Annotated in this window: 48 protein-coding genes (1 of these 48 running past the window's edge); 24 read left to right on the top strand and 24 right to left on the bottom strand. The window is 46.1% G+C overall.

What is annotated here, in order from left to right:
* From QU605_RS14735 to QU605_RS14720, 4 genes are all read left to right on the top strand, one after another.
* Window positions 1-1,110 carry the 3' portion of a porin family protein gene (locus QU605_RS14735; protein WP_289726093.1) on the top strand. The gene continues 348 nt to the left of window position 1, outside the view, so only the last 1,110 of its 1,458 coding nucleotides appear in the window; its start codon lies off the left edge, out of view; it ends in the stop codon at window positions 1,108-1,110.
* A 118-nt stretch (window positions 1,111-1,228) separates the two neighbouring features.
* Window positions 1,229-1,876 carry a DUF4136 domain-containing protein gene (locus tag QU605_RS14730; protein ID WP_289726092.1) on the top strand — a complete coding sequence of 216 codons (648 nt, stop codon included), beginning with the start codon at window positions 1,229-1,231 and terminating at the stop codon, window positions 1,874-1,876.
* Between the two features lie 10 nt (window positions 1,877-1,886).
* On the top strand, window positions 1,887-2,477 hold the full coding sequence (locus tag QU605_RS14725; RefSeq protein ID WP_289726091.1) for an outer membrane beta-barrel protein: 591 nt from the start codon (window positions 1,887-1,889) through the stop codon (window positions 2,475-2,477).
* Between the two features lie 214 nt (window positions 2,478-2,691).
* Window positions 2,692-3,846: a lactonase family protein gene (locus tag QU605_RS14720; RefSeq protein WP_289726090.1), complete on the top strand. Its 1,155-nt coding sequence runs from the start codon at window positions 2,692-2,694 to the stop codon at window positions 3,844-3,846.
* Window positions 3,847-3,954: 108 nt separating this feature from the next.
* On the opposite strand, the gene QU605_RS14715 is transcribed toward QU605_RS14720, so the two are convergent.
* The 13 genes from QU605_RS14715 to QU605_RS14655 form a co-directional block, all read right to left on the bottom strand.
* The gene (locus QU605_RS14715; RefSeq protein WP_289726089.1) at window positions 3,955-5,442 is read right to left on the bottom strand and encodes a phosphatase PAP2 family protein; all 1,488 of its coding nucleotides are present in this window, start codon (window positions 5,440-5,442) and stop codon (window positions 3,955-3,957) included.
* A 251-nt stretch (window positions 5,443-5,693) separates the two neighbouring features.
* Window positions 5,694-6,689 carry a DUF4421 family protein gene (locus tag QU605_RS14710; protein ID WP_289726088.1) on the bottom strand — a complete coding sequence of 332 codons (996 nt, stop codon included), beginning with the start codon at window positions 6,687-6,689 and terminating at the stop codon, window positions 5,694-5,696.
* A 150-nt stretch (window positions 6,690-6,839) separates the two neighbouring features.
* A complete protein-coding gene (locus tag QU605_RS14705; RefSeq protein ID WP_289726087.1) occupies window positions 6,840-7,562 on the bottom strand; it encodes a DUF3575 domain-containing protein in 723 nt (240 codons plus the stop codon).
* 45 nt (window positions 7,563-7,607) lie between these two features.
* Window positions 7,608-8,246, bottom strand: a complete 639-nt coding sequence (locus QU605_RS14700) for a potassium channel family protein (protein ID WP_289726086.1) — start codon at window positions 8,244-8,246, stop codon at window positions 7,608-7,610.
* Window positions 8,246-8,866: a hypothetical protein gene (locus QU605_RS14695; protein ID WP_289726085.1), complete on the bottom strand. Its 621-nt coding sequence runs from the start codon at window positions 8,864-8,866 to the stop codon at window positions 8,246-8,248. The genes QU605_RS14700 and QU605_RS14695 overlap by 1 nt, the downstream gene beginning before the upstream one ends.
* Window positions 8,867-8,905: 39 nt before the next feature.
* Window positions 8,906-9,763: a hypothetical protein gene (locus QU605_RS14690; RefSeq protein ID WP_289726084.1), complete on the bottom strand. Its 858-nt coding sequence runs from the start codon at window positions 9,761-9,763 to the stop codon at window positions 8,906-8,908.
* Between the two features lie 55 nt (window positions 9,764-9,818).
* The gene (locus tag QU605_RS14685) at window positions 9,819-10,667 is read right to left on the bottom strand and encodes a hypothetical protein (RefSeq protein ID WP_289726083.1); all 849 of its coding nucleotides are present in this window, start codon (window positions 10,665-10,667) and stop codon (window positions 9,819-9,821) included.
* A gap of 21 nt (window positions 10,668-10,688) precedes the next feature.
* Window positions 10,689-11,195, bottom strand: a complete 507-nt coding sequence (locus QU605_RS14680; RefSeq protein WP_289726082.1) for a transporter suffix domain-containing protein — start codon at window positions 11,193-11,195, stop codon at window positions 10,689-10,691.
* 215 nt (window positions 11,196-11,410) lie between these two features.
* Window positions 11,411-12,922, bottom strand: coding sequence for an arylsulfatase (locus tag QU605_RS14675; protein WP_289726081.1), 1,512 nt, complete (start codon window positions 12,920-12,922; stop codon window positions 11,411-11,413).
* A 27-nt stretch (window positions 12,923-12,949) separates the two neighbouring features.
* Window positions 12,950-13,255, bottom strand: a complete 306-nt coding sequence (locus tag QU605_RS14670; protein ID WP_289726080.1) for a hypothetical protein — start codon at window positions 13,253-13,255, stop codon at window positions 12,950-12,952.
* Window positions 13,256-13,523: 268 nt separating this feature from the next.
* Window positions 13,524-13,901 carry a DUF4421 family protein gene (locus QU605_RS14665; protein WP_289726099.1) on the bottom strand — a complete coding sequence of 126 codons (378 nt, stop codon included), beginning with the start codon at window positions 13,899-13,901 and terminating at the stop codon, window positions 13,524-13,526.
* A gap of 577 nt (window positions 13,902-14,478) precedes the next feature.
* On the bottom strand, window positions 14,479-17,676 hold the full coding sequence (locus tag QU605_RS14660; protein ID WP_289726079.1) for an AsmA-like C-terminal region-containing protein: 3,198 nt from the start codon (window positions 17,674-17,676) through the stop codon (window positions 14,479-14,481).
* Window positions 17,677-17,843: 167 nt separating this feature from the next.
* Window positions 17,844-18,773 (bottom strand): transporter, encoded by a 930-nt coding sequence (locus QU605_RS14655; protein WP_289726078.1) that lies wholly within the window; start codon window positions 18,771-18,773, stop codon window positions 17,844-17,846.
* Between the two features lie 293 nt (window positions 18,774-19,066).
* On the opposite strand from QU605_RS14655, the gene QU605_RS14650 reads away from it, so the two are divergent.
* A complete protein-coding gene (locus QU605_RS14650; protein WP_289726077.1) occupies window positions 19,067-19,228 on the top strand; it encodes a hypothetical protein in 162 nt (53 codons plus the stop codon).
* Between the two features lie 92 nt (window positions 19,229-19,320).
* Here the strand turns inward: QU605_RS14650 and QU605_RS14645 are convergent, their stop codons facing one another.
* The 7 genes from QU605_RS14645 to QU605_RS14615 all read right to left on the bottom strand — a co-directional run bounded on the left by QU605_RS14645 (window position 19,321) and on the right by QU605_RS14615 (window position 29,170).
* Window positions 19,321-20,013, bottom strand: coding sequence for a hypothetical protein (locus QU605_RS14645; protein WP_289726076.1), 693 nt, complete (start codon window positions 20,011-20,013; stop codon window positions 19,321-19,323).
* 66 nt (window positions 20,014-20,079) lie between these two features.
* Window positions 20,080-22,506 (bottom strand): ABC transporter permease, encoded by a 2,427-nt coding sequence (locus QU605_RS14640; RefSeq protein ID WP_289726075.1) that lies wholly within the window; start codon window positions 22,504-22,506, stop codon window positions 20,080-20,082.
* Between the two features lie 16 nt (window positions 22,507-22,522).
* On the bottom strand, window positions 22,523-24,922 hold the full coding sequence (locus tag QU605_RS14635; protein ID WP_289726074.1) for an ABC transporter permease: 2,400 nt from the start codon (window positions 24,920-24,922) through the stop codon (window positions 22,523-22,525).
* A 2-nt stretch (window positions 24,923-24,924) separates the two neighbouring features.
* On the bottom strand, window positions 24,925-25,686 hold the full coding sequence (locus tag QU605_RS14630; RefSeq protein ID WP_289726073.1) for a head GIN domain-containing protein: 762 nt from the start codon (window positions 25,684-25,686) through the stop codon (window positions 24,925-24,927).
* 46 nt (window positions 25,687-25,732) lie between these two features.
* Window positions 25,733-26,428: an ABC transporter ATP-binding protein gene (locus QU605_RS14625; protein WP_289726072.1), complete on the bottom strand. Its 696-nt coding sequence runs from the start codon at window positions 26,426-26,428 to the stop codon at window positions 25,733-25,735.
* A 137-nt stretch (window positions 26,429-26,565) separates the two neighbouring features.
* Window positions 26,566-27,816 carry an efflux RND transporter periplasmic adaptor subunit gene (locus QU605_RS14620; RefSeq protein ID WP_289726071.1) on the bottom strand — a complete coding sequence of 417 codons (1,251 nt, stop codon included), beginning with the start codon at window positions 27,814-27,816 and terminating at the stop codon, window positions 26,566-26,568.
* 7 nt (window positions 27,817-27,823) lie between these two features.
* Window positions 27,824-29,170: a TolC family protein gene (locus QU605_RS14615; RefSeq protein WP_289726070.1), complete on the bottom strand. Its 1,347-nt coding sequence runs from the start codon at window positions 29,168-29,170 to the stop codon at window positions 27,824-27,826.
* A gap of 297 nt (window positions 29,171-29,467) precedes the next feature.
* On the opposite strand from QU605_RS14615, the gene QU605_RS14610 reads away from it, so the two are divergent.
* The 12 genes from QU605_RS14610 (at window position 29,468) to QU605_RS14555 (ending at window position 44,262) form a co-directional block, all read left to right on the top strand.
* The gene (locus QU605_RS14610; protein WP_289726069.1) at window positions 29,468-30,850 is read left to right on the top strand and encodes a sigma-54-dependent transcriptional regulator; all 1,383 of its coding nucleotides are present in this window, start codon (window positions 29,468-29,470) and stop codon (window positions 30,848-30,850) included.
* Complete coding sequence (locus QU605_RS14605; protein ID WP_289726068.1) at window positions 30,840-32,183, top strand: sensor histidine kinase; 1,344 nt, start codon at window positions 30,840-30,842, stop codon at window positions 32,181-32,183. The genes QU605_RS14610 and QU605_RS14605 overlap by 11 nt, the downstream gene beginning before the upstream one ends.
* A gap of 364 nt (window positions 32,184-32,547) precedes the next feature.
* Window positions 32,548-32,904, top strand: a complete 357-nt coding sequence (locus tag QU605_RS14600) for a hypothetical protein (RefSeq protein WP_289726067.1) — start codon at window positions 32,548-32,550, stop codon at window positions 32,902-32,904.
* A 44-nt stretch (window positions 32,905-32,948) separates the two neighbouring features.
* The gene (locus QU605_RS14595; protein ID WP_289726066.1) at window positions 32,949-37,907 is read left to right on the top strand and encodes a 2-oxoacid:acceptor oxidoreductase family protein; all 4,959 of its coding nucleotides are present in this window, start codon (window positions 32,949-32,951) and stop codon (window positions 37,905-37,907) included.
* The gene (gene rsxC, locus QU605_RS14590) at window positions 37,891-39,279 is read left to right on the top strand and encodes an electron transport complex subunit RsxC (RefSeq protein WP_289726065.1); all 1,389 of its coding nucleotides are present in this window, start codon (window positions 37,891-37,893) and stop codon (window positions 39,277-39,279) included. The genes QU605_RS14595 and rsxC overlap by 17 nt, the downstream gene beginning before the upstream one ends.
* Window positions 39,272-40,291, top strand: a complete 1,020-nt coding sequence (locus QU605_RS14585) for an RnfABCDGE type electron transport complex subunit D (protein WP_289726064.1) — start codon at window positions 39,272-39,274, stop codon at window positions 40,289-40,291. Before rsxC ends, QU605_RS14585 begins: the two co-directional genes overlap by 8 nt.
* On the top strand, window positions 40,288-41,001 hold the full coding sequence (locus QU605_RS14580; RefSeq protein WP_289726063.1) for an RnfABCDGE type electron transport complex subunit G: 714 nt from the start codon (window positions 40,288-40,290) through the stop codon (window positions 40,999-41,001). The genes QU605_RS14585 and QU605_RS14580 overlap by 4 nt, the downstream gene beginning before the upstream one ends.
* The gene (gene rsxE / locus QU605_RS14575) at window positions 40,994-41,626 is read left to right on the top strand and encodes an electron transport complex subunit RsxE (RefSeq protein WP_289726062.1); all 633 of its coding nucleotides are present in this window, start codon (window positions 40,994-40,996) and stop codon (window positions 41,624-41,626) included. The genes QU605_RS14580 and rsxE overlap by 8 nt, the downstream gene beginning before the upstream one ends.
* Window positions 41,623-42,207 (top strand): electron transport complex protein RnfA, encoded by a 585-nt coding sequence (locus QU605_RS14570; RefSeq protein ID WP_289726061.1) that lies wholly within the window; start codon window positions 41,623-41,625, stop codon window positions 42,205-42,207. The genes rsxE and QU605_RS14570 overlap by 4 nt, the downstream gene beginning before the upstream one ends.
* A 10-nt stretch (window positions 42,208-42,217) precedes the next feature.
* Window positions 42,218-42,481 carry a hypothetical protein gene (locus QU605_RS14565; RefSeq protein WP_289726060.1) on the top strand — a complete coding sequence of 88 codons (264 nt, stop codon included), beginning with the start codon at window positions 42,218-42,220 and terminating at the stop codon, window positions 42,479-42,481.
* A gap of 5 nt (window positions 42,482-42,486) precedes the next feature.
* Window positions 42,487-43,344 carry a ferredoxin reductase domain-containing protein gene (locus QU605_RS14560; protein WP_289726059.1) on the top strand — a complete coding sequence of 286 codons (858 nt, stop codon included), beginning with the start codon at window positions 42,487-42,489 and terminating at the stop codon, window positions 43,342-43,344.
* A gap of 51 nt (window positions 43,345-43,395) precedes the next feature.
* Window positions 43,396-44,262, top strand: a complete 867-nt coding sequence (locus tag QU605_RS14555) for an RnfABCDGE type electron transport complex subunit B (RefSeq protein WP_289726058.1) — start codon at window positions 43,396-43,398, stop codon at window positions 44,260-44,262.
* A 149-nt stretch (window positions 44,263-44,411) separates the two neighbouring features.
* On the opposite strand, the gene QU605_RS14550 is transcribed toward QU605_RS14555, so the two are convergent.
* Both QU605_RS14550 and QU605_RS14545 read right to left on the bottom strand, forming a co-directional pair.
* The gene (locus QU605_RS14550; RefSeq protein ID WP_289726057.1) at window positions 44,412-44,915 is read right to left on the bottom strand and encodes a hypothetical protein; all 504 of its coding nucleotides are present in this window, start codon (window positions 44,913-44,915) and stop codon (window positions 44,412-44,414) included.
* Between the two features lie 25 nt (window positions 44,916-44,940).
* Complete coding sequence (locus QU605_RS14545) at window positions 44,941-46,395, bottom strand: hypothetical protein (protein WP_289726056.1); 1,455 nt, start codon at window positions 46,393-46,395, stop codon at window positions 44,941-44,943.
* A gap of 115 nt (window positions 46,396-46,510) precedes the next feature.
* Here QU605_RS14545 and QU605_RS14540 point away from each other — a divergent pair, with 115 nt between their 5' ends.
* Genes QU605_RS14540 through QU605_RS14530 form a run of 3 tightly spaced genes read left to right on the top strand, consistent with a single transcriptional unit; the run spans window position 46,511 to window position 50,498 of the window.
* The gene (locus tag QU605_RS14540; protein WP_289726055.1) at window positions 46,511-47,035 is read left to right on the top strand and encodes an RNA polymerase sigma factor; all 525 of its coding nucleotides are present in this window, start codon (window positions 46,511-46,513) and stop codon (window positions 47,033-47,035) included.
* A 48-nt stretch (window positions 47,036-47,083) separates the two neighbouring features.
* Window positions 47,084-47,995, top strand: a complete 912-nt coding sequence (locus QU605_RS14535) for a FecR family protein (RefSeq protein WP_289726054.1) — start codon at window positions 47,084-47,086, stop codon at window positions 47,993-47,995.
* Window positions 47,985-50,498 (top strand): TonB-dependent receptor, encoded by a 2,514-nt coding sequence (locus QU605_RS14530; RefSeq protein ID WP_289726053.1) that lies wholly within the window; start codon window positions 47,985-47,987, stop codon window positions 50,496-50,498. Before QU605_RS14535 ends, QU605_RS14530 begins: the two co-directional genes overlap by 11 nt.
* 399 nt (window positions 50,499-50,897) lie before the next feature.
* Here QU605_RS14530 and QU605_RS14525 read toward each other — a convergent pair whose 3' ends face one another.
* A complete protein-coding gene (locus QU605_RS14525) occupies window positions 50,898-51,755 on the bottom strand; it encodes a C-GCAxxG-C-C family protein (RefSeq protein ID WP_289726052.1) in 858 nt (285 codons plus the stop codon).
* Window positions 51,756-52,098: 343 nt separating this feature from the next.
* On the opposite strand from QU605_RS14525, the gene QU605_RS14520 reads away from it, so the two are divergent.
* From QU605_RS14520 to QU605_RS14505, 4 genes are all read left to right on the top strand, one after another.
* Window positions 52,099-53,250 (top strand): helix-turn-helix domain-containing protein, encoded by a 1,152-nt coding sequence (locus QU605_RS14520; RefSeq protein ID WP_289726051.1) that lies wholly within the window; start codon window positions 52,099-52,101, stop codon window positions 53,248-53,250.
* 129 nt (window positions 53,251-53,379) lie between these two features.
* Window positions 53,380-54,129, top strand: coding sequence for a CPBP family intramembrane glutamic endopeptidase (locus QU605_RS14515; RefSeq protein ID WP_289726050.1), 750 nt, complete (start codon window positions 53,380-53,382; stop codon window positions 54,127-54,129).
* Window positions 54,130-54,259: 130 nt separating this feature from the next.
* Window positions 54,260-54,907 carry a head GIN domain-containing protein gene (locus QU605_RS14510; protein WP_289726049.1) on the top strand — a complete coding sequence of 216 codons (648 nt, stop codon included), beginning with the start codon at window positions 54,260-54,262 and terminating at the stop codon, window positions 54,905-54,907.
* A gap of 548 nt (window positions 54,908-55,455) precedes the next feature.
* A complete protein-coding gene (locus tag QU605_RS14505) occupies window positions 55,456-56,934 on the top strand; it encodes an RHS repeat domain-containing protein (RefSeq protein WP_289726048.1) in 1,479 nt (492 codons plus the stop codon).
* A gap of 270 nt (window positions 56,935-57,204) precedes the next feature.
* Here the strand turns inward: QU605_RS14505 and QU605_RS14500 are convergent, their stop codons facing one another.
* Entirely contained in the window at window positions 57,205-57,507 is a 303-nt protein-coding gene (locus tag QU605_RS14500) for a helix-turn-helix domain-containing protein (protein WP_289726098.1), read from the bottom strand.
* Window positions 57,508-57,671 lie beyond the last annotated feature (164 nt).

The following is a 57,671-nucleotide window of genomic DNA, read 5'->3' as shown; positions in this document are numbered from 1 at the left end:
TATGCAATCATCGCCCCGGTCGATTTTAATTTTAAAGCCATTGCAAGGGCAGATGGTAATTTTGATCTGGTCGATGATTCTGAGAGTATCGGCGATGAAGAAACGGTAGCTGAGGCCTCCATTACCAACAGAACTTCCGAATTGATCGTCGCCATTGGGCTGGGGCATAAACTGAATGAAAACTGGTCCGTGGGCCTTAGTAATCTTTTTACCAGTAGGTCTCTGGACTACCAGCGCTCCCTTTCCACCTATATTTTTTTAAATGACACTGAAAACAGCCTGATCGGGGGGAATATTCTTCAAAATGCGGACTACTTCAATATCCGTTATGTCGCCAAATTTGGCGTAGTCTACCAAAAGAACGACTGGGATTTGGGCCTGACCATTACCACTCCCTCATTGAACCTGTTCGGAAATGGAACTGTTGCCTCCAATATTGCGGTCCGAAATCTTAAACTAATAGATGATAACAGAATAAGCGGAGTGGCAACCGACAGACAATCTGAACTAAAAACAACCTATAAATCCCCTTTTTCAGTGGCTTTGGGTGCCAACCATACCTTTAATCGATCCCATGTGGGCGTCGCGTTACAGTACTTCGCAGGTATAGACCTTTACGATGTCATGAAACCTGCACCCGGATCCTTTGTCCGGCCCATTGACCTTGCACCGCAACTGCAGAGTGATGAGTTCCTGAGTTTGCGCTCCGGGGCCAAAGCGGTTTTTAATGCGGCGGTGGGCTACGAATATAAAGTGAGTGAATCCCTTTCCATACTGGGAGGCTTCCGCACCGACATGTCCTATTACGATCAGGACCTCAATGATGGGGCTGGCATTAAGCCGACCATCAGCAATTGGGACATTTATCACTTTTCAGGCGGCGTAACCCTCAACCGTAAGAACAGTAGCCTGAGCCTCGGCTTACTCCTGAGTAGCGGGAGCAATAATTCCTATGAACAAACCGGAGGCTTCAACCCTGAAAATCCGGATTTAGTTGCTGGCTCCACGACCATCTCAAAGGCAACCTACAGCAATTTCGGGCTCCTGCTCGGCTACACCTTTTACTTCCGTAAGTTTAGTTTAAGCGGTGATGCCCCCTCCTCAGACTAAATCCAGAGTTAGTTCTCCCAAGATTTTATGAAACTCGAATTGTCTTTTCGTTGAAATCCTCTACTAAAGAGAATGGGATTTGGTAATTTTGTAAGGATATTGAAAAACTATTAAAAAGATGAAATACACTTTGGTAAAACCCCTGAAAAATCTCGGGCTGTTGGCTAGTGTAGCCCTGGCATTTTTGATTGTAAGCTGCTACCCGGACAGGCCTGAATTCGTAGAGGAATACGATGTGGTCTATACTAACTATTCTCCGGACTACAGTTTTAATGCAGACTATACCTATTCCCTGCCGGAAGCCGTACTCCTGCTTGACGATAGCCGGGACCCGAATGATCCGCCTGAATTTATCGACCCCGAGTTCAGCAATGTCATCCTTGATAATCTCAGAAAAAATCTGAATGCCCAGGGATACACCGAAGTTGACGAAGAAGCAGGTCCCGACCTGATTATCCTGGCTTCTGCCTTTGACACCCAATTTCTATACGTATACAATCCGGGTTACTGGTGCTGGTATTACCCCTGGTATTGCGGACCAGGATGGGGGTACCCGGGATATGCTCCCGGCTACGTTTCCGGATACACTACGGGAACCCTATTGATTCAAATGACCGCTGCGGACGGGTTGACGGAGAATGAAGTTCCCGTCATCTGGACCGGAACCCTCAATGGATTGTTACAAGGGAGTGATGCAAACATCATTGGCCGAATCGACAGGAACCTTGACCAGGCATTTAAGCAACCCCCATTTGATAACAACTAAAAGAAGCATCATGAAAAGAAGATATCTAACGGCGTTACTTTTATTGGTTTTCACACTTACAGCCTATAGCCAGTCAAAATTTGCCATTACCTATAGCGTAGCTTTTCCCACGGGAGAAACCTCAGAATTATTTCCTTCCACAAGCTGGAGAGGCGTCGATGTTGATTATTCCAAATTGTTAAATGACAATTTTGGGGTGGGCTTCAGCACAGGATGGCGTGTATTCAGCGATAATCTGGGTTATCTGACCGAAACGGCAGGCACGGAATCCGTTTCCGGGTTCCGGTATAATTATCTGAATAGTTTTCCCGTCTTTGCAACGGGCACGTACTTTTTTGATACATCCGGGAATTTTGAACCGTATGCCTCTTTGGGCGTCGGACTCGTGTATAACCGCCTTGAACAAGACGTGGGACTGTTTACCAGCAAAAATACAGCCTGGCAATTCGGCCTCAGACCAGAATTGGGAATGGATTACCAAATCGGTTACCAGGGCGTGGGTATAAGGGCTGCACTCCGGTACCAGTATGTGGCATCGGGCGGCGATGTTCCCAGCCTTCCTTTCTTCTCCTTTAATGTGGGTGTAGTCTGGAAGAACTAAATTTCAAATTGCCTCCACTGTCCCCTGCACAGTAGCCCTTTCAGTGGCTGAAGGAATATGTGGCAGTGCTTTAAAACACAACGGGCCCGATTATTTTCAGGATTTGATTTCTGGATTTCGGGTCCGTTATCGTTTCCATAACTTGACTGCGATCGGGCAATACTTCATCGAATTCCCTTAATATTGCAGAGAGTGAACTCAAAATATCGCGCCAATGTCTGCTTTAAGGAATGTGCTTACCCTCCTACTCGTCTTATCCATGAGCTGCAAAGAATCTAAGAAGACCAAATCAGACGCTCCAGTCCAGGAAAACAGTGAACAAACCTCATCTGAAGTGCCTTTCTATGTTGGCACGTATACCGATGGAGACAGCGAAGGCATCTATAAATTCTTCCTTGCCGGGGATGGATCCCTGCGTGCGGCCGGACTTATGGCCGAAACTGAAAATCCGTCTTTCCTGGCCCTTTCACCAGATGGCCAATATCTCCTGGCTGTGAATGAGGTTAGTGATGATGCTCAAACCGGGTATTTGAGTTCCTTTAAAATAGGCGGCGACACCCTTTCGCTTATCGATCGTAAACCCACGGGCGGTGCCCACCCCTGCCATGTGGTTGCGGACCAGGCCGGATATGTGGTAGTAGCCAACTACAGCGGGGGCAATATGGGCCTGCTCAAAGTCTTTGAAGATGGTGGACTCTCCGACCTGCTGGATGTTCAGCAGCATACCGGCAGGGGTTCTCATCCCCGACAGGATGCACCTCACGCCCACTCGGGTTGGTTCACGCAAAAAGGGGAGATCATCTCTGTAGACCTGGGCACAAACCAATTGTGGTTCTCGGAAATTGAGCGGGCGGAAGATAAATTTGTTCCCGGAGAACCAAGTACCTTTTCTATGGAGGCCGGTGCCGGGCCCAGACATTTGGTAATCCATCCAAAAAGCCCCTGGATTTACGTCATCAATGAGCTCAGCTCTTCCGTTTCATTTATGATAACGGATGCCTCAGGGATACCTCAGGAAATTCGCCAAACTATTTCAACCCTGCCCGATGGGTTTACCGATGAAAATACCTGTGCAGACATCCGGATCTCTTCTGATGGAAAGTTTCTCTATGCCTCCAATCGCGGGCACAATAGTATCGCGATCTACGAAATTAATCCGGAATCAGGGATGCTGAAGTTCCTCGGCCATGAAGCTACCCTAGGCGAAACCCCCAGAAACTTTAATATCTCACCGGATGACAAGTTCCTATTGGTTGCCAATCAGACGACCAGCACCATTGTTGCCTTCCGTAGAGACACCGTTTCAGGGTTGCTCTTTTACACCGACCAGATCGACGCACCCTCTCCCGTATGTATCTTGTTTGACTAATCGCTGTTTAAAGCCTCAATTCCCAAAACACATTATCCTCCATGCTGAAGCATATGCTTGAGCAATTCCTGGGAGGGTTTCCCCGTCTCCAATAGACCGTATTCCTTTTTACCATAACATAACATTGAAGGAAGCACCGGCACTAATGGAATTGAAGGGGGATGAAATGCGCTCCTGGGCATAAACCGGGTTATCGTTCTGATCGAAGTCTGTGATATACACCAGGTCACTCTCGAGATCCGTAGCGTTGTAATCCACGTAGAGGCCCACAGCCAGTCTTTTGTTTATCAGCAAACGGTAATACGCTCCTACACTCCAGCCGAACTTCAGTACCGGATCAATTTCCGCATAGATTATATCATCCTCCGTAGTCGGATCATTTGACTCAAGATTCTTTAAATAGACCTTTGTATTTGCAATTTTAGCTACTCCAAATAATGCTTTGACGCCCAAAGCACTCTTCTCCTTAGTAATCTGGGCATGGGGGCCAATCAGGTTCTTGGTATTACCCATCGGCTGGAATATGAACTCATAGCCGTCAGGGCGAATCTCATCCTGAATAGACTGGGCGATCCGGATCGGGAAACTCTGGAAACCGACCTCGGCCCCTAATCCAAAATTTCTGGAGAAGAACCAGGCTCCGTCAACAGAAATACCAAAACCGTTTTGCGCGCTTAAGCCCGAATCGTCATTTACAAAGGATTCTGTAAGTCCGGCCCATCCCACTTTAACACCCAGATATGAAGGCCGCAAATAATTGGGTTCTTTTTCCGGTTGATATTCTATCTCGTTAATGCCTTTATCACCCCAGAACCACCTTTCGTTGGCAAAATAGGAGAATTCTGTAATCGCTATCCCCAGGCCTGCACCCACCAGTACATCTGAGATCCAGTGCTTGTCGTTGAGTTGGCGAAACACCCCAGTGACAGTAGCCAGGAGATAACCTCCTATACTGTAATAAATACTGCGTTCGCCGTATTCCTTATGCAGGATATGGGCGCCCATAAATGCCGTAGCCGTATGGCCGGAAGGAAAAGAATTGTCGGCAGAACCATCCGGACGGGTTTCCCCGATTCCGTACTTTAAACCCTGTATGACCAAAAGACTAGCCGCCGCCCCGGTGGCTATGGTGGTTGTCTTCCGCCAGTTACTGTGCTTACTCTTTACCCCAAAGGCATCCAGCGCATAAACCGAAGCATATGGAATGTATTGGGTGTAGTCATCGATGTCATCATTAAAATTCGGTAAATACCTGTTTATATTTTCCTTTACTGAAACCCGATTTAAAAAACCATTATCCTTATACGTGTATAAACCCAGACCAATTAAGGCCCCGGATGCAATAAGGGATTTCCCTGTATCTGTCTTAGACCACTTTAATTTTGTAGTATCCGCTTGATACGGCAATTCAAATTTAGGGCCCTCTTCAAGGGAGGGTGCGTTCCAATACGAAAGCACGGCCTCATCTGAAATCCGATAGGTGTAGGGATTCTTGTTCAGGACGTCATCCTGGGCCTCTTTGCTAAATGTATATTGGGCACTAACGTGACCTATTGATAAAAACAAAACAAGGAGAAAGAAAATTTTGATGTTCATGATTCAAGGTTTAGCTGGTGTTAAAATTCTGAAGCCAATTTCCATGCCATAGTACCAACAGGACTTTAAATTTTACATACAACTGATTTACAGGAATATATATCAATTCAGAAGCCGTCTCTGTCAGTGCATTTCATCGAGCTTGCGCGATATTTCGCAAAATGCGGTATTTCGCGACTTTATTCTGCCCTACTGAAACCATTTGATGTCCTAAAATCAAAAGATTTCAATAGCCAGATGTGCATTACATTTTACATATCAAACCTTTTACCCAGGACAAACCTGAACTGGGTGGTGGCCAGGTTAAAATCGTAGGGGGCCAGGTTAATACTCCTCAGGTTAACAGAACCTGTCAAACCCAGATAAAAACTGGGGTGCTCATAACCGAGTCCTATCCGGGTCAGGAGTTGACCTGCCGGCTGATCTTCTTTTTTGACATTGTCATTCAGTTCCTTAACCGTCACCCTTTGGTACCCGAATCCGGGCAGCAAGGCCATCCCGAAAATAAACCTTCTCTTTATGATAAGATTGTAGGCGTATCCTACGGAAATACCCATGGCGAGATTTTGGAATTCCTTTACGTCTATTTCCCTTCTGAGGTCCTCAGGAAACTCTTCCGGAACGAATCCGGAATCTGTTCTGGATTCGTCAAAATTCCCGAATATTCCCAGAAGAAAACTTCCCGCGCTTTCTTTCTGCATTTCATCCCTTACATAGGCAGCCCTGTAAGAATAGCGGTCCGAATTAAAAACGTAAAATGCCGCGAGGCCAACAGACAGGACCCTCATAGTATTGAGCTGTGGAAAGGCGTCATTGGTCCAATCCACAAAATCTTTTGGGTTCGAATTATAATACCCTTTATAGGCCTGGAAAAAACCGTCGGCACCAAATCTTTTGCCGTACATACTTCCCTGTAAATCAAATCGTTGTGTCTTTCCATATACACGGTCACGGTCTTCTGACCGCGGTAGCCCGAAAGCAATTCCCAGCCCGAATTTTTTATAATTAAACCCAAAACCCAGATTTGTGTTTCCATTGGGCTCCAGGATCAACAGCTTATCGGCCTCCCTGTTTTGAATGGAAAGCGTATTTAATTTGGTTACCGTATATACCCGAAGAAGCAACTTGTCTGAATAATCCAGGATGTTCAGGCTGTCCTGGGCCCTGAGGCCGCAAATAGTACTTAGAACCATCAGAAAGGCAGACAGCGCATGCTTCTGAAGCCCTATATTGAAGTTAGTCTGCATCTTAAATTTCAACATGATTCCTGAAACACTCCCCTTACGCTACCGGAGCTCCTACCCTGGCGAATTCCTGGAATCCCAAAGATTAACTATTCGCACGCCCTATCAGTAGATCGGACGGGTTGTCCCCTGCTTTTGTCCTAGCGATTTTGCTCAGAATGAATACCCCAGGGTTATGCCATACCTGAATGATGGAAGCAAGAGGCTGTCATTTCGCTTATTGGGTCCAAAATCAAAATCGGCATTGATTAAGTCTGCAAGCGAATACAATTCAAGGGCTTCGTTCAGGTCGAACCAGAACGCATCAGGTGCCGGAACGACTTCCCTGAATTTGGCCCGGTAACTCCCCGCACCCGGACCCGCAATCAGGAAATCCAAACTAAAACGCTTACCTATGGCCAATTTATATCCGATCATCAAACCAACTGAATTCGTATTGACTTTGAGGTCGTACAAAAAATCGAAACTACCGTCCTCATTGGTGTAGGTTCCTGCAAAATCGGATTGGTAGCCTATAAATGTGAGGTAGGCCCCAAAATAAAACCCATTGGCCATTCCACTGGTTCTTTCCTTTAGATAATACCTGAATTCAGGTATGATTCGTGTACCACTATAGGTCAGATCGCCTGTTTTAATTAAATCCGTGTCTAATCCGGATAATTTCAAAAGGCCGTTTTTTCCTTTGTAGCCAACCAAAAGATTGACGCCAATATGCTTCCCAAAAGCGCGTTCATACCCCAATAAAAGCGAACCGTTGATTAGATCCGTAAACATCAGCTTCACTTCGTTATCCCTCAATGGCAATGGGGTTTCCTCCTGAGCTGAGACAGGGACGAGTACGAAGAGTAAGAGGAGGGTGATCACAATTGATTTCATAATTTCTGGTTTTAGTGTGTTTGTACTCTTTTAGCTACTTTCTCTTTACTCCGAAGCACTTTGTACGCTAGCGTATTTGCCAACGAGGATGGCCACAATTACAGCCACATAAAACTGTCCGGTTACTGCAATAAACATTGCCAGGGACTGGGCCGCCGGTAGTTTAGGGGTAATATCGCCATATCCTGCAGTTGTTAGGGTAATCATTGTGTAATAGATGAATTCCATCTCTGAGTTTCCTGATGCATTATAGGAACCAGGAATATACACTTCGCAAAAGGCTACTAAGCTGATAAACATCATACCCAGCAATAAATAGCCGTTCACGGCATCGATTAAGCTATAAACCGTAACCTTTTTTTGCTTCATTAAATGACGAATCACCGAGGCTACTATAAAAATGATGAACAGGTTACTGGTAATCTCAGCAAGGTAATGCAAATAGATAAAATCGGTGGCACGTGTGGAAACTTCTATAAGGACAGCGCCCAGGCCAACCATGATGGCCCTTTTACTGATCACGGAAGCCGCCAGGAGCATAATCACCGCGAACAAGAAAATGGAGTAGACATCTGAGTGCATTTCAAGTGCAGGCAGGATGAAGATAAAAAGCAAGCAGCAAATCAGTAATAAAACTGAAGAGGAAACATCTTCTTTCAGGAATACACTTACTTTATGGATCATCACTTACGTTTTTTCAAAATCCAAACAAACAGAGGAGGCAGCGCAAACCACGCCAGGGTCCAAACCATGGGTCCCACAAAAGCGAGCCCTACATTAACCACAGCAGTTAAAGGCTCCATAAGGTTATCCTTGGCAATGTCGTTGACCTGTTTCTTGTCAATCCCTTCCCGTATTAGGTTGTGTTTCGCGGCATAGAGCCAGGTACCAATACTGGTAAAACCGGCCAGGGCCAGACATCCAGCCTGCAGGGCCGGAGAAGACTGGCTTTCCAGACCCGGATCTGCAATGGCAAAATATACGAAGAGGACCACTAAAAATAATTGAACCAGGGATAGGAGGGCATGCTTCCCGTCAGTTTTTACCAGGTTTTTAAACAAATTATTATTCTGATTCCAGTACAGCAGGGCCAGCCCACCGCCGATAAAGATCCTTAAGAGCTCCGACCTGTTGTCGATCAGATGGCTCAAAAGCCCTAGGGGTTTGTGCGTCCAATCCATACTCTCAAAAGCCGGGAGATAGTTGATGATCAAATGGAAAAACAAAAGGGCGTAAACCACGTCGATAAACCTGCTTAAACGCTGCAGGTAAATAGATTCCGGAGATGCCAATTCATGATTCATTGAAATTGGATTTAGAGTTATATTGATCTTTCTGAGGTTTTAAAAAACAAACTCAACAAGGAACCTCAGATCGTATACCGTCCCTTTTGTGGGGCGAATCACATTTTCAAAAAACTGCGCGCCCAGGTTGAGCGTCGTTTCAGAACCTAATGGGATCTGGTATTGCGCTCCCCCTCCCAGCGGCAGGTATACAGCCTCACTGGCAGGCTTATTCCAGTACACCGAGATACCGTATGGCATGTAAATAAGGTCAAAGCGTTTTGCCAAGTTATAGACTACAAAGGGTTTGATCATCAAAAGGCTGACATCCTTCCTGTCTGATTGGCCGCCAACCGACCAAAGTTGCAAAGCGATAGCACCGGCGAACCAGCGACCGCTTTCGAATTCGTAATCAAAACTGGGCCCTAAAGACCATTTGCCACTCCCCAATGTCTTGTCTGTGGCCGTGGGCAGCTGAGCGGCAAAACCCCCGGTTATATGGTGTTTGCCATGATGTTTACCCCGTTTGGAAAACCAAAAACCCATCAGCACATCATTTATACCATCCGCGCCTACAATCTGGTCTTCTGTCTCGGGATTACCAATAGGTTGTCCCGGGATGAGTCTGGGATACTGGTTGACTTCAAAATAGGTGATGTTCTTAACATTATAGGCCCCCACATTGATGTAATTCTCAATTTCAAGACCCAGGGTGCTCGCATCATCTCCCGGGTCATTAAGGAAACTCCGGAACAACCAGGATCTCTGAGACCCCACCCGGAAAATCGGCCTGTTGCTTTCCTCCTGATGCGCATTTTCTTCATCCATTTCTGAATGCGTCTCCTCCTGAGAAAGCGCTGTTGCGTGGAAGATCAATAACAGAAATAGCAGTATGACTGAAAAAACTCGCTTCATCATAACTTCAAAATTTTTATTGAGACCTAAGTCCGATGATCAGGTCTCACGCAATACTTTACTTCTTTCCCCCGCCCACAGGCATCGTATAGGTGAAATTCACGCGAAAGGAATTCTTAACCGCAGGTCCCTGCCAGTCTTTATAAATAGCACTGGTTCGGTACTCTACATATGCATTTATTGAGCCTTTCTCCATAACCCAAACCTTGCCAAATCGCGCACCCAGAGGCAGGTAGAATCCTTTCGTATTCCAATCGTAGAGGGCAACCATGTCCGGTGTACCCAGATAGTATCCGGAATTGCCAAAGCGGTAATTTAAAAACGGGGCTATACCCAGGGGGTTGGCCGTGGATGATACTTCGGGTTGAAGGGCATTGGGATCTACCGCTCTCCAGGATTGCGTAAAGAGCAACCCATAAAACCATTGTCCGGAATTATTGACGATGGCAGCCGAAAAACCATACCCCCATTCGTCTTTTGCCACATCCTTATTTCCTGGCGTTGTGACCATGGGTCCTATACCTGCCCTACCCGTTCCCCAATCCGTAACCTTTGGGATAATCAGGGCAAACAGTTCCGTATTCCCGAATCCGGATTTACCATTGCTTACATCCTCATAATGACGAACCGTAAGCCGGGGAAGGATTGTTAAGGATTTAAGGGGTACGGGAGCGACTATCCGCAATTGTACATAATTATCTAGACCCGGCCTTCTGGGGGTCCCATTTACAATGTCGCTGTAGTAATCCGGCATCATCTGGTAGGCGAGCTGGAAACTCCATTGGGTTGCGGTAGCGTCCAGGGCTTTGGAACCGGCATCCTGAGTGGGTTTTGAACTCTCCTGATCGTCCTGCGCAAAAAGGCCAACAGAAGTAAACAATAGAATGAATGCAAAAATAGTTCTCATCGGTATTATTTATCTGATTGACTAATGTTCATTTTCTTTAGATTCAACATTGACGCCGTATTTAAACAACCCACTGAACTTATCCCAAAAGTCGCCACCCAAAACGAAAATACCTATGATCAAAGTCATGTCCAGGATGATGTGCACCCAAAGGGGGAACTGGCCAAAGGACGGTATGAAATATTCTATATAGGGCTGCAACAGGCCAATCAGCAGCGGCATGCAAAACAAAAACAATCCGAAATGGTATCGCGTCCGGCTTACGGTATCAGGAGGGGCAATCCTCTTAAAGTACTGCCTCGCCTTTCGCTTAATGAGTTCATAGCCCTGCTTCCCCATGATTGCTACCGCCAACATCATCAGGACTTCGGGCACCCCAAAGGCCAATAATCCCGAGAGGGTGGTTTTCGTGGCCGCAGACCAGGAAGATCCCAGTACCAGAGGGATCAGTAACGGGCTCAAAAAACCAATGACCATGATAAAGATGCCAAAGGTGATTCTTGGGCTTCTAACTGTTTTTTCTGCCATGATCCTTTTCTTCTGGGATTTGTCATCGGGACTTGGATTTCACTCAGAAGCGATTAATCCTTCTATTGATTATTAATTGAATAATAAACTTGATTTTAATCCAACCCGTCGAAACCAAAATTTTCAACAGTTTGGATCTGAATAAAATCTCGAGTCAGGCCTCAGATTCCTTCATCGCATTTTCATTCAGGGCCTGCGTGAATTATCCCTCAAGCCTAATTCCGGTTTGGGGCGGTGAGTTGTTGCAACACCTTGTCCATGCTCAAAGAGGAACCTCCAACTGGGGGAAACTCCTTAAAGGTCGCCAGAAAGTCGCCGGTGTATGCCTGAGCAGGCACAAACAGCCACATATTATCCGCATACCATTTGAGATAGCTGGCGGCCTTCCAGGATACTTCGTAGGGATCGGCTCTCAGGTTAATCACAACAGGCCAGGAGGGGGATTTTCTATAGGCTTCATTGATGGATCCTTCCATAATCGTGAAGTGAAGTTTCCAGTTCCGATAGCGAATGGCGTTCAGATTTCCACCCGCGTCAAAATAAAAGATTTCATTCCTGGGATTTTCCTTTATATCGCCCTTCCAGAAAGGCATAAGGTTATATCCATCCAGGTGTACTTTAAAGTTCTTTCCGTTGGCCTGGTATCCGGTGAGAAGTCTTTTTTTCACATCCGGAACGCCGGCAGCTGCCAGAAGCGTAGGCATCATATCCTCGTGGGAATGAATGTCATTGGATACGGTACCTGGCTCAATCACGCCCGGCCAGCGAATGGCGCAGGGAACTCTGAAGCCCCCTTCCCATGTGGTCCCTTTTTCTCCTGCAAAAGGGGTGCTTCCTCCATCCGGCCAGGTAAATTTTTCCGCTCCGTTATCTGTCGAATACATGATAATGGTATTGTCAATAATGCCCAGGTCCTCCAACTTCCTGAGCACAACTCCAATGGCCTTATCGTGTTCTACCATTCCGTCAGGATACAGGCCTATTCCGGTGACACCCTCACTCTCCTCTTTTAAATGCGTCCATACGTGCATACGAGTGGCACTGAGCCAAACGAAGAAAGGTTTTCCCGCTTTGTGGGCACTTTCAATAAAGTCCAAGGCTGCGTTCGTGAATACATCATCGATGGTTTCCATCCGCTTCTTTGTCAAAGGCCCTGTATCTTCAATTCTTCCATCGGCATAGGAATGAATCACACCTCTGGGGCCAAATTTTTTACGAAACGCCTCATCCTTTGGATAATAATACGTTTCTGGTTCTTCTTCCGCATTCAGGTGATAGAGATTTCCGAAGAATTCATCGAAACCGTGATTGGTGGGCAAATGCATATCCTGATCCCCCAGGTGATTCTTTCCAAATTGCCCTGATACATAGCCCTGGTCCTTCAGTAATTCTGCTATGGTAGGTTGCGAATCCTGGATGCCCTGCTTCGAACCGGGCATTCCAATGGTCAGAAGACCCGTCCTAAAAGGGTGCTGGCCCAGAATAAACGCAGCCCTTCCTGCAGTACAGGACTGCTGGGCATACCAATCGGTGAACATGGCACCTTCTTTGGCTATGCGATCGATGTTCGGGGTTTTATACCCCATCATGCCATGGTTATAGGCACTAACATTGGCCCAGCCAATATCATCACCCCAGATGACCAAAATGTTTGGTTTCTTTTTTTGAGCGTATCCCCCAACTAGAAAAGTCAGAAAAATTCCCATTGCCAGAATTCGTGTTTTCATTTTCATGTTTTTCATAAAGTATTATAATTAAAAGGTGTATTCGTCCTCTTCCAGGAGGTTCGACTCATGGATTGTGCTATAGATATTCGATTCCGTTATTTCGCCCAGTACCCGGATTGCACCGATTAAATTTCCATATTCAGTACTCTTTAGATCATGGTTCATTTGCCCTTTATTCTGCCAGGTGCGCACCAATTCGAAAGTTCTGTATTCTGCCTGGTCATTGTTCTGACGCAAAACATAAACCGGCCATTTCACCAACCGGCCCAGCGCCAGGTTAAATTCGTACAGCTTTTTATTAAAGACATGAAATCTAAGGACATATAAATACATGAAATTGGTTCTGGCTGGGTTCTTGATTACTCCCTATCCAAGCATCATGCCACTTGTTAAGTAAAACTTAATTTAATAGTCTTAATACCTGATAATCAACATTATAAATATTCCTACTTCGGTCAATCGACATTGAGAATATGAATGCGAAGTAGCGATATTTCGCGTTAAACGAAATATCGTGACTCAATCTTGGGTAAAAGAATAATAGGGGTCATCCTCTATCATGGGGCTGCCATTACTATACAAACCGGACGAATCACAGTCGTCAGGAATTAATCAATACCCAGTTTTTGGCGTATTTGTTATAGGTTCGATCTATAAAACCCGTCGTGTTCAGGCGATATCCAAAATAAATATTTCCGTAGAATTTGTTATTCGCTACCGCATTGAATTTATCCTCGTTGTATCCATTGACGTCAAAAGCAAACCCAAGTCCGAATACAATTCTTCTGGAAGCATATCCCAACTGGGCACCTCCTTCCAGGGCTCGAGTGAATGAAGTATTCGATACCTCCTGTCTGACCGCTTCAACGGTTTCGCTCAGTTTGGAAAATCGCACCCCAACAGAAGGCGCGATATTGGCATTAAAAAACAAGTGCTCTTTTAACACAAATGTATAGCAGTACCCAATCGAGAGTCGGATGGGAAAAACTTTTTTTTACTCCTTAGCTCGTCCAGGGTATATGAAAACCAGTCGTAGCCAAAATAGAGGGTCGGAATGAGGCTTCCCGCACTTTTGCGATGCCATTCCGTATTGTAGAGAATATTCCTGAATGAGAAGTTCGGGATTGAAAACGTAAGAAGTAGACATCCCGACTATTTTATTTTTTAAATCCGATAATTGGATGTAGGCATCGCTGCCTTCCATCCAGTTCGGGACGAAATCTCAGTTGTTTTCAATGTAATAACCGCTAACGGAACTTACTTGAAAACGCTGAACCCATTCTGAAGCAAAAAGAAAAGCCGTAATTGTTATTGGCGGCAATTTGCAGGTTAGATCCTTCCGAAGATTACGCACTACGTAACCATCGGTCTGCGTATCGACATTAAGTTTCACCACAAATTTGTCCGAATACGACAGGTTGGCCGAAGTATCCCGCTTTGGAGGGAGCTATCCCAGTACGATGCACGCTGCTACCTGGCACATCAGGAATTTACAAAACTTCTACAAAAAGATACTTCCAAACACTAGGTCGCTCAATTTAGTTCGATTAATAGGTTCAGGACTTCGCATTCGGATGTGCCACTTGCCCCGAATAAACGACTTCACATTTTTTACCAACCAGGGATTCCACCAAATTGATAACGGAGCCGAGCAAGGTCTCTGCGATCTTGAGTTTTCCCATTTCTATGGCCCCGAATTTGCCATACAATCGTTGTTCCATCAGACTACACCCTTTTTTATCCAAAACGTAAACCGTAAACCCGGGTATGGTATCTCTTACAAAATCCAGGCTACCCAGAAATGATAACCGGTTTGCCCGTGTACTAAATGCCACGTCCTGGGTACTTACCATCCCCTGATCAATACTCCAGTCCACAACAGCCTGAGATACGAAGGTGTGCTGATCGGGTTTTAATTCAATATTTAGCAATCTGGTAAAATCCGCTCCTTTAGTAACGGCAGCCCCCATAGGGCCGGCCAATACGAAAGCACTGATATCTGCCAGGTTAAACGTCTGACTGCGCTTATATTTTCTCAAAAGGTCATCAAGGTCAATTCCGTAGAGGTTCAGGGAATCCCCTTGAATACTGATATTCCCTTTGAGACTGCTTGTGAGGTCTTCGAGGTTCGCCCCGGTTCCCTTTAATTCGATAAAGGCGTCTATACTGCCATCGATTAACTTTTGAGAAGAATAATCCCTGATTAAAGAAGCCAAATCGATAGACTCAAGCCTGTAGGATGCCTCCAAATCATAAGGTGAACCGTTGATACCCATCGAGAGGGAACCGACATCTAACATAACGCTATCCCGGAGTGTAGAAAACCCGACATTCAATTGATCGTTAATCGCACTGAAGGTAAAATCTAATGGGATATTTGAAAAAGCGGGGCCGTTAATCGCATCTAAATGGAGTTCGCCTTTGGACACTTCAATCCCCTCAACACCCCTGTTATTCTCATTATGCCTGAAATAAAGGCTGTCCATCCTCAGACTTAGGTTTTGAACACTGTACAATGAGGTGTCAGGCATTTTCACAGCGATTTCCAAGGCTGTGATATCCCCCCCGCTGACCGCGAAGGGAAGGAGTTCCATTACTCCGGAAACGTTTAGTTCTCCGTTGACAACCTTCATATCTGCTTCGCTCAAATTCTTTGATCCCACCAACGGGCTGCCTTTCAGGTCATTGACCAGATCTACTATATATTCTATGGGGACATCCGCTATGCCGAGCTGCGCATCTGTTTCCAGGCGGCGGAAATCCCTGGGAAGTAAAACATCGCCGGCAAAATCGATCTTCCCCAATGGCAATTGAACCTCAGCATCCGTTATGCGGAAATTATAGCCTGCTTCAGTTTCATTAAAACCGATGTTCGCCTTTAGATTCTCAATCCCGGGGAGGCTGTCCAGTTCGAATGAGAGTTGTTCCAATTCGGCCGTGAATGAAGGAAAATACGAGGCGTAATCTTCATTATCCATCCCGCTGAACTTCGCCTTAATTACAAGGTCTGTGATCCGGTCGTCTATGGTAGGTGAAGCATTCGGTTTGACAATTAAGTGTGAAGTGAAAAATTCAGATGAGGATATTTCAATGTCCGCCGCAATGCCCTGCTCTTTGTTAAAGATGAAATGGTAAAGGTTTTTGAGTTGACCCTGGAAAGCTATATCACTTCGGCCGTAAAACAGGCTCAGGCTATCTACAACCACCTCATTATTGGCTTCCCTGATTGTTCCCGAAAGCTGCCGGACCTTCCTTCCTGAAGGAATCAGGAAAAATGAAATATCCGTCATATCTAAAGACCAACTGCCAATGTCATCCATCTCATGCTGCTTTTCAAAATTCAGCACGCCGTCAAAATCCGTATGAAGGCTAACCTTTCCGGATAGCGAATCGATACCCGGTAAGTGAAAAATGGTCTCATAACCCTCTAAATTGAGCTTTGCAGCAAGTGTGCTTTTCAGCTGTGGACGTTGAAAATTGCGTACGCTAAAATCTCCTGAAACAGCACCTCCCGGAGTTTGCCCGTGGAGATTTTGTATCTCGAGTTCGGCCTGCGAAAAATCGTCTGCTTCTCCGGATTTAAAATTCCCTCTAAAACCGAAATTGCTGAATTTTAGTTTTCCGGAAACATCTGTGAAATTCAAATCATCAATTCCGAAAATGATGTTAATGTTCGGTACCTGGTCTTCCATCCGGCCTTTAATACTACCCTTTAATTCCACACCCGCCCGTTTAATAGAGGCGGTATTTTTCTCAAGCACCTCCTCCTGAATCAATTTCGAGAACAGGGCCACATTATTCGAAGAAGCGTCGAAATCCATATCGATATAATTCCCATTGAGATGATCATACCTACCCTCAAGGGCCACCCTTAAATCATCATAATTCAATGCTCCCTTTCGGATTGTGATACTTTTGGCGGCCGCATTGTACTCCAAATCCAGTAGCAAATCTGCAGGTCCCAAATCTGCTACCAGGGGATATTGATTGCTCCTGGTAATTTCAAAACCAATACTCATGTCAGCAGTAATACCCTCCTTAGTAAGCGCCAGAGCCCCGTCCAGGGAGTTCAGTGCAATCTCAGATGAATAGGCCTCATGTGGATTGTTGTATTTGAGGTGCACATTTTTCAGATGTATGTTCTGTAAGGCTATTTCCAGGTTTTGAGCCTCAGCCCCCTTACTATAATCGGTTTTCACCGGTTTCGATACCTTCTTCTCTGGTGGAGGGTTTGGTGCAGTATCGCCGGCAGGTTGTTTTTTACGTGGTCGCTCGGATGCTACAGTTCCTGAAATTTTATCTTTTCCAGTTTGGGTTGGTTTGGAGAGTGCCCTTTCAAGATTGGTTTTATTGTCCTCATAGGCGACTATATCCAGGGTAACTTCCTCCATACTCAGTGCGGTTACGACCAGCTTTTTATGGCTGATGAGCTCCCAGGGCTCTAATGCAAGATAGGCCCTCGAGGCTTCAATGATCGGCGGTTGATCTAAAGGACGGAGGGAGTCCTTTTGCTCATAGAATTTTACCTGACTTAGTTTTACAGAAATATCTGGAAGTTGATGAAAGATAGCCAGCTCCATTTCATCAATTTCAAGGTGGCCGTTTTGGGTTTCGTTGATGTAATCTACTATTTCAGCCATCAGGTAATCTTTGGCATCATCGTAGTAGATAAAACCGAGAATTGTTCCCAATAATGCAACCAGCAACAATCCGATGCCTATACGCTTTGCTATTTTCCTACCTCGTTTCTTCAAATTACACAGGTCGATATTACTGGGGATCCTACTCTCCCACCGCTTTTCAATAGTGACTTTCTGTTCGATTCCGGCTGGAATACCTTAAAAAACAATACCCATAAATCACATTTCAAAAACTCCCGGTTAAAGTAGGCGTTTGAATCTTATACCAAAAATGAAGTCCCCTATTTTGAGCGCACCTTGTCCGCCCAGCGAAAACGATAGGACATGCCAAACACATCGAAATCACTTCCCTGCTTGAACCGGATGCCCGAACCCACCGTAAAATTGAGGATATGGTTTGGATTCAGGGGCAGGGTAAAATTAAGTGCAAGTCTTAACTGGGATACAAGTGCATTTCGGCTGTTGCCATTTATGAACGATTGAGCCCCGTAGCCATATCCTACGGAAAACGCCATCCACATGCCTTCTTTCTTAAGTGAGCGAATCAGGCTCCCCTTCAGGACCCACAGGGGGTTCTGGCGCAGGGTGTTATCGCCCAAAAAAGCAGGGTTTTCATTAAAGAACCACACCCCCGCCCGGCCTTCCAGGACCCATCGATTAATTGTATATGAAACCCCGTAATTCAACCGGAGCACGAACCTGTTCGATCCGAGATTCGGCAATTGCTCCTTTTTATAATTACCGGTGGGAATGATGAGCTGGATGGCAAGTCCACTGACCAGGGTCTGAGTATATGCTTTGAATTCCTCCCGGTCCAGGGAAGGAGCTCCGGTAATGTTAATGGCTGCCCTGACCCGTAGATCTCCCAAACCCGTATAGGAATCTGTAAAATCCTCCCCCTCAAAAACTCCGGTATAGTCCCCTCCGGCAATGGGTAGGACAGCATCGATTTTTCCCGATTTCCCCATAAAATCGATACTCCTGGCGTACGCCAGTATAACGGTATTAATGTTTCCATTGAAATCATCAAGCGGCAGGGAAGGATCCAAAAGGGTATTTCCAGAGGCAAATGCGTAACCAGCAGCAATAAAATTCAATCCCCTTGGCAGATTTGTAAGGGTTCTCGGCTCCAGCTCCTGACCTTGAAGTGTGCACAGGTGTCCCGGAAGAATCAGGAAAAAGAGAAAAAGAATGAAAATTGGTTGCTTCATATTTCTTCCTGGATGCAGGTTTCGGGAACCCCTTTTAGACCCGCTTGAGCGTATTGCCTTTCGCAGTCCAAATGACATAGATTTTCCGTATCACTAATTCTAAAACACCACTACATACATCAACCAGCTCCCTGGAATCGCGTCATTCGCAATAAACCTAAAGTCAGGAAGTTTTCTCAATTGCCAATGACATTCTGATTTAATGTGCGTAAGCCTAATTCCATGCCAAAGGTTCTTCTGCCAAATGGAATATATTTAAGTTATTAAATTTCAAATACTCAAAAAAATATGTGATGGCTCGAGCACTGCGACCCTGCTCCACAAGTTATGAGAAATTTCGCTATTCGCGGTATGTCGCCACCCGATGGGACACGACTTATGCTCTGGTCGCATTGCTTTCTTGTGCTGAATTGCATCGGAAGGCAGTATCCAAAAAGACCTTGATTTTGTCCTAAAGAGAACTTCAGCTGCCGATGAATTCCAGAAAAAAAGAGCTGTGATTACACAGCTCTTTTCACATGAAAACTTATCGGTTTACGCGCTTGTACTATTCGGATTTATTCTTCTTCTCCCAGATAATTGCCCGTATTTCTGCTTTATCAATTTCTGCAGCGGTAATTTCATTTCCCATGTCGTCCTGAATATCGAGAAGGTACATGATGTTAGACTGATCATCGTAGAGGTAGTGATCCGTTTTACGCTTGACGTGCTTTAGCCTCCGTCTTAGTTGCTTCGCCTCCTTTGCCGTCATACCATTTTGGACGTCGTAAGTGTCTCTGTGGTTTTTATCTGCAAACGCAATTTTGCTGATTTCACCGTTGGCATCCGTAACTACCTGCAGCATTCCAATCTCTTCGTTCTTCTTGTTATAGGCTACAAATGTTTCCGTTTCATCGAGCGTAATGACAGCCTGAGTGACCTCCAATTCCTGGGGTTCATATTCATTTTCAATAAGTACGGTATGCATCTGCTCAGCCGTATGGACCTTGACATCCTTCGGTTCGTCGTCCAGGGAAACTTCACCCCCTTCAATAATTTTCCGCCCGTGTGAGGTGATTGGGACTTTGTCAAAATGATGTTCATTCACAAGGATGACATCGGCCTCGATACTCGTGACATCAGCCATGGGCTGTTCTTCGACCACAACTTTTTCCTCTGAGGGGGTCTCTTTTTTATCCTCTTTACAGGATGTGATTAGCGCCAGAGCGCCAAATACCATAACGAAATGCTTTTTAATCATCTATTAGTATTTTTAATTTTCTGTGCCTAAAAATACGCAATAAAGTTAATTTCCAAGTGCATTCACTTATTCATCACGGATCGATTCTACGGGGTTTGCGATCGCGGCTCTGAAACTCTGCCAGCTCACGGTAAGCAGGGCTATGAGTAAGGCTGTAATCCCGGCAAGGGCAAAAATCCACCAGCTAAGGGCTGTGCGGTAGGCAAAGCCTTCCAGCCATTGGTTCATCACATACCAGGAAACAGGTACGGCAATAATAAAAGCCAGGGCTATCCATTTCACAAAGTCCTTGTTCAAAAGGGTGAGTACCTGGGTAATGGTTGCCCCATTTACTTTCCGGATTCCAATTTCCTTTTTGCGCTGAACGACCGTGTATGATGTCAATCCAAAGAGCCCCATGGATGCAATAAAAATTGCGAGGAGTGTAAAGACTTGAAATACCTGCCCGAAAGCCTTGTCCCCTTTGTATTGGGCTTCGAATTTTTCATCCAAAAAAGTGTAGTTAAACGTACTCTGGGGGAACACCGCTTTCCACTTCGATTTTATCTGACCAATCGCCGCTTCAAATCCTGCGGTCGAAGTGGTTGAAGCATCTACCCGGATCAGGAGGTTATCCACCTGGTTATGGTAGCGGATGACCATGGGCAACAAGGGGCTTTTTAGTCCAAAATGGTAGTAATCTTTGATAACACCAGCCACGCGCCACTCGTTATTACCCCAGAATTTAAGGGTCTGATTCAGGATTTCAGAAGGGGAGGCAATCCCCATTTGCTTTAAGAAGGTTTCATTGACAACAACTTGATTTCCCGTCCAGTCCGAGGAGGGAAGGAAAGTGCCCCCTTCGGCAAATTCGATATCCATCAATTCAAAATAGCCGGGTTGTGCGTAGTAGGTATAGAACACTTTTTTGTCTATGCGCTCACCGTTGGGCAATTCAAACCCCATTGTGGACGAAAGGTTATCAAAACTGTCTCCCGGATAGGTTTGGGAAGCTGAAACCATTTGAATAAAAGACAGGTCCTGTAATTCATCCTGCAGAATCCGGAAATCATTTCGGATGAGCGAATCCGGTTTGGAGGTCACGACTGCTCCGCTGAGTGCAATCACCTGATCCACATTGGTGCCGATAGGCTGGCGCTCCATAAAATTGATCTGCTTGGTAACCACTATGGTTCCGGTAAGCAATACAATAGTCGCAAGGAATTGCGTGATGATCAGTGCCTTACGAATGTTCAGACCCTGGGCGGATGTACTTATTTTCCCTTTAAGCGCCTTTATAGGTGCGTACCGACTGATCAGCATTGCGGGATAAATACCCGCAATGACCATCCCGCCAAGGATAAAGCCAAAGTAGGGTAAAAATCCTTTGAAGTCTTCAGGACGAATGCTGAGCTCTTTGGAGGTGATATCTTCAAAAACAGGCAATAACAGAAAAACAAGTATTAAGGCCAGTCCTGTAGCGATGATATTGAGAAGAAAAGACTCCACCAAAGACTGTAGTATTAACTGGGATTTCTTTGCCCCGGCCACCTTCCTGATACCCGTTTCCTTAGCCCGCTCCAGGGACTTGGTAGCCGACAAATTGATGTAATTGAGCCAGGAAAGGATAAGAATAATAAAGGCAATCGCAGAAAGGAATTTTATTCGCGTGGCACTCCCGTTAACCGATACTTCATAGGGTTTGTTGGAATAGAGGTGTATGTCTTCAATCGCCTCAATATTGTGCCTTTCCTGCTCGTCTTCCTCTATATCACTGGCGATTATTTTTTCCCTTAATAGATCCGCGTCCGTACCTGGAGTGAGTCTGAGATAGGTATAGTAATTATTCATATTCCAGTTGAGCTCATGTGCCTGTGGCCCCCAATCTGTCCATGTCTTTTCCGTCTCATAGGAAATCAGGTAAGAATTCCTGTAATGGGCGGTCTCAGGGATGTCCTCCATAACCCCGGTGACGGTAAGCAGGGCTTCATGTCCGTCCCAATAGGCGGAGAGCGTGCGTTTCATTGGGTTCTCATCCCCAAAAAGTTTTCGGGCAAAAGAACGGGAAAGCACGATGGAATAAGGTTGCTCCAGGACCGTATTCTTATCGCCCTGGAGCAATGGATAATTAAAAATTGTGAAATAGGAAGGATCTGCGAGGGATCCCAGGGGTTGCTCTAAGATTCGGTCTCCAACCTTGAAGGTCAGTTTTTCAAAATAGTACAACCTTACATACTCTTCGACTTCCGGAAACACTTTCTTCAGGGTGGGTCCGGAAAGGTTGTAGGTCATGGCATCCCCGGGAACGAAGGTATTTCCTTCTTCATAGTCCATATAGGTTCGGTATACATTCTCCGAGCCCGGGAATTTATCGTAGCTCTTTTCCTTGTTTACATAGAGCAGGATCAGGATAAACGAAGCAATCCCAATGGCCAGGCCAAAGATGTTGATAAAAGAATAGAGCTTGTTTTTAAGCAGATACCGCGCAGCGATCTTAAGAAATAGTGTATACATAGGTTCTCCGCGTTATCTACTCTGTGCGTAAACTCTTGACCGGGTTCTGTCTCGCCGCTTTAATCGCCTGGAAACTCACGGTGAGTACCGTAACACCCATGGCACCCAGCATGGCCAGGGCAAAAATCCACCATTTCAATATAATCCGGTAGGGGTATTCCTGAAGCCACCCATTCATGATATAGTAAGCTATAGGCACAGCAATAAAACAAGAGATGATAACGAGCTTTAAAAAATCTTTGGACAGCATGTTCCACACATTAAATACAGAGGCCCCAAGAACTTTGCGAACCCCAATTTCTTTAGTTCGCTGCTCAGCGACAAATGAGGTTAGGCCAAAAAGTCCCAAACAACTGATCAGGATCGCCAGGGCCGTAAAGATCCCTGAAAGCGTTCCAATGCGCTCTTCCGAGGCAAATTTTTGTCCATATTGTTCATCGACAAAGTCATATTGAAAGGGCAGGTCCGGGAATTGAGATTTAAAGACCCTTTCGATCGTAGCTATATTCTCCGTTGCGCTTTTATCCGGATTTAACCTCAGGTTGTAATAACTGGAATTGTCAAAGCGGTCAAAGACATAAACCCCCTGTTTAACAGGCTCATAGGGAGACTGTGCAATCATATCCTCTACCACCCCAATAATCTTCATGGGTGGCGCAGGATCTTCTTCATCCGTGTCTTTTAAGAACTTCCCAACGGGGTTTTCCATCCCCAGATATTTTTTGGCCGTTTCGTTGATGAGCACCCCGAGGGAATCCGACGCAAAGTCGCGGGAAAAATCCCGTCCTTCCACAATTTTCAGGTTGAGGGATTTTGCGTATTCCGGGGTTACTTCTGTCCAGGCGAGATCTTCCTGAAAGCCCTCCGGTTTCCCTTCCCAGGTGAAACCGCTGCGATTGGACCATATACGGGTCGTGGGACTACTCGAGGCCGACATTTCTATCACGGCTCCCGAGGCCAGAAATTGATCGCGCATCAGGTCGTATTTCCCGCTGAAGTCCTGACTCATGGTAGGCACCTGAACCAGGCCCTCTTTGTCATAGCCAACAGGTCGGTTCTTCGCATAGTTAATCTGTTGCATGACGATTACGGTCCCGATAATAAAAGCGACGGAAACGGTAAACTGAACGACGACCAGGATTTTCCTGGGGAGGCCCGCATACCTTCCAGCCTTAAAGGTGCCCTTAAGAACGTCCACGGGACGGAAAGACGACAGGTATAGTGCTGGATAACTTCCAGCGAGAAGGGCCGTGAATATTACAAAACCGGCTGAAATCAACCAAAAGGTCACATTGGTCCAGGGAAACAAGATTTCCTTGCGCGCCAGGTCGTTAAAGCCGTTCAGGCATAAGAGTACAATGGCAACAGCGATGACGTATGCAAAAAGGACCACGAGGAACGACTCGCTCAAAAACTGATAAATCAGTTGTCCTCTTTGGGATCCGATGGATTTGCGAATCCCTACTTCTTTTGCCCTTTTCTCGGAACGCGCCGTACTGAGATTCATAAAATTAATACAGGCCAAAAGCAGGACGAAAGCCCCGATAAAACCAAAGAGCCAGACGTATTTTATACGCCCCCCTGTTTGAATCCCATTATCAAAATTGGAACGCAAATGCCAGTCCTCCATAGGCAAAAGAAAGATGCGCGGGTTGTATTCTTCCACATCTGCATCGCTATTTTTCTTTACATCGATAATGGCGTCAGTTACGCCTTCAAAAGTGGTGTTCTCCGCCAGTTGCACAAACATCTGAAAGGAGTTGTTTCCCCAGTTGTCCAGGGAATTCTTTATCCAATCCCTGCTGGAAACGTATTTATCCCATGGAATGATATACTCTGTGTCGTCAAAACTGTTGTTGGTAGGGATGTCCTCATATACCGCGGTAACCATCAGGTCAATTTCGTTGCTGAGCCGAATCGTCTTGCCAATGGGGTCCACCTGCCCAAAAAGAGCGTCTGAGGTGGATTCCGATAGCATTATGGAATTGAGTTCACGCAGGCCATCCCGGTCTCCTTTAAGGATATTCAAATTAAGTAGCAATGGGGCTTCACGCTGCATATAGTTCCCAGGGCGGGAAATATTGGTTTCGCCAAACTGCAGGTAAGAATCCTGAGTCCAGGAAGACATAACCAGATATTTGAAATTGTCACCATAGCCATCCCTAAGGGCGGGTTCCAGGGGTAATGGTATGGCTGGCCCGGTGCCGGTTTGATTGTTGAAGGTCTGAGATTGATACACCTGTGCGATTGTATCCCGATTCTCGAAATAATCGTTGTAGGTGAGCTCGTCTTCGATCCAAAGACCTATGATCAGGGTAACGGCCATACCCAGGGCAAGACCTCCAATATTGATGATGGAGTATCCTTTATTCTTTAAGAGATTCCGCCAGGCTATTTTTATATAATTACTGAACATGACTATTGGATTTTTTTGATTGTGGCTTCTCCTATAATAACTCCTTTGTAAATCTCCGGTGTTCCGGTATAGGCTATCGTGGCCTCGCCATAAGCGGTCACCTTCAGCCTGTCCTCCACAGCAACCTGATAGTCTCCCTCTCCGTAAGCGGTAATCTTTGTTTCATTTGAAGTGACTCCCCTGGTGTTAACTCTCGTTTCGCCATAGGCTGTTATTTTTTGCCGGCCAATTGTTCCGGAACCGATTTCCAGTGAACTCTCTCCATATATGGTCGTAGTCATATTATCCAGCTTTACATCACTTAAAAAAACCTCTGAATCCCCATAGAGTGTTAAGCTGAATTTCGGTTGATCGAGGGTAGTGCTACACTCAAACTTCTCTTCACCTCTAAGGGACAATTCATCAAGGACTTCATAGGTTACCGTTGCCTGTATTACCGTGCCTTTATAGATGGAGCGTTTCTCATACCAGCCGTCGACCGCTACCTTCTCCCGTTTTGCGACGGTCTTCGCATCATCCAGGTATAGGTGCAGGGTCTTACCGGAAACCTCCACATTCAGGATATCTAAGGGTTCGGTACTCGAATGGATGGTTACGGATTCGGTATCACCTTCAACAAAGGTTACAGCGATATGCGGGCTGATGATTACTTTGCTAAATGAGTCCACGGAATACGTTTCGACCTGGGAATGTGCTTGAAGTGCAAAAAGGGCGAAACACAGGAGCAGGATCCCGGATTTGCAAGTGGTGAATGCTGTTTTCATTAGTGTTTGATTTTTGATTGTTCTTTGATTGATGAATAAACCCTGTTTAAACCATCGCCCCTATTTCCCTGTTCTGGCTTTCCGTCACGATTTGACCGTCAAATAAATTGACTACCCGATGGGCGTAGTGGGAATCCCGGTCCGAGTGGGTCACCATGACGATGGTTGTTCCCTCCTGGTTGAGCTCAGTAAGCAGGTTCATGACCTTAATCCCATTTTTTGAATCCAGGTTTCCCGTGGGCTCATCAGCGAGGATTAACTTGGGATTGGTAACTACTGCCCTTGAGATGGCAACCCTTTGCTGTTGTCCTCCCGAGAGTTGTTGTGGGAAGTGTTTTGCCCTGTGCGCGATCTTCATCCGCTCCAGGACCTCGGTTACCTTTTCACGGCGTTCCGATTTACTCATCTTAAGGTAGATCAATGGGAGTTCCACATTCTCGAAGACCGTGAGTTCGTCAATGAGGTTGAAGCTCTGAAAAACAAAGCCAAGGTTTCCTTTTCTCAGGTCGGTACGCTGGCTTTCTTTAAGTCCGGATACCTCATGACCCGCAAAACTATAACTACCCTCTGTGGGATTATCCAGCATGCCAATGATGTTCAGAAGGGTGGATTTTCCGCAACCGGACGGCCCCATAATGGCAACAAATTCTCCGGTTTCAACATGTAAATTAACATTGTTCAGGGCCAGGGTCTCAACCTCTTCTGTCCTAAAACTCTTCTTAAGGTTCGTTATCTGTATCATTATTTCATTGATTATTTAGTGTTTTAGCTACTTTAATTCTCCCCCATTGGGCTGGATATGCAAAAGACTCTATTTTTTTAGGTTTGTAACAAAACCAGTAGTTTTCAGCTGGTTTTATCCTGTTTTTTTTAGTGTTGTCATTTAAATACAATCCGCTCGGCTTCTCCAAAGGAGTCGTAATTACTTGTAATTACCTGCTCCCCGTCTTCCAGGCCGTCCAGTACTTCATAATATCTCGAGTTTTGTTTTCCCACCCGTATGGACCTCTTGATCGCTGAGCCTCCATCCTGATCCAATACAAAAATCCACTGTCCGCCTGTATTCTGAAAAAATCCGCCTTTAGGCAGTAATAAGGCATCGGAGGAAGCCCCGAGTTGCAGTTTGATATTGTAACTCTGTCCGGCCCGTATCGTTTCTGGCTTCTCATCTGTAAAAACAAGATCCACTTTGAAACGACCATTGCGAACCTCCGGATATACCTTTCTGAGCCTCAGGGTATATTCCCTGTCATTTCGCTCCAGGGTTGCAGAGAGGTCCCGCTTAACCCTGTCGATGTAGTGCTCATCGATTTCAGCCTCTATTTTAAAGTCTGTCAGCACATTTATTTGCCCGATGCGCTCCCCCTGGGCAATATTCTGACCGATTTCTGCATCCAGAAAACCCAATTGCCCGTCGGCCGGGGCACGAACGTTCAAATGGTCCAGGCGTTCGTAAACCATGGACAGGGTCTGCTGCATACGCTGAAGATCTGTATCGAGTCCGGAGAGGGATGTCTTTCTGAGTTCATCGTCCTGTTCCGTTTGAAGTTTAATGATTTCGAATTGCTTCTGGGCCAATTCGTAATTCTCCTTTGAAGTAAGATAGATCTCACGGGAGATGAGTTCATCTGCATAAAGAACCTCGTTTTGCTCAAAATTCCGCTTTAGACGCTGCAGATCGGTACTCGCTGTGGCCAAAGACCTTCGGCCTTCAACCTGTCGCGCATCGAAGGTAAGTCTTGTGGAACGCAAATCGTTTTGCTTAAGCGCCAGGTTGCTCTCGCTGGCCAGAATTTGCTCATAGAGGTTCATATTTTCCAGCTTTAGGATGATATCCCCTTTCTTGACCATGGTCCCCTCTTCGATGAGCTTTTCGGAAACGCGCCCACCCTCATAGGCATCCATATAAATGGTGGCAATAGGAGCCACATTACCATTAATGGTTATGTAGTCGTCGAATTTACCGGCTGTAATCGCTGCTATTGTCAGCCGGTCCTTTTCGGTACGGAAGGTTGACACAGATGAAGAAAAAAGCAACCTCCACCCCACAAAGAGCACCAGAATACCCAGGGCCATATATCCGTAATGCTTTGGTTTTAATCCTTTTTTCTTTTCGAGTTTAATATCCATCTTAGGCTTAGTTAATATTGAAAACGGGCAAATTGTTATAGAAATCAAGGGTACTCTTATTGACCTTTAAACGCAGGCGAACCTGAAGGTTCTCGTTTTGAGCCCTCGCCAGCAGGTTTTTCGCCCGCCCGAGTTCTATGGCATTGAATAATCCTTTTTCGTAACGCTTCTGCGCTATGGCAAAAGAAAGTTCTTCCGCCTCACTTCTCTTTTCAGTCTGCAGCACTTCTGTTTTCAGGGCATTGTGCTCCTGTACCAGTTGCTGAATGAGCTGATAGAGCTCCTGCTCCCGAATCTCAGCATCGTTCTGAGCACGGGCCAGGGCAATTTTTTGTTGTTTGACCCTTGAACGCCCGGACCACGCATTAAAAATGGGCACATTCAGTGAAACCCCAATAAACTGGTTTGTATTATCCCGGAACTGGGTTCTGAAAGGTATCGTAACTCCAAGACTATCCGTTATGGTTTCGTAATACCCGGTGCCATACCCCCCCTGAACGGCCAAACGCGGATAGAGGTTCCCCCTGGCCACAGCCACTTGTTTTCTGGCGGCTTCCACCCTGAGTTCCTGAGCCTTGATCAGGGGAATGAAATCCACGGCTGTACGAAAGATTGAATCGGATTCCACGGGATACTGAGTTGCTGCGGTTGCCTCTTCAAATTCCGGGCTGATTTCAATTTCATCCGTACCCTGAATGTTCATTGCCTGTAATAGGGCGAGCTTAGCGGCCACCAGGCGGTTTCTGTTCTGGGTAAGCACGAGTTTATCAGCCAGTAAGATCGATTCGGCCTCGTAAAGATCGGCTCCGGCCATCAAACCAACCTCGATTTGCTTTTCAACCAAACGGTAATTGGTTTCGGAAATACCGACCTGTTCTTTCGAAATTACGATAAGCCCCCTTATGAACTGAATGTCGTAGTAGGCCCGCATAACACGAAAGGCCAGCATGTATTTTTGCTGCAGGCTTTCCTCCAGGCTCGCCCTGTACAAAAGCTTGGAAGCCTTTATGCTATTTATTTTCTGAAATCCCTGAAAGACATCAAAAGATGCGCTCAGGGAATAATTATTGGCAAACAAATCCGTATTGACAATGCTGTTGTCGTTTGGATCCACCTGTCGTCCAAAAGTCACACCGTAATCCGTATACCCATTCAGGTTAGGCAGAAGAGCCCGCAAGGATTGCTTATAGGTCTCCTCATTGGACTGTTCGTTGAATTCGAAATCATTCAACTGAAGGTTGTTTTCAATGGCGTAGGCTATACATTCATCCAGGGTCCAAACCTTCTGAGCCATTGCGCTCAGGCAAAATGAAAAGACCAATAAGAAAAAATAGCGTTTTAAAATCATATTCATAGTCCTGTGCCAAAGGGTATGCTATTCACGTGCCAGAATATTAGTATACTGATTAAGAGGCCATTATAACCATCTCAAAGAAATCAGAACCTACTGAATGTCCATTTTTTTTACAGGTTATGTTAATTTTTTTGACACTTTTACACTTCGGGTTATTTGTATTCGTAGCTTTATCCAAATTAAAAATACCTGTGGTTCCGGCCTGTAAGAGGGTGTCTGCCAGATTTGGAGTATCCGTTCCTTTAAATGGTATGTCTTTTGCCGACGCATGGAGAATCCGATTAAATTCTTTTGAAAATGACCGATGCCAAAATCCTGGTAGTTGATGATAATAAGAGTGTCCTGAGTGCACTGGAAATTTTGCTGCAATTTGAATACAAAAGTGTCCAGACCCTTTTCAATCCCAATCAGATTTCTTCATTCCCCAATTTAAAAGAAGTCGATATCGTCCTGCTGGATATGAATTTTTCAGCCGGCGTAAATACGGGAAACGAAGGTTTGTACTGGTTAAATGAGATTAAAAAACGATCTCCGGATACCTCTGTTATAATGATGACCGCTTACGGTGCGGTGGACCTTGCCGTAAAGGCACTTAAGCAGGGAGCTTCGGATTTTATTCTCAAACCCTGGAATAACGAAAAATTGCTGGCAACGGTTAAATCCGCGCATCAGTTGCGAAAGTCACGGCAGGAAATCCATCAGCTCAAAAACAAAGAGAAAGAACTCAAGCAAGTCATCAACCAGGACAACAGTCCGATCATTGGGGAATCCACAGCCCTTCAAGAGGTGCTCAATCTGGTGCGAAAAATAGCCAGAACGGATGTGAACGTCTTGATCACAGGCGAAAACGGAACCGGAAAGGAATTGATTGCCCGAGAATTGCACCGCTTATCAGACCGCAAAAATGAGGTCTTTATCAATGTCGATATGGGATCCATTTCGGACAATTTGTTTGAAAGTGAACTCTTCGGACATGTCAAGGGTTCATTCACGGATGCAAAAGAAGACCGCACCGGTAAGTTTGAAGCGGCAAATCTGGGCACGTTGTTTCTCGATGAAATAGGGAATCTGTCTTTACAAGCTCAGGCAAAATTGCTTTCTGCGATTCAGAACAAATCCATTGTCAAAGTCGGGTCGAATAAACCTGTAGAGGTAGACATCCGATTAATCTGTGCTACCAATTGTAATTTGGATCAAATGGTCGATTCGGGGCTCTTCAGGGAAGACCTGCTCTATCGCATCAACACCATTCATCTGGAAGTACCCCCGCTGCGAAACCGCAATGGTGACATCCTTATTCTGGCCGATTTCTTTTTAAAGAAATACAGCGCGAAATACAACAAGCCGGGACTTCGGATCAATAGCATGACACAGGAGAAACTCATGAATTATCCATGGCCGGGGAATATCCGGGAACTGCAGCATACCCTTGAGCGCGCGGTAATTTTATCAGAAGGAGATGTCTTGCGGCCAACGGACTTTTTGTTGAACACCAGGTCCGGAAGTTCAAATGATCCCGGGATGCGAACCCTGGAAGAAATGGAATACGAAATGATCCAAAAGGCCCTTGAATTCAATGACGGGAATTACAGTGCAGCAGCCGAACAGTTGGGGGTTTCGCGCCAAACGCTTTACAACAAAATAAAGAAACACAAACCCGCTGCGGATAATGGCAAGTAGAAACTTTTACATTCAATTGGTCGTTCGTATCCTGCTCATCACACTGACGGCTATCCTGCTCGGATTTGGAGTGGTTACCCCTGCATATATATGGTTGTTTGTGTCCCTTATCGCCCTTGTAATACAGGTTTACAGCCTGATACGATACATCAATAGCACGAACAGGAAGATTGCCTACTTCTTTGATGCGATCAAAAATGAAGATTTTACCCTCCGTTTCCCGGAACGCGTAGCCATTAAATCCTTTAAAGAACTGAACCAAAGCCTGAACCGGGTCAACGGTCTGATTCAGGAAGTGCATGTGCAATTACAGATACGCGAAAAGTACTATCAGGAAATCCTTAAGCAGGCCAATATCGGCATCATGACCTACAATGCCAAAGGTCATATCCTGTATGCGAACCCCAGTCTTGAGAAGTTGTTAAACTACAGCCCCCTGAACCACATAAAACAACTGAAACAAATTGATCACGGGCTGTATGAGGTATTTGAACCGTTCCAGCCATTTGAGCGCAAACTTTTTCAACTCACCAATGAACGAGAACAGATACAGCTTGCCCTGAAGTCGACCTCTGTGGTCTTACAGGATGACCCCCTCCTGCTGGTGGTTGTGCAGGACATCCGCGAAGAGCTCGACGAGAAAGAAACCGAGTCCTGGGTGCGGCTGATACGGGTCCTGACCCATGAAATAATGAATACGATCACCCCGATCACCTCTATCTCAGATTCAATCCTGAAGTATTATCAAAAGGATGAGGAAGGGGCGCCGCTTCCTATGGATCCCGATAAAATGTCCAGCGCGACCCGGGGCCTGGAGGTCATCCGGAGCCAGGGGAATGACCTTATGGAATTCGTGCAATCCTACCGGAGTTTTCTCAATGTCCCGAAGCCGGATAAAAAGTTGGTTTCTGTTCGCAGGCTTTTTGAGAAGGTACAGGTGCTAATGCAACCGGATTTAAACGATCGAATCCATTTCAGCTGGGAATACGCGCCCGGGGATCTCGAATTATATATCGATGAAAAACAAATAAATCAAGTTTTGGTAAACCTGATCAAGAACGCCATTCACGCAGTGGAAAACCAGGCGGAGGGCCAGGTAATTGTTAAAGGGGGGATCGATGCCGCCGGGCGGAAATTCCTCCAGGTTACGGACAATGGACCAGGTATTGGGCCGGAGCTCATCCAGGAGATTTTTGTACCCTTTTTTACCACAAAGGAGAAAGGTACAGGAATAGGCCTGAGCCTTTCGCGCCAGATCGTGCAGCTTCACGGAGGTACGCTACAGGTGCATTCTGACCCCGGGGCACAGACGGTATTTCGCCTCAAATTTTAAAGGCCAGCGTTGTGGGAACCTCGGGCAGGTGAAACCGGGACTTCACGACCCAGACTACCGCGATACGGTTGGCTTAGACTGATCTTTTTCCTGCAAACTGGAATTTAAAAAAGTGTGTCAGACAAAACTGCACGCCATGAGCAAAGCGCGAACTTGCGGTCTGCCCAACATCTCGTGTTGTCTGTTTTTACGCTGCCCTGCCCTTCCCCTTTTATTTTAAAGCAGGAAGAAGTCCGATGAGACTTTTCTATTTGTCTGTGTACTGATAAAAATCATAAAGTACGCGGGTTTGTTTCGATACTTTTAGTCCATCTTTCGTAAAGCATGCTTTCGATTACCTATCCTATAACAAAAATCATTGCGCATGGACACAAATCAAATCAAAGCCAAATTCGAGGAAGCCAATCAACACCTGGCAGCCGCAAAAAGCGAATTAAACCGCCCTGCAGAAGATGTCGTACCCTTTATGGTTTGCAGAAGTACCCGGTATTCCATATCGAATTATCTGGAAGGATTTCTACTGCAGAACTCTGTGGAGTTCGAGGAAGGGACTACTGTGGAAGACTTATTGAAAAAATGCCGGGCCATCGACGGTACTTTCAACAGTGTGGATTTGAGCCCTATTACCTTCAGCAAGGATGATGAGTATAGCGCACTTTTCGATCAGATGCAAAATTGTATTGACCTGGCCGAACAGGCCAAAGAGTTGGTAATTAAATAAATAGAAGGGTAACTACAAATCAAACCATTAAATAGCGCGCCATTATGAGCAAGTCAATTCTGGAAAAAATAGGCCTCCCCAAGAGTGCCGAGGGCACAAAAGATCCAAAATCATACAAATATCCGGGGAAGCCTGTTGCCATGGATGGTAATTCAGCGGTTATCATGTGTGAACGAGAATCCACCGATGCCGCGGGTGCATACCCCATCACCCCATCCACCCAGATGGGAGAGTTCTGGGCCGATGCGGCTGCCAAAGGGCATCTGAACATTTCCGACAAACCGCTGATCTTCATTGAGCCGGAAGGAGAGCACGCAGCAGCCGCCGTTACTGCCGGCCTATCGATGACCGGTTTGCGGGCTGCAAATTTTTCATCGGGTCAGGGTATTGCCTATATGCACGAGTCCCTCTATGCGGCAGTGGGAAAACGCCTTACGTATGTTTTGAATATCGGCTCGCGCGCCATGACCAAATCCACCTTAAATGTACACGCCGGGCACGATGATTACCACGCCGTGGACGATACGGGGTTTTTCCAAATGTTTGCAAAGAATGCCCAGCATGTAGCCGACCTGAATATCATCTCACACCGCATTGCGGAACTTGCACTCACTCCGGGTATCATTGCCCAGGATGGCTTTTTAACCACCCATTTAATAGAATCGTTCTTGTTGCCTGAGCGCGAATTGATTAAAGAATATCTGGGACGGCCTGACGACATTATTAAGACCCCAACCCCGGCTCAACAAATTATCTACGGGGAAACCCGCCGTCGGATCCCGGAATTGTGGGATGTGGATAACCCCGTGATGGCAGGTATTGTACAAAACCAGGACTCTTATATGCAGAGTGTTGCCGCACAGCGTCCATTTTTCTTTGATCATATTCAGGACCTGGCGGATCGGGCATTTGAAGAGTATCATCAACTCACCGGCAGGCGCTATAAGCGCGTGATGACTTACAGGGCAGAGGATGCAGAATACCTTATTCTGGGACAGGGGAGCCTGGTCCCCAGTGCCGAAGTAGTTGTGGATTACCTGAGAGAAACCCGCGGAATAAAGGTAGGGGTGGTCGACCTGGTGATGTTCCGACCCTTTCCGGCGGACATGCTTGGAGAAATATTAAAAGGGAAAAAGGCCGTCACCGTATTGGAACGACTCGATCAGCCCCTGGCCGTAGATTCTCCAATCACTCGGGAAGTGCGCTCGGTCTTGAACAAGTGTATTGAGAATGGCATGAATTCAAAACACCGTCCATATCCGGAATTGACTGCGTATTCCATCTCCGAGATGCCGGCCATTTACTCCGGGTCTTTCGGAATGGGAAGCCGCGACTTACAACCAGAGGGAATCATCGGGGCCATCGAAAATATGTTGCCCGATGGAACACATAAAAAAAACTTCTACCTCTCTATCGATTTTATTCGTGAAATCCCGCACTCACCCAAGCAAAAGGCCTATCAGGAAACCATTGTGGATTCCTACCCCAATGTGAAGGGTTTGTCCGTTCGGGGATCCGAAAACCCGAATCTCATGCCCAAGGACGCGGTCACCATACGCTTCCACTCCGTAGGGGGATGGGGGGCCATAACCACAGGTAAAAACCTGGCGATGACCCTGTACGAGCTGTTAGGATATAACATCAAAGCGAATCCAAAATACGGATCGGAGAAAAAAGGACAGCCCACCACGTATTATCTCGCAGCTTCTTCCGAGCCCATTCGAATTAATTGCGAATACTACTTTGTGGATGTTGTATTATCTCCGGACCCCAATGTATTTAAACATACCAACGCCCTGGCAGGGCTCAAAAAAGGAGGGAATTTCATCGTTCAGAGTGATAAAAACTCACCTGAGGAGGTATGGGCAGAAATTCCTCAGCAGTACCAGAAAGTGATTATCGATAAAGATATCCATGTGTTCTATATCGATGGGTTTAAGATTGCCCGGGAAGAGGCCACCGATCCCGAATTGCAGTTACGCATGCAGGGAATCGCCTTCCAGGGCGCATTTTTCGCGGCTTCTCCCCTGATGGAGAAATCCGGATTGACAGAAGAAAAATTACTAAAAGCCATTGAAGCACAATTGCAGCACAAATTTGGATCTAAGGGGCAAAGGGTGGTTGACGATAATATGCGCGTGGTAAAACGCGGCTTTGACGAAGTTTATGAAATCAAGCACAAGGTACTGGGAGATGGAACTAAGGACAAGGCCGGAAGTAACGGCCTGGCGCAGCTCCCCATTCCAAAAATGATGAAAGAAATGCCACAGAGTGAGTCACAGTTGAGTGATATCCATCGCTTCTGGGAACAAACCGGCAATTTCTATTTGAGGGGTATGGGTAATGACAACCTTACGGATCCTTTTATAGGTTTGAGTGTCATGCCGGCGCTTTCTTCCACCTTCCGGGATATGACCGGTATCCGATTTGAACATCCCGAGTGGATTCCCAACAACTGTACCGCCTGTGGGGACTGCTACACCGTTTGTCCCGATACTGCCATACCCGGACTTGTCAGTGAGGTGTCCGATGTTTTCGACACCCTGGTAAACCGCGTGAAAAAAAATCACGGAAAACTGGAGCACTTACCCAAGGCCGTGCGCAAAATGGAGGGCCATGTACGTAGTCTGTTTACAGCTTCAAAAAATGGAGCAACGGTCAACGATTATATTCAACATGCCATTGATAAGACCATCGCAGACTCCGATCAGGGTAAAGAACTGGCCACTGAATTTGAGTGGTTTAAAGAAGAATTAGGGGATTTTAACTTCGCCCTGACCCGCCCCTATTTTGACCTGCATGAGAAAAAAGAAAAAAACAGCGGGGGGTTATTCAGCATAACCATCAATCCGAATACGTGTAAGGGATGTATGGAATGTGTGCAAGTCTGTAACGACAATGCCCTGATTAAGATCCCCCAAACCGAAGGTTCTATTGTCAAATTGAACAAAGAATGGGATCTGTGGATGGACTTACCCAACACGCCCCCAAAATTCAATCGCATCGATGATCTCGAGGAGAAGATCGGACCCCTGGAGACCATGCTCCTGAATAAGGACGCATACCTGAATTTCGCCAGCGGTGACGGGGCTTGTCTGGGTTGTTCTGAAAAATCCGTAGTGCATTTGTTTATTGCCACTGTGGAGTCCCTGATGCAGCCGCGTATTGAAAAACACGTGGCCTATCTGGAAGAACTAACCGCCAAACTGGAAAAACATATTCAGGAGAAACTCATGAATCGGATCGATTTGAGCGATTCGGATACCATGTCGCGCATTGTCACGGAAATGCAGGACTCGGATTTAACCATGGCTGAAATCACACGCAGGCTGGAATCTGAGCACGGCGGAGAACCGATTGACCAGGAATGGCTGCGGCAGATTACCCAGCTGCTCGCTCAGTTGAAAAAATTAAAATGGAAATACGCCAAGGGCACTACGGGTAAGGGTCGCTCCAATATGGGTATGCTAAATGCCACCGGTTGTACCTCCGTATGGGGGAGCACCTGGCCCTTTAATCCATATCCGTTCCCATGGGCGAACCACTTATTCCAGGATTCCACATCGATGGCGATGGGAATTTTTGAAGGGCATATGTCGAAAATGGCCGAAGGTTTTAAAGCCATTCGAAAGGCGGAACTGGAACTTGAAGGGAAATACGATCCCAGTACACACGATGACTATTTCACCTACTTCAACTGGCAGCAGTTTACCGATAAAGAATGGCTGCTTTGCCCACCCGTAGTGAGTTTGGGTGGGGATGGTGCCATGTATGATATTGGTTTCCAGAACCTTTCCAGGATGATGGCTTCCGGTAAACCGATTAAAGTAATCGTTGTAGATACGCAGGTCTATTCCAATACAGGAGGTCAGGCGTGTACTTCCGGGTTTATCGGTCAGATTTCAGATATGGCCCAATATGGAAAAGTATGGAAGGGCAAGGGGGAACCCCGAAAAGAGATCGGTCTTATTGCCATGGCCCATAGAAACACCTACGTCATGCAGGGGACGCTGGCCAATACCAGTCAAATGATTGAAGGCTTTATCGATGGTTTGATGACCAAACGTCCTGCCCTTTTCAATCTCTATACGACCTGCCAACCCGAACACGGTGTGGGAGACGATCTGGGGGTACACCAGGCAAAACTCGCCGTTGAGTCAAGAGCCTATCCCGTGTTCAGGTACAATCCGGATCACGGAATAAAAGTCCGGGAGGCCCTGGATTTATCCGGGAACCCCGCCATAGATCAGGTATGGCCTACCTACGACTTAAAATATCTCGAATATGGACAAGAGCGCACCATGTCATTACCGATGACTTTTGCAGACTTTGCCCTGACGGAAGCTCGATTCAGGAAACACTTCAGGAAAGTTCCTGCCAGTGCCTGGAATGATAATATGATGCTGTTGGCAGACTTCCTGGAACTGGAACAAAGCGAGCGGGAAGGGAAATTCCCCTACATCTGGGTTGTAGACAGAAATCAAAAACTCAATCGGGTACTCGTTGCGAAACCCATTGTGGACTCTTGTGAAGAAAGACGGGACTTCTGGTTGTTGCTGCGCGACCTGGCAGATGCAGAACCAAAACCAGAGGAGGAAAACCTGGAAGAAAAAATCAGAAATGAAGTCGTCGGAAATATTGCACAGGGTCTTATGCAAATGGCAGGGGGCAATGGAAATGATTTTGTACATATGGCTACGGGCAAACCCGCCACAGCCGATGTATTAGTCGAAGAAAAGCCCGCTGATGGCGACTATTTGGCCCCATGGCTGGAAACAGAGGAATGTACCTCTTGTGATGAATGTATCCGACTTAACCCAAATGTTTTTGCTTACAATGAAAACAACAAGGCATACATAAAAAGTCCTAAAGGCGGACCTTATCAGGACCTGGTTAAAGCCGCGGAAAAATGTACGGCGGGCGTAATTCACCCCGGATTACCTGCAGACAGAGCTGCAAAAGACATTGAAAAATGGATCCTGCGTGGTGAGAAATACAATTAATGCAAAAGGTGTAATGGCGCTTTTCAATTTTCATAAGAACACCTTTAAAAACGGTATTCATCCCCCGGAAAGTAAGGACGAAACAAGGGGACTGCCCATCCGGCAGTTTCCCTTTCCGCCAGTCATTATTTTACCGATGGCGCAGCACATCGGCACCCCATCAGAAATCGTGGTTCGCGAAGGGCAGGAAGTGCTTCGCGGAGCCTTATTGGCTAAAGCTGTAGGATACCTTTCTGTCCCCATGCATGCACCGGTTTCCGGTATTATTCGAAAAATCGGCAATGTTCCGACCATTTCCGGAAAAATGTCTCCGGGGATCTATCTTGAAACATTCCCTTTTTCCACACAGGAAGTACTCGAAGGAAAACCCATAGATCCCGACAATGCATCGGCCGAAGAAATTCTACAGGGAATCCAGGATGCGGGGATTGTTGGCCTAGGTGGGGCGGCCTTTCCAACCCATGTGAAATTAAAGGTGCCCGAAGGGAAAAAATGTGAAACTTTAATCATTAATGGCATTGAATGCGAACCCTATCTGACGACCGACCACCGGGTCATGCTGGAACAGGAAAGCGACATTTTTATGGGGATTAAGTATTTGCTGAAGGCTACAGGGGCAGAAAAAGCCATTATTGGCATTGAAGCCAATAAGCAGGATGCGGCCGATCACCTGGGCCGGCACATACCTGAAAACTTGCCGGTATCCATTAAAGTGCTTCCGGTAAAATATCCTCAGGGAGCGGAGAAAATGCTGGTCACTTCCCTGCTCCAAAAAGAAGTTCCTTCCCAGGGGTTTCCCATTGAAGTGGGTGTGGTGGTTGTAAACATCGCCACAACCGCAGAGATTGGGCGATTACTGCCCCACGGTCGCGGTATACAGGAACGCGTCATTACCATTGCCGGCCCCGGCGTTAAAAAGAAAGGCAATTACCGTATTCCGGTGGGCACGCCTTTGCGATTCGTCCTGGAACACGTGGGAGTAGATGAAGATATCAAAGAGGTGTATATGGGTGGCCCCATGATGGGGGTGGCCGTTTCCAACCTGGATATTTCCATAGTAAAGGGAACCTCGGGTATTCTGGTCTTTACCGGGAAAGATGTAGGGGCATCCGATAAAATCTATCCCTGCATTAAATGTGGAGCCTGCCTGGATGCCTGTCCCATTTTGCTCAACCCATCCAAACTGGGTGTTCTGGCAAAATTTGAGGCCTATGATGAAATGGCCCGGGATTTTCATTTAATGGACTGTTTTGAATGCGGTTCATGCACCTATGTATGCCCCTCCCATATTCCCCTGGTTCAGTATTTCCGGCTGGCCAAACGGGTTGTACGAAAACGGCAAGCGGAAAAAAAGGAAGAAGTCAATGTTTAAAAAAACACTGGATATCAGCTCCTCGCCCCATATATATAAAGGGCGAAGTACCGACGACATTATGAAAAATGTGGTCTGGGCCCTGCTGCCTGTGGTAGGCTTCTCAGTGTATTCATTTGGCTGGAATGCCCTATTGGTCATCGCTACTGCAACACTGGCCTGTGTTATGACGGAGCATGTTTTGTGTAAACTTTCCAAAAAAGAAACGACTGTACAGGATTACTCCGCCCTGATTACGGGATTGTTGCTGGGCCTCACCCTTCCCCCCATTTTTCCTTTATGGATGGCTTTCGTGGGCGGGGTCATCGGAATTGCACTCGGCAAGTATGTTTTTGGCGGGCTTGGTTATAATGTTTTTAATCCAGCCCTTGTGGGGCGGGCGGTTTTACAGGCAGCCTTCCCGGTGGCCATTACAACATGGCATCCCGCTTTTCTGGCCGATCGCTTTACCACGGTTTCAGGGTCGGTCTTTACCTGGCCCTTTATGCAGCCCCAATTTGATGCCATTTCAGGGGCTACCCCCCTGTCGGCTTTTAAGTTTGACGGCATTACTACCTCCACTGCGGAATTGGCCTTTGGCCAGATCAGCGGTTCTGCCGGCGAAACCTGTGCCGTCCTCATCGCATTGGGCGGGCTTTATTTGATCGCCCGCAACATGATGAGTTGGCGGATTCCGGTAGCCGTACTGGTAAGTGCGTTTTTGCTGAGCGGTTTATTATATCTCATCAATAGCCAGGTGTACCCCTCTCCATTTTTTATGTTGTTTTCAGGGGGGCTGATGCTCGGCGCAGTTTTTATGGCTACAGATATGGTCTCCTCACCCATTACGCCGATGGGCTTGTGGGTCTATGGAGGTATTATCGGTATTTTAACCATAGTGATTCGTATCTGGAGCGGTTTGCCGGAAGGGGTCATGTACTCCATTTTGCTGGCTAATGCCATTTCGCCCCATATCGATACGGTGATTCGAAATCGGGTCTATGGAACCCAGAGAAAAGTTAAAGCGATATGAGGACAACGGCTCATACTCCAAAACAAGAAGGGACCAGTAGCGCGAAGATGCTTCGGGCCATGTTGGGTATTGGCATCCTAAGTGCTTTTCTAATCGTTTCCGCTTTCGAATTAACGCTGCCTCGTGTAGAAAAATTAAAGGCCGAGGCCCTTGAAAAAGCGGTTTTCAATGTACTCCCCGGAACGGAAAGCACCAGGAGCTTTGGCATCAATTCTCAAGGGAAAATAATCGAAATAGCGAAGGGAGATACCCCGGAGTATACCCTCTATGCCGGATATGATAAAGATGAAAAGCTCGTTGGTTATGCCGTGGAGGCTTCCGGACAAGGGTATGCAGATCTTATCAGGATTCTCTATGGGTACAATCCAAAGGAACAAGTACTCATCGGGTTTCAGGTTTTGGAAAGTAAAGAAACCCCGGGACTTGGAGACAAGATTGAAAAGGAGGAGCGATTTCTCGAAAATTTTAAGGCCCTGGATGTCCGGGTAACCTCAGAGGGACTGCTCAGGAATAAAGTCATTACCGTTAAGCAAGGGGAAAAACAGAACGCCTGGGAGATTGACGGAATAACGGGGGCCACCATTTCTTCCCGGGCTATAGGAAACATTATCGGGTCAAGTACAACAGAGGTTGTTCCTGTACTCCGGAGGCATTCCTTGAAAATGGACGGGGCCAAACCCCTTGAAAAACAAGCAGAAAGCAATGAGTAGGGAAACCACTTCATCCGTTCCTAAGGCGACCACTACCGATGAGTTCATCAAAGGCCTGTGGCGGGAGAATCCCGTATTTGTCCAGGTCTTAGGTATGTGTCCTGTTCTGGCTGTCTCCAACACGGCGGAAAATGCGCTCGCCATGGGATTAGCCACGGCTTTTGTCTTATTGATGTCCAATATCCTGGTGTCCCTGCTACGTGATTTTATCCCCAAACAGGTGCGCATCGCCTCCTACATTCTCATCATCGCCACCTTTGTGACCGTGACCGATTATGCCATCCAGGCCATCAGCGTGGAACTCTATAAGAGTCTGGGGGCATTCATCTCACTCATTGTGGTGAATTGCCTGATATTAAGCCGGGCAGAGGCTTTTGCCTCTAAAAACACAGTGTGGAAATCTACGCTCGATGCCCTGGGCATGGGGGCAGGTTTTACGTTCGCCCTTTTTTGTCTGGGGGCAGTGCGGGAAATACTCGGCAATGGCTCCATTTTTGAATGGGCCCTTTTTCCCGAGGGTTTTCAGAATTGGATTGTCATGATCTTACCGGCAGGAGGTTTTTTTACCCTTGCGGGCTGGCTACTCATTATTAACGTCATACAGACCCGAAAAGTCAAGTCATGAACACAGAGTCTTTAGGTACTATTTTTCTCAATGCGGCCCTGGTCAACAACTTTGTTTTGGCCTACTTTCTGGGCATTTGTCCTTTTCTGGGCGTATCCGGAGCCGTTAAAACAGCCTCAAAGATGGGCATGGCTGTGATGTTTGTCATGGTGATCAGTTCTATGTGTGCTTTTGGAATCCACACCTTTTTAGCCGCGATCAACGCACCATATCTGCAGCTGATCAGTTATATCGTTGTGATTGCATCTACGGTGCAACTGGTCGAAATGTTCATCAAGAAAATGAGCCCCTCCCTGTTTCGGTCCCTGGGTATTTTCCTTCCATTGATTACAACAAACTGTGCCATCCTTGGAGTGGCCCTATTTCAAACCAATAAAGGATACGGATTCATAGAAAGTGTGGTTTACGCCCTGGGAGCCGGGGCAGGCTTTACATTGGCTCTGTTATTGATTGCCGGGTTGAGGGAACAATTAAATTTTGCAGATGTACCTCAGATTTCTAAAGGAACCGCGCTGACCTTGTTTATAGCAGGTATCTTATCGCTCTGTTTTATGGGCTTTGCAGGTCTGGGTGCACAATAAAAAAAACGTTATGCTACAATCACTTATCGTCGGAATCGGTCTTACAGTGGGTTTAGTGGTCGTATGGACCCTGATACAAGCCCAGTGGAAAAATGCGTTCCGCGAAGAATATCTACAAGAAGATGTGCTGGCCGGTCGAAGAAGCTGCTCAGATTGTGGTTGTACCGCCGTTTGCGAGCGAAAAGCGGATCCGGAAGGCACCGTGAAAAAAGCATTGAAGAACGAAAAGGACCAGACATCTATAATAGAACATTTAACCACAAGAACTAAATAGGAACCATGGCAAATTTATCAGATTTTGATATCGACAAACGATATAAGGCAGTTGTCAAAAATACAACCCGGCTTACCCCACCGGACACCGAAGAAGTCCGCGAGATTGTGCTTGAGGTAAAGGACCCCGAATTTGAATGCGAAGTTGACCAGAGCTTTGGCGTATTGCTGAATACCCCGGGCGATTTTGGCAACGTACAGCATCACAGGCTCTACAGTGTGGCAGACTTGCCAAGGCGAATCAAAGGCAATCCACAGCTCACCATGCTCGTAAAACGGTGCTCTTACGTCGACGAATTCAATGGGGAAAAATACGAGGGAGTCGCTTCGAATTATTTATGCAATCGCAAAAAAGGCGATGAAATTACGGTTACAGGACCTTTTAAATTACCCTTTAAGGTTCCTCAGGACAAAAAGGCCAATTTAATCCTAATTGGCATGGGGACGGGCATTGCACCTTTCCGATCGTTTATCAAGCATATCTACAAGAATGTTAAGGATTGGGAAGGGAAAATTCGGCTGTTTTATGGGGCACGAAGCGGATTGGAATTGTTGTATTTGAATGACAAAGATGGCGACCTGACCAATTATTACGATGAAGAGACCTTCCAGGCCTTTGCTGCCCTGAGCCCCAGGCCGCACTGGGCGGACCCCATTGCACTGGACAAAGCCCTTGAGGCTCAGAAGGCGGAACTCGTCGAGTTACTCGGGATGTCTAACACCTATGTTTATGTTGCGGGATATGAAGCCATCCACAACATGCTCAATAAGGCCTTTTCCAATATTTTGGGTTCGGAAGAACAATGGCGGCTGCGCAAAGCCGAATTGATCGCCGGAAAAAAATGGGCCGAAATTATTTACTGATCCTGTAAGGGAACAATGCTGTTTGGTTTTTGAACGAATACACAAAATAGAATGTCTGTCCTTGGGGCAATAGCCGTACTTGGAGGTTTAACCTTTCTGCTTGCGATAATTCTGATTATTGCAAACAAGAAGCTTTATGTCTATGAAGATCCCCGGATCGATACCGTGGAAGACATGTTGCCCCATGCGAACTGCGGTGCCTGCGGGTATCCCGGCTGCCGCCCTTTTGCTGAGGCGTTGGTACTTCAGAAATCCTTGCCGGGAAAATGTTCCGTGAGTTCGGATGACGGCCGGAAGGCCATCGCTGAATTTCTCGGGGTAGCTCTGGGGGCTGAAGAAAAACAAGTCGCGCGTCTGGCCTGTGCCGGGGGGACAAACGTGGCCATCAATCGCGCGCGGTATAACGGGATACAAAGTTGCCAGGCAGCCGCCCTTATATCGGGTGGTGGTAAGGGTTGTTTTTGGGGATGCCTCGGACATGGAGATTGCGAAGTCGTATGCGATTTTGATGCCATTACCATGGACGAACATGGCCTGCCCGTTGTAGATGTGGACAAATGCACAGCCTGTGGGGATTGTGTGGAGGCCTGTCCAAAAGACTTATTTTCATTACAACCCATCAGCCACCGGCTTTGGGTGGCATGTAAAAATCTGGAACACGGCAATGCCATTCTTGAAGATTGCCAGGTGGCCTGCACCGCCTGTGGCAAATGCGCTATGGATGCCCCAGGGGAACTCATCGCGATGAAGCATAATTTACCGGTAGTTAACTACGCCGAAAATCACAATACCCAAATCCCTATTCAGCGATGTCCGACAGGAGCCATTGTCTGGTTAGACGACAATGGGGTGGCCATTAAGGGAAAAGAAAGTGCGCCGATTATTCGAAAGGGAAGCCGGTCCATGGGGAGTTCCTGATGGGATTGATCCTATAAACCTCCCCCCCCAAAGGCATGCTTATACAAAAAAACCGCCCCGGGTCTCCCCGGGGTCAGTTTATAAAACCCTTCTTTTTCATAGCAGGGTTAATTGATGGATTTACATCAGGCATCCAGGTTAAGCCAAACTCATTTTTCGAAGGTCAGTAAATCTGTAGTACCATCACCGTCGTCATCGTCATCGATCAATTGAATCATGTCAGAGGAAAAGGAAATGATATCCCAGTCCTCTGATAGCTCATTAAAAGATTGTGGTGAGGCAAAAAAGATGTTGAACTCAATCTCATCGTCATCGTCATCATTCATGCCGTCATCGTCCGAGTCATCACTCGAGTGATCGTCAATGGTGATCGACCAGGTGCCCACGACAGTGCTGGTGCCGTTATCCGCCACAAGGCTTCCGTCCGGGTTGAAGGTAAAATCGTATCCTGCAAAATCAGTGGTTTCATCTGCGCCGTCATCCACAAAATTCGTTATGGTCCATTCCCCCGAGCGGGCAGTTTGTGTCAGTTCCTCCACATCCGCCTGTAACTGTGCCAGGTTGGTGGTATCGTCATTTTCACTATCGCTTGTGCAGGCCGTGCTAAGTAGGATAGCCGCCAGGAATCCGATTTTTAAAAAGTGCTTGTTCATGGTAAATCTGTTTTGTATTAAAAGTTTATTGTTTTGTCAGGATAAGCGTGTCTGTCATCCCGTCCCCCCCGGAGGTATCATTTAGCTCGATACGGGTATCGCTGGCCAGGAAAACATCCCAGTCGTCGTTGAATTCGTCAAGGGGCAAGGCGGTTCCAAAATCCAATACCAGCTTGTCCCCGCTTTCCTGAATGGCCCATGCACCCGTGATTGTACTCCCGTTATCTGCCGTAACAACCCCGTTTTCCTCAAAGACAAAAGTGTATGCACTGAAGTCTGAAGTTTCATCAAGGCCATTATCCAGATAGGTAGACACGCTCCAGGACCCCTCTGTTAAATAGGAATTCAGATCCATTGTCCCGTTGCCGTCTGTCGTATCACCCGCGGAATCGTCCCCTGAGCTGTCTGAAGTGCAGATACTCTCAAATTCGAGCCGGTCTTCACCTATCCTCAGGTCGATTTCACGCGCATCCCCTTCCTGTTCTATCTCATGTACCCTCCAGGATGCGTTGAAATCATTGAGGTCCGGGATGTTGATCGACAAGGTGATCTCGTTCGCAGATCCTTCCGCCTCCCAGGTCCCTTCGAGGGTGCCGGTGCTGGAAAACACCTCAAGCGTCCCATCTTCGCTAAACCCGAACAGGTAGCTTTCGTAAAGCTCTTCAAGATTCTGATCGTCCCGCTCTAAACGATCTACGCGCCAGTCGGGGCATCCAACCAATACCTCTGATAACTGGTCCGTAGTACAGGAGTCGCAATCATCATCATCGTAGTCGTTGTCGTCGTCCTCATCACAGTCATCGCTGGCATCGTCAAGGATACGTTCCAGGGCGTCGAGGTCTGCAGCAAGGACCTCGGTCCCGTCAAAAAGCACGACGGTAATCGGAAAATCCAGGTTTACGATATCGTCGTCCTCCAGCCCATCCAGAAACCTGTAAAGGTCACTGTCATTGGTAAAGGTGATCACGTCGAGTACTTCGTTGCTTGAATTAAAGATCGAAGCCGTTATGGGATATTTTATATCCGCACATTCAATGTCCTCGTCGGGTTCATTTTCACCCGAACAATCCTCGGTCAGATCTTCCAGCTGGTCGGCGTCAAAAATCAGTACCTCAGTGTAGTCCTTTAGGATTACCGTGATCGGGAATTCTATCTCAAGGCTATCATCGTCGTCCTCCAGGGCGTCAAAAATATCCTCGATGGTATCAAAATCATCTTCCGAATCCACGTTAATCTCCTGTCCGTTCACTATTACGGTAATTGGAAGCTGGACACTGAGGCAGCTGGCCATGTCGATGATGTTGTCGTGCGACCCGTCGTTCGTAGCCGTGCGCTGTAACAGTGTAGCCACTGTTGAATTGGCCTGAAGCACCTCTTCCCGTGGCCCTTCTACCAATTCAAATTCTTCCTCACGGCAGGAGAAAAATAGAAGTGCCAGTCCGAGTAAAAAAAGACTAAATGGTTTGATATTTTTTTTCATGGCAAATAAGTTTTCACTTTTGATGTTTATATATAAAACAACCCGGCTGGAAAAACTCCTGAAAAAAAATGAAAAAAATAGATTTAATACTTCTAATCGCGTCGAATAACTCCCAGTGAAAAAGGAATTACATAAGGATATTTGTGAAGAATCGGTGTTTTCTGGCCTCTATGAACGCCTGTCCAGCGACCTTTATAAATACCTGTACTACAAATACGGTGAAGGCTTTAACCCGGACGACAAGATGCAGGAGGCCTTTGTCAGACTATGGGAAAACTGTAAGAAGGTAACGGTTGAAAAGGCAAAGTCGTTCCTCTTTACCGTGGCGAACAATATGATGCTCAACGAAGCTAAGCATCAGAAAGTGGTCCTCAAATACCGGTCGCAGCAGCCTGACAGGTATACCAATGAATCTCCAGAATTCCTGTTGCAAAAGGAAGAGTATTTCAAAAAATACCAGGAAGTGCTCTCAAGGCTCACCGAGGAGCAGCGTACAGCCTTCCTGCTCAATAAGGTGGAAGGGAAAAAACACGCAGAAATCGCAGAGATGCTGGGCGTGACCCGAAAGGTTGTCGAATACCGGATTTACTCGGCGTTTGACACCTTGAAAAATGAATTGGAAGGATTCCGTATAAAATAATCGGGAAAAACGACTCCTGAGTTGTTATATAAGAAAGGGACGTGTTCTATGGAAAGGAACGACTTGATACGAAAATGGCTTACAGGGGAGCTTTCCCCCGAGGAATCAGATGCCTTTGAAGCGCTCGAAGAGGCTTCCTTTTACAAGGAAATCATTTCGGATGCTGCCGCATTTTCAGCGCCCGACCTGGCGGAAGGAGGAAATTCTACCGACTTGGGGAACCTGCTGTCCGGCAGGAGGACCCCGGAGCGAAAACGGAATTGGATACGCCCCATGATGCGCGTTGCAAGTGCACTCCTACTGGGTGTAGCACTCTACTATTTCCTTTTCCAGCAGGAGTTGGTCCGGGTGGAAACAGGAGTAGGCGAAAAAACTGCTATAACACTTCCGGACGCTTCTTCCGTAACACTCAATGCCCTAACGGAAATTGCCTACAACAAAGCGGATTGGGACAAGAGGAGGCACGTACAATTGGAGGGGGAGGCCTTTTTTGATGTGGCCAAAGGCGCCAGGTTTGACGTGGAAAGCCCCTTGGGAAGCGTCAGCGTCCTGGGCACGGAATTCAATGTCCGCCAAAGGGGCCGGGTATTCGAGGTCCGGTGTTTTGAGGGTCAGGTAAAAGTGGTCTCGGGCAGTCACGAACTGGTTCTCGGCGCCGGTGAAAATTTCAGGATTTCGGATGGGGGGGTATCCTCAGGGAAAAACACGTATGCGCATCCACAGTGGACCAATAATATCAGTGACTTTCAACGCGTGCCCGTGGCAGAAGTTTTTGCCGAACTGGAGCGCCAATACAAGGTAAAGGTCACCCTGGAGGAAGTGTCTTCAGGGCAGCTTTTTACCGGGGGCTTTACACATGAAAACCTGGAGCTGGCCCTCAAATCGATTACAGAACCCCTGGGATTGGAATACAGTAAACGCATTAATAATGAAGTCAGGGTGAAACCCCGTGAGCACTAACCGACTTTTCGTACTAAGCCTTTTGCTCTGCCTCTTCAGTGCACCCCTCCGGGGCCAGCAACCTGAGGCTGACAAATCCCTGCTGATCCTTCTTAAGGACATCCAGGATCGCAATAACGTTCAGTTTAACTACGCATCTGATCTCATCGAGGGCATCGAGGTGCCTGCTCCGGATCAGGACCTCAGCCTTACACGGCAAATTGAATTCCTGCAGGAACAGACAGGTCTTGAATTTAAATTCCTCTCAGAATCGGTAATCGCCATAACGGCCAAACTCCTCCGGCTGTGCGGTTATGTCCGGGACAAGGACTCCTTTGAACCCCTGCCCTACACCACCATACAGTCCGGGGACACAGGAACGGTAACCAACGAGGACGGATACTTTGAACTCATTGTGGGGAGCCCTTCCGACCTGGTACTGATCAGGCATATCGGGCACCGGAGTATCCGCCGTGAATACAGGTTCTTCAATACCCAGAACTGCAGTCCCGTCTACATGGTCCAGGACCGGGAAAAACTGACTGAGATCGTACTGTCCGATTACCTCATCCGGGGCATGGATAAGCTGGACAATGGGGCGTTCCAGCTGGATTTTGACAGGTTTACCATCCTGCCGGGCCTGGTGGAAGGCGATGTCCTGCAGTCCGTACAGGCGTTTCCAGGCATCCAGAGTATCGATGAAACCGTGTCGAATATCAATATCAGGGGCGGGAGTCATGACCAAAACCTCATCCTGTGGGACGACATAAAAATGTACCAGTCCGGGCATTTTTTCGGTTTGATTTCCATGTATAATCCCCAGATCACCCAAAAAGTGCAATTGCAGAAAAATGGGACCTCAGCCGCCATGACCGACGGTGTAAGCGGCACCATCGCCATGGGTACGGACAAGATAATCAACCCGGAATTCAAAGGAAGCCTCGGCCTCAATATGATTGATGTCAATGGTTTTCTCGATGCCCCCCTTGGAGAAAACACTTCTGTTCAGCTCGCAGGAAGAAAAGCTATTAGTGACTTTTTTGAAACCCCGACCTACTCCGAATACTTCAAACGCATTGCACAGGATACCGAAATTGAGAGGAATGCCTCGGCCGTATCCAATAGCGATGTCGCCTTCGACTTCTACGACGCCTCGGCCCGGCTGCTTTCTAAACCAACGGAAAAGGACCTCTTACGGGTCAATTTCATACATACCTCCAATGAGGTTGTTTTCAATGAAAATGCCATCCTGGAGAGTTTGGAAGTGGCAAAGGAGAGCAGCCTGGAACAAAAGAGCACGGCCTTTGGGTTGTACCACACCCGCAACTGGAGTTCGGATTTTTCAACGGAATTTTCGGTTTACCAATCCGATTACAAACTTAGGGCTATCAATTCCGATGTATTGCAGGATCAGCGGTTCCTACAGGAAAACAGCGTTTCCGAAACAGGGGTGCGCGCTATCGCGCGGAAAAGCCTTTCCGAAACCCTGGAATGGGGAAACGGCTATCATTTTGTCGAGACAAAAATCACCAATCTGGACGATGTGGATAACCCAATTTTCCGGAGATTGATCGGGGAGGTCCTCCGGACCCACGGAGTCTTCTCGGAAGTCCACTGGAACTCAGGGGACAGGAGGACAACAATCAACGGGGGTATCCGGGGAAACTACCTGGAGAAGTTTCGCAAATTCCTACTGGAACCCAGGCTCAGCCTGAACCATAAATTCCTGCAATGGTTTCATTTGGAAGTTTTGGGTGAGTTTAAACACCAGAACACCTCCCAGATTATTAACTTTCAAAACGATTTTCTAGGGGTTGAAAAAAGACGCTGGCAACTTTCCAATAACGATGATATTCCCATAATCCGGAGCCGGCAGGGTTCATTGGGCTTGAGTTATGTCCGGAAGGACTGGTTGCTCAATGCCGTGGGGTTCTTCAAAGGAGTGGAAGGCATTACCACCCAAAGCCAGGGATTCACAGATGGGTATGAATTCGTTAAATCTGCTGGAAACTACGATTCTTATGGGGTTGAGCTGTTATTGAGGAAACAATTTAACAACTTGAATATGTGGTTTAGCTACGGGTACCTTCAAAGCCAGTACCACTTCCCGGAACTCGAAGAAACAGACTTCAGGAGTAATTTTGACATTCGCCATGCCCTTTCCACAGGCATCACCTATACCGCCGGAAAGATCCATCTCGCCCTGGGAGGCAACTGGCGAACAGGAAAACCCTTTACGTCCCCCATAACAGATAACACCCTGGCAGGAGATCAGATTAACTACGGACCCGTGAACGAAGAGCAACTGGAGGATTATTTCAGATTGGATGTCTCTGCCATCTACAGAAGTAGAATAAGCGATCTGATCGGGATTCAGGCAGGCATCTCGATGTGGAATGTGACCAACCGGATAAACCCTCTCAACACCTTCTTCCGGCCTTCAGGCCTGGGAAGCCCCCAGCAAATTATCCAGGAATCTCTGGGCATTACACCTAATGCTTCTCTGAAGATCTTATTCAACTGACCCCCTTGTGAGCAGGACGAACTTTGGCACACGAACCTAAGAAAAACCCGGATTCTGTTCACAGTAACCCCTTTCGCTCAAGCGATTTTTCCAATTCCTCCTTATTCTCCCAAAAGCGGTCTTTGATCTGCTTCATTACCTGGTCAAACCAGGGATGTTTTTTCAGTGGCTTCATAATCGGGTCGATCTCCATAAACAGTAGGATCCGTGTACTTAGGCCTTTATTTGGGTTGAAAGATGTAGTTGGAAAAGGAGAAAATAAAAACGCGGTTGCTGAAATAAATGGAAATAAAACACGGGCGGCATAGGAGATTTCATTGCCGCTTTCGCAAAGGTTGCTGAACATAATCCAGATCAGAACGTATTAAAAATCGAATCAAAAACAAGTATATTTCAGGGTTAAGCATTCCCAGAAACAGCCAGAACCTCCATAAGTTGTTTACAGCCCCCCTGGTTTAAATATTCCGTATGTTCCTCTAAATGTGCAAACTGACGGCCACAAATTTGGCTGCAATGCATCACACCATTGGTTTCCTCCTTAAAGGCCTTAAGCATATTCATTGCGGTTATGTTATTGAAATAGGGTGGATCATTCTCCGGATGCTCCCTGCACCAGTCCAGCATCTTCTTCCATATGGCCGCACTTAAAGCCCCACAGGCCCCTCCTATAAGGCCCAACCCACCGGCAAATCCAGCCACCATGGCCATTTCTTCCTCGGTACCCCCCATTCGCCTGACTACCTCTGAAGCGCAGCTACGGGGTTTAAGGATAGGATTAATGGCAGTACTAACTCCTTTACTACCTGCCTCTATGGCATGAGGAACCCATTGTTCTGCCAGGTTAAAGCAGTGGCTGTTTTCCATTCCCTGGGAGGTAACCCTCTGCATGAACTCCGCCATGCCAGCCTCGCTGGTAAGGTCGATCCCAATGATATCCCTGCAGTTAATCGTACCGGTTTGTTCCACAAAGGAGGTGATCAGTTCCTGGGTGGCATTCACAGCAGCCTCTATTGCCCCATCCGGATCCCCATGCCTTCGGTAGGCCTCACCACCTACAGCAAGGACTGCGCCCCAAAGCATCCCGCATTGATATCCCTGATTCATGATACCCCCGGCCATTGGGTTCATCGCCTTTTCCATAGCTTCATCCGGATGGCTGAATTCGCGATTCAACAAATGTGCAAACGTGCGGGAACAAGTTCCGCATGCTTTAAAGACGTCCTTGGCGTCGTTTGGGTATTCCGTCCTGGCTTTCATAAGGCAATGTCCTTGTGGTTTCTATAGTAAACAAGGTAGGTCCAAATACGGAGGCTTGAAATGATCTCGATCAAGTGGGGCTTATTATGCAAGCCTGGGATCTGTTATTTGGTGCTTGAATTCTGCAGGATTATGTCGCAGATAGGCGTAGGGACGGCGTGATCCTGTATGGGAGATGACTGGGTCAGCCCTGGACCGAACGGCCATTAGGGCTCGTATAAGGCCCTTATGTTGAGGGGCCCTCTGGTGCGATGGCATTGGTTGAGAACTGCTTCAACCTTTCAATATCGATGGGCTACAAATGGTTTTATAATCATTATTTTTAGAGAAGAATTTAAACGATATGGTCCTAAATTCGTTAGCTGATGTACTAAGTATCCTCACTTCTTTTTTAAGTTTATTTTTCGCTTTCTTTTTACTCTCCCTGAAATCTCAGAACCGATCTTCAAACGTTCTTATTTCAATCTATTTAATAATTAGTGCGATCGATGCTGGATCTATATTGATGGGTCAATTTATCATGCCATATTACCCAGGAGTCGTGCTATTTCTAAATACGTTACTCTTTTTTAGTCCACCCCTGCTTTATTTTTATATCTGTTCCGTCACCTATGCAGATTTCAAATTAAAATGGAAACATCTCTGGCATGCGCTTCCTTTTGTGATTGCCATAGCCATATTAATTCCCAGATTCTACTTAGCAGATTTTGATGGGAAAATAGAAATATTGAGAGCTGACGAAGGTTTAATTATCGAAATGAAGTTGGTCTATCTCTTAATTCATCTTCAGATCGCTGCCTATATTATTGCATCTTTTAATGTCATTCTGCGATCGAAAAAATTACTCTTGGAAAATTATTCAAATGGCCATGTCAATTATTATAATTGGTTGCTTACACTACTGACACTCATATCAGTTGAGGTGTTTGTTTCTACACTCAAAAATGTTTTTTTGATAAACAATTTAGATGCACCCTATGAGCTGGCAATGACCATAACAGGACTATCGGCATTGCTATTTATTTGCTGGCTCGTCATAAAGGCTTTAAAAACACCCGAACTCTACGGGAGGGTAGATTCAAAACAACTATTGGTTAAACAACTTATTGCCGGCAAACCTCAAAAAGCAACCCTGGCAGTTGAAGACAAGGGAGACGATGAATTGGTTGGCAGATTAAAGAGGCATATGGAAACAGAAGCACCTTACCTGGATGCTTCCTTAAGTATTTACGGGCTTTCCAAACAATTAGATTTGCCCTCAAAAGAACTGTCGGTTTTAATAAACCACAACCTAAACCAGCATTTTTTTGATTTTGTAAACGAATATCGCATCAAAAAAGCCATGGAAATTTTGGCTGACACCTCAAAAAGCAATCTCACGATACTCGAAATATTGTACGATGTTGGCTTTAATTCAAAATCTTCCTTTAATACGGCATTTAAAAAATATACCAAACTAACCCCTACGCAATACCGAAAACAATACCGTAGCTAAAGGCTGCCACAAAAGTCGTACGTCTGAAAATAAGAAGTCGAACCAATTAAAGGGTTCGACTTTTTTTATTCGGTCGATTTTCATGTAAATCCAGGGCACCTTTGTTCTATAACCAATCAATTGATAGTGGTGAAACAACAATCACAAATTAAACCCATACGGTTCCTCACCTCGTTGGTCATCTTTTTAGGCGCGGCAATGTTATTCTTGATTAACGAACGCGTTGTCATACCCTATCTGGATCAGTTGGGCGTAAGCCAACTCATCCTGTTCTTAACCTATATATCCCCCTTTGCTTTATTCTTTATTGTCGCCCTTTACGGTTACAGGGCAGAGGGCAATCCATGGAACTGGAAAGCATTGAAAGCGCGTTTTCGATACAAACCTATTAAAGGGAAGATGTGGTTATGGACGCTTCTTTTTGTAGCTGTTGATACAGCCTCCTATGTTGCCGTTTATAAACTAGCCTTTCCTCTGGTCAAAAAAATTCACGATGCATTTCCCACTCCAGAGGTTGTAACGAATTTCATGAATAATGGGGAAACCTTTGCCGGGTATAGTGTTCACGGCAATTGGTGGTTGCTGGGCCTTTTCCTTATACTATATTTCCTGAATGTGGTGGGAGAAGAGGTTCTCTGGAGGGGCTATCTGTGGCCTCGACAGGAATTGACACATGGCAAATACACCTGGATCGTGCATGGTTTGTTATGGACCTCTTTTCACTTGTTTGCACCTTATAATGCAGTCATGGTATTGCCGGGGGCCCTGTTTATGTCCTACGTAACCCAGCGGTACCAAAACAACACTATTTTCCTGATCTCTCATGCCACACTCAATGGCATACCGTTAATTATGCTGCTAATGAATATTATTGGTTAAAACTTAAGATTTTAGAACAAGGGTTGCCTCAACCGTGATCCCCGCACTCATGTAACACTGTCAGGCCTACTGCGTCTTTATGTTATAGGACACAAATACAATGAAATAAAATCAACCTAAAAAAAATATCATGAAACGTATTAATATTTCAATCTGTGTTTTACTAATTACTTTAACAGCATGTACTAAGGATCCTATCGTAGGTTCCGGAATACCAATTTCAGAATTTAGGAACGTTGCCGATTTCACCAAGGTGAGTAGTGAAGGAGTTTTCGAGGTTACGATTACCCAGGGCAATTCACAATCCGTAGAGGTTATAGCCGATGACAATATCATCCGACGGGTAAAAACCGAAGTTGTGAATAATGAACTCAGGCTATACTTGGATGACAACAACTATGAGGATATAAGTCTGAAAGCCAATATTGTTGCTAAAAGAATCAATGGAATCAAAAACACGGGGGTCGGTAACATTGAGATATCCAATGTTGATGAAGGCGGGAGCTTTGAGGTATTTAATTCCGGAACCGGAAACATCGCCATCCAGGGAAATGCTGAAAGTTTGATGCTTCAGAATGAAGGAACGGGAAAGTTCAATGGATTTCTATTCACTGTCTCAAATTGTAATGTAGAAATAATTGGTAGTGGGGATTGCGAAGTTCACGCAATAAGCACTTTAAATGTAGATATTGAAGGTAGTGGGGATGTTTATTACAAAGGAACACCAGCTCTAGAGGTCAATATTTCGGGTTCAGGCAAAGTAATCGATGCGAATTAGAGGCCAGGGATTACCTTGCTTACGCTCGGTGATCCTGAAGGGGGGGGTACTGAAACAAACCCTTACTTCTGCCTGCTGGCAGAAGTCCGTTTTTCATTCCTTCCGGACTTTTCGAAGTTAAACGGATTCAAGCAGCACACTGCCAACTGCGACTGCCTACTACCACTCCCTCCAGGATTACGCTCGTACCTCGCGTGATCCTCAAGGGGGTCGTTGCTCGAGAAAAGCCAGGCCAGCCCTCCGGCTGGCCGCTTTCTGCGTTTCCAGGTGGCTTACAAAAACAATTTTTGGTGCCCCCCGGAAACGCGAAAGCCAGACATTTTCATGTCTGGCTTTTCTCGGTCGGGGTGGCAGGACATTCCTAGCACTCCAATATATTGATTTACAACTATTTACACTCTAACTTCTGTTTGCCTAACCGATCTCCAAACCGGGAGCTAAATCAATACGTTTTAGGGCATAATTAATGGGCTCTTTTGCCGTTTTAAAGATACTCAATTTATACGAGTGGGATACTACATTTTAACCTTCGAAATGCGTTTAATCCGATGCTCTCTAATGCCCAGGATTATGGTACAATGGATAATTTGACATTCAACTATCAAAATAATAGTAATAAATTGATGAAGGTATCTGATGAGTTGACCAACGACATGTACGGTTTCAAGGACGATGCAATCAACTTTATGACCGATGGCGCTGATGATTATTCATATGACCAGAATGGCAATATGATTTCCGATGCCAATAAAGGGATTACGAGTATCACATATAATCATTTGAATTTACCAACTCTTGTGAGCTTCGGCAGTGATGATATTGAATATATTTACGATGCCATGGGTACCAAACTCAAAAAGATAGTCACCCAAAACAGCGTAGAGACCCGCACTGCATATGCGGGAAACTATATTTATGAGAATGGTGCCCTGCAGTTTTTCAGCCACCCGGAAGGCTATGTGACCCCAGACGGGATGGGCGGGTACGACTATGTCTATAATTACAAGGACCAAGTAAATAACGTCAGGCTCTCTTATTCAGACCTTGACGGGAACGGAGCAATCGACCCGAACACCGAGATTTTGCACGAGCGAAACTACTATCCATTCGGTCTTTTGCACCGTGGGTACAATAATGTTATCAATGGAACGGTAAATAACAAAGAGCAATATCAGGGACAGGAATGGACAGAGGATTTAGGGTTGAACGTACACGAATGGAAGTTTCGTTTTAGCGACCCAGCAATTGGACGTTTTTGGAGCATCGACCCATTGGCAGAACAGTACAGTTATCAATCCCCTTATAATTTCTCGGAGAACAGGGTAATCGATGCGTTTGAACTCGAAGGATTAGAAAAAGTTTCAATACACACGAGGGCATTTGCACCTTTCAAAACTTTTGGCGGTGGTTTTTCTGGAGATGGAGCAAGTAGAGGATTTACGACTTCTCAAAGTGTTACATCAAGAGTTAAACAAGCTGTAAATATTGACTTTGACCAAAGCAGACCTATTGTATCTGGAGGAACGCAAACAAGCGACCCAACACATCACCCACTTTTAGGAACTGATACGGCACCAGATAGAAATGCTTTGAAGAATGTTCAAATTGGAGAGACATCCACAGGAGCAAAGCAGGTAAGTTTTCAGTCAGAAATCGAAGGCGCAAATCCGCTAACGCCAAAAGCGTTAACACCAAATATCGATGTTGATGGTGCTTTCTCAATATCTTCCAATCAGGAAACAGGAGTTTTAAGCATATCGGCTAATATAACAGGAGATAATTTCCCTTCCACAGAATCCTTTATTACTGATAGTGCTGGAAATTCTGTTTTTATAGGTGTTGGAGCTTTGCAAGGTAATCCTGCTACAAGTCTACCAGGAGAAGGAGGAAAAGGTATAATTAATACAGATTTCCGTATAAACTTTAATTCGGATGGTGTATTCCAAAATATCAATTACAACGGGCAACAATACAGCATTCAGGATTATAATAAGTTATTTGAAACTCAAAACCCAAACGGCAACTAAAGATGAAGATATTTATAAAACACTTTTTGATTATTCTTGTTATCACTTCGCTGATATTGTACTTTTTTACGATAAAAGAGGGAATGGAAGTTCTTAAATTAGAGGGTGGATATTTTAAAAATATAGGTAAAACCTTTGAGTACTTTTTTTTGTGGGTTATTCCTTATTGGTGGTATATCCTAATAATAGCATCATTAGTTTTATCATTGATAAGTACGATAATATTTAAAAGGTTCAGGTAAGACAAAACCACTCTTCGGAGTGGTTTTTTTATGCAAGCTGTTTTTGTAAATCCTTCTGGAAAACGAAGGCTTTAAGCATCGCCTTTACGCTCGTAATATCCTCATCGCCCAATTGCTGAACCTTGTTGAACAACTGCAACAGTTCTTCATCGTTCAGCTTGTTGTTTACAATCTGTTCATCAGAGCCGTAAATAAGTGAGTCCGTAGAAACTTCAAGAGCATCCGCAATCTTCTTCGCCACGTCAATCGTGGGCGATGTCAAGTTACGCTCGTATCGGGAAATATGCGTGGCGTGGACATCAATCATTTTGGCAAGGTCGCCCTGCGAAATATCCTTGTCCGGGTAGCATGGTAAACTGGCACTTTTGATGAATTACTTTTTTTAAATATTGATTATCAGTGTAGATACCCCAAAAATTAGGGCAGTAAGTTTAATGATTAAATTTACTGTAAATGACACGAAGAAAATTTACCTCGAAGTTCAAGACCAAAGTG

Source organism: Robiginitalea aurantiaca (genome assembly GCF_030380815.1).
Classification (GTDB): domain Bacteria; phylum Bacteroidota; class Bacteroidia; order Flavobacteriales; family Flavobacteriaceae; genus Robiginitalea; species Robiginitalea aurantiaca.
Note: the sequence above shows the minus strand (reverse complement) of the source record. Positions and strands in the feature narration are given on the sequence as shown.

Coding starts and splice junctions, on each gene's coding strand:
- QU605_RS14730 (WP_289726092.1), top strand. CDS start 1,229: ATGAAATACACTTTGGTAAAACCCCTGAAAAATCTCGGGCTGTTGGCT.
- QU605_RS14725 (WP_289726091.1), top strand. CDS start 1,887: ATGAAAAGAAGATATCTAACGGCGTTACTTTTATTGGTTTTCACACTT.
- QU605_RS14720 (WP_289726090.1), top strand. CDS start 2,692: ATGTCTGCTTTAAGGAATGTGCTTACCCTCCTACTCGTCTTATCCATG.
- QU605_RS14715 (WP_289726089.1), bottom strand. CDS start 5,442: ATGAACATCAAAATTTTCTTTCTCCTTGTTTTGTTTTTATCAATAGGT.
- QU605_RS14710 (WP_289726088.1), bottom strand. CDS start 6,689: ATGCAGACTAACTTCAATATAGGGCTTCAGAAGCATGCGCTGTCTGCC.
- QU605_RS14705 (WP_289726087.1), bottom strand. CDS start 7,562: ATGAAATCAATTGTGATCACCCTCCTCTTACTCTTCGTACTCGTCCCT.
- QU605_RS14700 (WP_289726086.1), bottom strand. CDS start 8,246: ATGATCCATAAAGTAAGTGTATTCCTGAAAGAAGATGTTTCCTCTTCA.
- QU605_RS14695 (WP_289726085.1), bottom strand. CDS start 8,866: ATGAATCATGAATTGGCATCTCCGGAATCTATTTACCTGCAGCGTTTA.
- QU605_RS14690 (WP_289726084.1), bottom strand. CDS start 9,763: ATGATGAAGCGAGTTTTTTCAGTCATACTGCTATTTCTGTTATTGATC.
- QU605_RS14685 (WP_289726083.1), bottom strand. CDS start 10,667: ATGAGAACTATTTTTGCATTCATTCTATTGTTTACTTCTGTTGGCCTT.
- QU605_RS14680 (WP_289726082.1), bottom strand. CDS start 11,195: ATGGCAGAAAAAACAGTTAGAAGCCCAAGAATCACCTTTGGCATCTTT.
- QU605_RS14675 (WP_289726081.1), bottom strand. CDS start 12,922: ATGAAAACACGAATTCTGGCAATGGGAATTTTTCTGACTTTTCTAGTT.
- QU605_RS14670 (WP_289726080.1), bottom strand. CDS start 13,255: ATGTATTTATATGTCCTTAGATTTCATGTCTTTAATAAAAAGCTGTAC.
- QU605_RS14655 (WP_289726078.1), bottom strand. CDS start 18,773: ATGAAGCAACCAATTTTCATTCTTTTTCTCTTTTTCCTGATTCTTCCG.
- QU605_RS14650 (WP_289726077.1), top strand. CDS start 19,067: ATGGCTCGAGCACTGCGACCCTGCTCCACAAGTTATGAGAAATTTCGC.
- QU605_RS14645 (WP_289726076.1), bottom strand. CDS start 20,013: ATGATTAAAAAGCATTTCGTTATGGTATTTGGCGCTCTGGCGCTAATC.
- QU605_RS14640 (WP_289726075.1), bottom strand. CDS start 22,506: ATGTATACACTATTTCTTAAGATCGCTGCGCGGTATCTGCTTAAAAAC.
- QU605_RS14635 (WP_289726074.1), bottom strand. CDS start 24,922: ATGTTCAGTAATTATATAAAAATAGCCTGGCGGAATCTCTTAAAGAAT.
- QU605_RS14630 (WP_289726073.1), bottom strand. CDS start 25,686: ATGAAAACAGCATTCACCACTTGCAAATCCGGGATCCTGCTCCTGTGT.
- QU605_RS14625 (WP_289726072.1), bottom strand. CDS start 26,428: ATGATACAGATAACGAACCTTAAGAAGAGTTTTAGGACAGAAGAGGTT.
- QU605_RS14620 (WP_289726071.1), bottom strand. CDS start 27,816: ATGGATATTAAACTCGAAAAGAAAAAAGGATTAAAACCAAAGCATTAC.
- QU605_RS14615 (WP_289726070.1), bottom strand. CDS start 29,170: ATGAATATGATTTTAAAACGCTATTTTTTCTTATTGGTCTTTTCATTT.
- QU605_RS14610 (WP_289726069.1), top strand. CDS start 29,468: ATGACCGATGCCAAAATCCTGGTAGTTGATGATAATAAGAGTGTCCTG.
- QU605_RS14605 (WP_289726068.1), top strand. CDS start 30,840: ATGGCAAGTAGAAACTTTTACATTCAATTGGTCGTTCGTATCCTGCTC.
- QU605_RS14600 (WP_289726067.1), top strand. CDS start 32,548: ATGGACACAAATCAAATCAAAGCCAAATTCGAGGAAGCCAATCAACAC.
- QU605_RS14595 (WP_289726066.1), top strand. CDS start 32,949: ATGAGCAAGTCAATTCTGGAAAAAATAGGCCTCCCCAAGAGTGCCGAG.
- QU605_RS14585 (WP_289726064.1), top strand. CDS start 39,272: ATGTTTAAAAAAACACTGGATATCAGCTCCTCGCCCCATATATATAAA.
- QU605_RS14580 (WP_289726063.1), top strand. CDS start 40,288: ATGAGGACAACGGCTCATACTCCAAAACAAGAAGGGACCAGTAGCGCG.
- rsxE (WP_289726062.1), top strand. CDS start 40,994: ATGAGTAGGGAAACCACTTCATCCGTTCCTAAGGCGACCACTACCGAT.
- QU605_RS14570 (WP_289726061.1), top strand. CDS start 41,623: ATGAACACAGAGTCTTTAGGTACTATTTTTCTCAATGCGGCCCTGGTC.
- QU605_RS14565 (WP_289726060.1), top strand. CDS start 42,218: ATGCTACAATCACTTATCGTCGGAATCGGTCTTACAGTGGGTTTAGTG.
- QU605_RS14560 (WP_289726059.1), top strand. CDS start 42,487: ATGGCAAATTTATCAGATTTTGATATCGACAAACGATATAAGGCAGTT.
- QU605_RS14555 (WP_289726058.1), top strand. CDS start 43,396: ATGTCTGTCCTTGGGGCAATAGCCGTACTTGGAGGTTTAACCTTTCTG.
- QU605_RS14550 (WP_289726057.1), bottom strand. CDS start 44,915: ATGAACAAGCACTTTTTAAAAATCGGATTCCTGGCGGCTATCCTACTT.
- QU605_RS14545 (WP_289726056.1), bottom strand. CDS start 46,395: ATGAAAAAAAATATCAAACCATTTAGTCTTTTTTTACTCGGACTGGCA.
- QU605_RS14535 (WP_289726054.1), top strand. CDS start 47,084: ATGGAAAGGAACGACTTGATACGAAAATGGCTTACAGGGGAGCTTTCC.
- QU605_RS14525 (WP_289726052.1), bottom strand. CDS start 51,755: ATGAAAGCCAGGACGGAATACCCAAACGACGCCAAGGACGTCTTTAAA.
- QU605_RS14520 (WP_289726051.1), top strand. CDS start 52,099: ATGGTCCTAAATTCGTTAGCTGATGTACTAAGTATCCTCACTTCTTTT.
- QU605_RS14510 (WP_289726049.1), top strand. CDS start 54,260: ATGAAACGTATTAATATTTCAATCTGTGTTTTACTAATTACTTTAACA.
- QU605_RS14505 (WP_289726048.1), top strand. CDS start 55,456: ATGCTCTCTAATGCCCAGGATTATGGTACAATGGATAATTTGACATTC.